Genomic DNA, 57,671 nt, shown 5'->3' with positions numbered 1-57,671 from the left:
ACATAGAACATTGATTTGTTACTAAGAATAGTACACGGTCCGGATAACGATGTGTTAGCCCTGGAACTGGTGAATCTTCGTCTTCGTGAAGTGGGTCTTCTAAATCATATTTTGTTTTATATAACTCTTCCGAAATCGGTACTGATTGCATCCGAATCGGACAGCGTGGATCATCAGGATTCATTAGCCAAGCATAGTACGGTGTAATGTTTAACGGGATCGTTTTCGTTGAAATTTTAACGCCCTCTTCTTCTTCAGGTGTTAAGTTAATTACTTTTCTTAAGTCATCTAACGTTTTGATCGTATTCGTTAATTGCCAAACCCAATCATTCCATTGCTCTTCAGTAACATCTTTCCATAATTCGATATCCTTCCAGTGACGATTTGGTTTGTATACATCATGTAACATTGCTATTCCCCCTTTTTATACGCTCATCCTTTATATAAGCAATAGTTATGCCAACTTTACATTGTTGATAAGTAAATGTGCGGAGAACCCTATTACATAAGCGAAAAAATATTTTTAAGCGTTGTATGAAATCAATACTTAACATCATATTCATTACTTTTTATATATGTAAACGCTCTTTTATTGGTGCAAACACACAAAAACCGCCGATTATTCGGCGGTTTTGTCGTACTTGCTCAGTTTATATTGAAGCGTTTGACGAGGGATACCCAACATTTTTGCGGCTTGTAATATATTCCCTTCCGTTTCAATCAACGCTTGATCTATTAATTCTTTTTCTGTTTGATGAAGTGCTTCTCTAAGTGGCATTATACCCTTCTTCTTCGAAAACTTCTCTTTCCGAAATGTACGTGGTAAACAATTGGCTGTTAATGTATTCCCTTCTGCAATAATAACAGCATGTTCAATCGTATGTTTTAACTCCCGTACATTTCCAGGCCACTGATAAGCTTGCAGTCTATCTTTCGCTTCCTCATCAATTTGAAGTACACCTTTTTTATAACTTTTATTATATTCTTTCAAAAAATAAGATGCTAATAATAGTACATCCTCAGTTCTTTCACGAAGCGGTGGGATATATAATGAAAATACGTTTAAGCGATAATATAAATCAGTGCGAATTTTATTCTCTCGTAAACATATTTCTGGAGGCTGGTTCATCGCGGTAATAACACGAACATCTACTTTTCTCGTCTTATTATCACCAATTCTTCTAATGACTCCATCTTCTAACACTCGTAACATTTTTGCCTGCAAATCAAGAGGCATTGAATTCAGTTCATCTAAAAATAATGTACCACCATCAACAAGTTCAAATAGCCCAGCTCTTTCAATCGCTCCCGTATAGCTTCCTTTTGTCGTTCCAAACAATAAACTTTCTAATAGCGACTCTGGTAAAGCTGCACAGTTTTGTGCAATAAATGGCTTGTTTTTTCTTTTAGAAGCTTCATGAATTGCTTGTACGAACAGTTCTTTTCCTGTTCCTGTTTCACCATATATTAAAACATTCGCGTCTGTTGGTGCTACTTTTTGTGCTAACTCTTTCGTCTGTTTAAACCGCGTATCATTTGTCACTATCGTCTCAAATGCAGCGTGCTTTTTAATCACTTTTTTTCTAGATGATCGCTTTATTTTCGACTGTAAGTCAACAATTGTGTCAGTAAGCTTTTGAATTGTAGAGTAATCCTTTGCAATTTCAACAGCCCCAGCAATATTCCCATCTATAAAAATAGGTAACGTCGTATTTACTGTACAAACATCTTCACCATTTAAATTTTGATAATGTTGTACCTGATGTACGATAGGTTTTTTTGTATCTAGTACTTTCATCAATGTACTCGTTTCCCTTGATAAAGACGGGAACGCTTCTAACAGATGTTTCCCTAACACTTTTTCAATCTTCGATCCATCGTGTTTTGCAGCTACAGAATTATAAAATATTGTAATTCCATTTTCATCTACAGCGTGTATAGCCTCATCAATACTGCCCAAAATCGCTTCAATGACTTCTTGTGTCGAAACTGCTAGCAATGTCATCCCCCCTCTTGCCGAAAATCCAGCAATTACATGCCGAATTTTCGGCACACCTATGTGCGATTGTAAGCATGACGATTCCGTTCTATAATTTTAATCAATTTTATATTTTCATTAGATAACTCGAAACTCTAATTAATACGGCTTTTTCAAACACCCAGCTCCACCTAACTGTTTTGCTTTACAGCCAAATTTTGAGGCGGAAGTTTTACTGCTTTCGAATAGCTAGATAGATCTTTCACCCATATATTCATATCTTCCAACTTATCGAAAATGTAGCAATTATTCGCCAGTCTTCCTGTATACGTATAGCCTAATTGATGAAAGGCAGCATTCATTCCGAAAGAAAGCGATCGAGCAATTGTATAGGAGCAGAAAATAGATCTTTCTTGAAGTTCTTCCTCTAATTTAATTAGTAAACTTTTCATAAATCCATGTTTACGGTATTCAGGTAAAGTAGCACAATTCGTTAATTCTGCATTCCCTTCCTTTATGTTCATTTCTGCAGATGCTGTACTAATAATTTTCCCCTCAAATTCATACACGTAGTAAATTGTATCGTCTTCTTTCATCGTCTGTAATACATAACTCGCTTCATTTAAAGGTGTCGGATACACTTCAAATACTTTTCCGAATACAGTTGCTAATTCTTCTGCATCTTCTTCAGTCGCTTTTCTCAGCAAAAATTTCTCTGGAACTACTTTTTCTTTTATTTCTTTTCCTTTTACACCGCTTAATATAGTATCTTCCTCAATCCAATGCATACTATTTCGTCTTTCATCATTATTATATTTCACAAAAAAGTATGCATCGTGTCCTTGAAAATAATGAGGTATCGTTGCTTCCAACAAAAAACCGAAAGAGAGCCATGTTGAAACATGCTCTCCCTTTCCTTTAATAATACATTTAGTGAAAGAATGTTTCTCTGCTAGTTCGTCAATTGTCTGTATAATACTTTCAACATTTCCTGTATAGTGATCTACCCGAATACGCTTATTAAAATAATCTAAAACACCTTCTACTGTATAACAATTCGTCTGTTCTCTAAAAGATTCATAGTATTTCATTTTTTCACCTCACACCAATCTAGTAATGTACATGCAATAATTTTTGCGGCAGCTATCATTTTATCAACTTCTATATATTCGTTTGGATAGTGTGCGACTTTCGTCTCTCCTGGACCAAATACTATTGTTGGTACGTTTGCAATTTGTGTAAATAAACCTCCATCAGTCCCCCACGGAGATGCTTCAATAATTGGTTCGTTCCCTTCGATTTCAACAAAGTTGTGATGAAGTGTCGTAATGAGTTCATGATTCTCTTCTAGTTCACCAGGAACCCATCTCGCTCCAAACCATTCTACTTCTACTGGATTTTCAACAAACCAATTGTCCACATCATTTAATTCAGCAATCCAATTCTCAAACTCTTCTTTTGCCGCCTCTATAGTCTCATTCGGCGCAACACCGCATCTTCCTTCTAAAATTAATTCATCGGGAACAGAACTTGGCCAACTCCCTCCTTCAATTTTCCCAATGTTAATTGGAATTGGAATCGGAATTTCTTTAAATAACGGATCTGTAATTCGACTATTTCTTTTCTTCTCTAGCTTTCTTACATGTTCTATAACAAACATACTTTTTTCAATTGCACTAACCCCTTCATAGCGCGTTCCACCGTGTGCAGCTTTCCCTTTTACACGTAGACGAAACCACATGGAACCTTGTTGTTTCGGGAAAAACTTCATATTAGTAGGCTCCGGAATAATGACACCATCTGCCTTATATCCTCGTAATATAGTTGCTAATGTCCCTGCTCCGCCACTTTCCTCTTCTATTACACTTTGAAAATAGATGTCTCCTTTTAATTCAATGTTAGATTCAATAATCGCTTCCATCGCAAGCATAAGTGCGACATTTCCGCCCTTCATATCCGTCGTTCCACGGCCATATATACGATTTCCGATTTTCTCACCGCTATAAGGATGATGTTCCCACTGATTCACATCCCCTTCTGGAACTACATCAATATGCCCATTCAATATCATAGATTTCCCGTCGCCACTTCCTTTTAAAGTTGCTACAATATTTGGGCTATCTGAAAAACTTGTACGGGGTGATACAAAATAAGGATGATCTTTCATTTTAGAAAAAGAAGGCTCCCATATATCGAGCTCTAAACCTAATTCACGTAATTTTTCAATCACAATTGCCTGCGCACCGCTTTCATCACCAGATACGCTCTTTTCTTGAATTAATCGTTTTAAAAATTTCACACTTTCCTCTTCATGGCTCTCAATATAATCACAAACTTGCTTTTTTAATTGCTCCATATATTACATCTCCCTTCATTCAATTACTAGTAAGTTAGAACTAATTTGAAAATCAGCTTCTGTATGTCGTTTTATATCTTCTACTGTGTATGGGCTCATTAATTCTTGTAATATAAGTCCACTCGGAGTTACCTCCATGACTGCCATATCAGTAATAATTAAATCTACACACTTCTTTGAAGTTAATGGCAATGTACACTCTGAAACAATTTTTGCATTTCCGTACTTATCAACATGATTCATCACAACAACGACCCGCTTCGCTTTTTGTGCTAAATCCATTGCTCCACCAATACCTGGAACACGTTTTCCAGGTACAATCCAGTTTGCTAAATCACCATTTTCACTTACTTGTAATGAACCAAGAATCGTTATGTCTAGCAAACCTTTTCGAATCATCCCAAACGCTGTGCAGCTATCGAAATAACTCGCTCCTGTTATAAGAGAAGTTGGTAAACCTGCTGCATTACACAAATTTTCATCTTCATTCCCTTTACTTGGCGTTGGTCCCATGCCGACGATTCCATTTTCCGCATGAAACATAACATTTATATCGTCAGGCAAATGATTTGGTACAAGCGATGGTATGCCAATACCTAAATTTACAATCATACCATTTTGTATTTCGTTCGCCGCACGCCTAGCAATCTTATCCCTCACTTCTACGCCCATACCCATTTCCAGTTCACTCCTTCCGACGGTACAATATAATTTACGAAAACACCTGGAACGACAATTTCCTCTGGATCTAAACTTCCAAGCGGGACTATTTCTTCTGCTTCTACAATTGTTATATCCCCAGCCATAGCTACATGGGGATTCATATTTCGTGCACTTTTGTCAAATACAAGATTACCAAACGGATCTGCCTTTTTCGCATATACAATTGAAACTTCAGCAGTTAATGCTGTTTCAACTAAGTAGGTCTTACCATTCATTTCAACTGTTCGTTTTCCCTCTTCCACAATCGTATCAACACCAACATCAACTAAAACACCACCAAGACCAACGCCACCAGCGCGAATACGCTCTGCTAATGTTCCCTGCGGAGAAAACTCAATTTGTAACCTTCCCTCGTTTAGTTGCCTTCCTGCATTTGGATTGGAGCCAATGTGAGAAGTAATTATTGATTTAACTCTTTCATTTGTAACAAGACGACCGATACCTACATCAGGAAATCCAGTGTCATTTCCAATTAAATTTAAATTTGTAACGCCTTTTTCTAAAATTGCCTGTATTAAAGATGGAGGGGATCCAATCCCTCCAAATCCCCCAAACATCAATGTCATATCATCATGGAACAAAGAAATTACTTCCTCAATTTCTTTTAATTTACCGAATGTATTTGTAATAGTTGTCATGCGATACTATGCCCTCCTTTTTGCATCATCTCTTCCACACTTTTAGAGAAAATTGAAAGTAATTCATCTAACTCGGAATATGTAGTTGTCATTGGCGGTGCTACAAGCAGTGCACTATCTTCTTTTCCTGCTTGCCCTGAAACTGCTTGGTATAAAAGCAGACCATTTTTAGCTGCAACTGAAATAAGCTCTGACGCTTTTGTAAACGGTTGCAATTCTACTCCGATTAGCAACCCTTTTCCGCGCACATCAGCAATGATTGTCGATTGTTGCTGAACTTTCTGTAAGCCTTTTATTAAATACTCTCCCTTTTCTGCTGTTTTTTCAGGAAGATTATGTTTCTCCATATATTCAATAACAGCTAAAGCCGTTGCTGCAGACAATGGATTTGCACTTAACGTATGACCGCTCATTACTGAACGTGATCCACGTAATATTGGTTCCATAACACGATCACTTACAACTGTCGCTGCCATCGGTGTATATCCCGCTCCTAACCCTTTACCAAGTGTCATAATATCCGGCTCTACGCCCCAATGCTCCATCGCAAACCATGCTCCAGTACGACCAAGCCCAGTCATTACTTCATCCGCAATAAATAAAATATCGTAATGGTCGCAAATCTCTTTAATGACTTTATAATAGTCTTTCGGCGGAACAACCGCGCCTCCAGCTGCTCCGATAATCGGCTCAGCAATAAAAGCAGCAATATGCTCTGCACCAATTCTTTCAATTGATCTTTCTAGTTCAGTCGCACATGCCAGCTGACAAGTTGGATATACCTTTTGAACAGGACATCTGAAACAATATGGAGCTGGTATAGTCGGATAATCTTCCAAAATAGATACGAAACGTTGTCTACGTAGTGGATGCCCAGACATCGATAAAGCACCCATCGTAATACCGTGATAACTCATCCATCTTGATAAAATTTTATGTTTCCCTTGAATACCTCGCTCTTGAAAATGCTGAATTGCAATTTTCATAGCTGTTTCATTCGCTTCCGTACCACTATTTACAAAAAAACTCCAGTTCAAATCTCCTACACTTAAATCACTTAACTTCTTCGCTAATTTTTCAGCTGGTTCACTCGTAAACTGTGATCTATAAACGAAAGCAATCTCCTCAGCTTGCTTTTTAATAACGTCTGCAATCTCCTTTACGCCATGCCCAATACCTGCCGTAATTGCTCCTGACGAACCATCAAAATATTTATTGCCATTTTGATCATACAAATAAACACCTTTTCCATGTGAAATCATTGGATACGGCTGACCAACAAGTGGTTTAATTAAGTAATCGCGCATAGCGCTCCCCCATTTCTCCAATTTGTATATATATATGAAGAAAATTGACGTTTCTTTCATAAAAAAGAATCCTCTGCAAAAGCAGTGAATTTATCAAAAAACTATTATAAAATATACAAATGAGTGCTTAAAAATTTTTATAAAACAGAAAATTCAGAACTAAAAAACGAAGACCAACCCTTTTCTATACGCCCAAATAACCCTCCTTTTTATATGAAATGACTACATCACCAAATGTTTTTATAGCATAATGCCAGCTGTCCTTAAATGCCGACATTCTGTACACTTCGACGGAACTCCCGTTAAACTCCTTCCTATTATCCTACTTTAAATTGCATATTTTAAAACAAATTTCGACACCCACCTTACTAATCAATTCAGATTCCTATTCATTATGTAAACTTTTCAGTTTTAAACTATAAAAAAAGAACCGATTAACCACACTAATCAGTTCGTCATGACGCTCTCTTATGGGTTAATACTGTCAATTGCTAAAATAAATAGAAAAATGAAGTTTACAAATTCATCCTACAGCCTATAACACAAAACCTTTTCATAACTTCATTCACAATTACTATCGGGATATCCCTATCCCGAAGTGGCACTCCTTTCCTCAGATTCAAAGTATCTTTCCTTTATAATTTATGTAGGACAATTATCACTTTGTATGTGTATTTGCCTATAATTAAAAAAATCCCTAGTTTTCTAGCGATTTTTGGACATGTATTCAATATGTTAATTGAAATGCACTTTCAATTTGGCATTTATTTTACTTTCGTACAGTCATATGTACTGCTTTACTCTGCGAAATTCTCGTAAGCACCAGTACCTCTTTATGAAAACATATTTGTTGTCAATTTTTAATTTTCCCTTTATAAAATCATTTTTTTTTGCATAACCGCTTTCTTGCTTCGCATATAGTTTTAATGATGACAAAGGAGGAATGTTCATGTCTCAATCTGAAATCGAAAAATATGGACAAGAAGTTACACAATACGAACAACTCGCACGTTACTATCAGTTTCGTAATCCTAAAAAATATATAGAATTATATATGAAATATTACGATGCACTATCAAAACTTGTACAGGCGTATGAAACAAGAGACTCACAAGAAGCTGCTTTACCGTCACATATAAGAATTTTTCATGCCGATCCAAATATACCAGCGGTTGACATTTTAGTAAACGGACAAAAGGTTATTAAAAATATTTCATTTAAGCAATTCAGCCCTTATTTATCATTAGTGCAAGGTAAATACCGTATAGATATTGTTCCTGTCGGAAATGAAACTCCAATCTTTTCAGCGTTGGTACCAATAATGGGAAATCATACTTATACTCTTGCTGCAATAAATAGTGATAATCACCTACAATTACAGCCTATACTTGATAATACACATTTACCAGCTGGTCAAGCCAAAATACGGTTTGCACATTTCTCTCCAGATACCCCTGTTGTAAACGTAGATTTAAAAGATGGGGATCATTTATTTGAAAATGTACTCTTTAAACAAATAACAGATTTTTTGCAAGTTAGCCCTGGTACAGCAGATATTGAAATTTCACTCGCAGATAATAAAAACGTTTTATTGACTATACCAAAATTCAATGTTGAACCAAATGTTATTTATACAATTTCAATAGTAGGTTATTCAACTAAAGATCCTAAATTAGAAGCCGTTATACTCACAAATTAAAACAGTCTACACCATTCATTTGGTGTAGACTGTTTATTTTTGAAATGCAATTTGAAATTCTGTCCAATCGTTATCTGATCGACACATAATGGATCCATTATGTTTTTCCACAATTTGTTTACATACAAATAATCCAATACCAGTTCCTAACTTTTTAGTAGTTACAAATGGTTCAAAAATCGTTTCTACATTTTCAGCTGGAATCATTGGTCCATTATTTTTTATCACAATTCGAATAGCTTGATCTTCTTCAAATACATCAATGATAATTTTTCGTTCTTCTTTCATTGATTCAAGAGCATCAATTGAATTCATTAATATATTTAAAAATACTTGTCTCACTTCACTCCGATAACCAACAAGCGGAATTGGATACGGTAAATTCTTTTCAATCAAAACATTCGCATTGACCAAACTCGGATATAAGAATTGTATAATGTCTTGAAACAAGTCATTAAGCCAAAACCGTTCCGATTCATTCCACATTTCTTTTTTCGATACGAGTAAAAATTGCGAAATACGAAAATTTAATTGATCTAATTCATGCGAAATAATATCTAAATACGATAAACTCGGATGATCCGCCTTTAATAATTTAACAAACCCCATAATGGAAGTAAGCGGATTACGAAATTCATGTACAAAACTAGCTGACATTTGCCCTAAAATCGTCAGCCTTTCTTTATGTGTTTCGTTAATATATTGCTGTTTTTCCTCTAAATTCTTCGATATAATTTCCGAGTATTTTAAAACGGTATAATAAATTAATTTGTCAAAACAAGTATGTATTTTTGCCATAATTGGTTTCAATTCACGAGCGCTAACATCTAATTCACACATCGCTTCGAAAAGTTCATTTCTTCCCACGTTTGCGTTATAAACAAAATCTCCAATATTCGCATCTGCTCCAGCACGTTCAATAGCAATTTTCTCACATAACGGTTGAAGATAATTTATATCTTTATCTTCCATAGTAAGTTCGATAATTAACTCTAGTAAATCCTCTCCATTTTGAACTACTTCTAGTTTAAATGGATCTTTTTCGGAAATTATCATTTTGTTTTTCCAGTTCTCTACGAATTGGTGCCTATTGTTTTTCAAGTGTGAACAAAATATTTCTTTAATATCCTTATCGATTGGAAAAACCTCCATTCCCTCCATTTCCATACGACGAATACCCTTTATATTTTGAATATTAACACAAAAAATACGATTCGTTAATAGATTTTTGTCACATTTTGTTAATTTCTGTTGATAAAATTATTTTTTCTTTCTTATTTAACTAATTGTATACAAATCCCCTTTTTCCTTCACATATTTTCATTATTTCCGTAGTCAAAACGACTTTTTTTTGCATCATTTTTAATTCTTGCGTACAATAGAAAATGAAAGGTGTGAAAAATATGGTAAATAAAAATGTGGAAGATTATCTCCAAGAAGGCATTTACGGCCAAAAGCAAAACAAACCAGAAGAACGTAATATGTATTTAACTACATTACGTGAGCGTGTGGAAATCGCTTTAACAATCGGTCAAGTAATGCAAAGTAATGTATACTCTGAAGTGGCGGGTAGCATGCGCTCTTCTCAATCATTACAACTCCTCCTAAATGGTGGCATTGCTTACCCACATTTATCAAAATACATTAAATTAGCAAACGAAAAAAATGTTCCTTTTACAATTGTTCAAAATAAAGATACAAAAACACCAATCGGTTTAGTATTAACTCATGCTACTGCTATAGATAAAGAACAAATTTATGTAGAAGATACTATTTTCAAACAAGAAATGAAGTAAAAGTTACACTTAATTAAATAGTTACTAGAAGCGTAAAAAACGAGTATGGAATCGTAAACATTTCCTACTCGTTTTTTAGTGCAAGTTTTAAGTTTTTCCACTTTATTTTTTAATACATACTAATTTCATTTCTGTCATTTCTTCTATTGCATATTTAATTCCTTCGCGTCCCGTGCCACTTTCTTTCACACCACCATAAGGCATATGATCTACTCTGAACGTTGGAATATCATTAATCATGACACCACCAACCTCTAGCTCATCAATTGCACGCATTGCTTTAAATAAATTATTTGTAAATACTCCTGCCTGTAAGCCGTAACGCGAATTATTTACTTGCTCAATCGCTTCATCAAATTCTTTAAATGTATTTACTGTCATGAGTGGACCGAATACTTCTTGGCACTGCACAGATACATGATCTGGAACATTTGTTAATACAGTCGGTTCAAAAATTCTTGCATCCTGCTTCTTACCACCACATAAAACAGTTGCTCCTTCCTTAATTGCTTCTTGAACCCACATATCAATTCGCTCTACATCTTTTTTTGAAATTAAAGCTGATACATCCGTTTCCTCAAGCAATGGATCACCAACAACAACTGATTCCATCGCTTTCTTTAGCTTTGAGAGAAATTCATGTATTTTCGTTTCATGTACAAAAATACGTTGTACTGAAATACAAACTTGCCCATTATTAACAAATGCTCCCCATTTTACACGTTCAATTATTTCATCTGTTAACTCTACATCTTCATCAATAATAACAGCAGCATTTGAGCCTAGTTCTAACGTAACTCGTTTTAGCCCAGCCTTTTGTTTTATTCCGATTCCAACTTTTGGACTTCCGGTAAAAGTAATAGAAGCAACGTAATCATTTTTGACGATTGCCTCACCAACCGTGGGGCCAGGGCCAGAAATGATATTTAAAGCTCCATTTGGCAATCCTGCCTCTTCAAATAACTCAACTAATGCATAAGATGATAATGGCGTTTGATCAGCTGGCTTTAATACAACTGTATTTCCGGCAGCGATTGCTGGTCCAACTTTATGCGCTACTAAATTTAATGGGAAATTAAATGGTGTAATAGCCCCTATAACCCCAATCGGCTTTCGGATTGTATATGCAATACGCCCATCTGCACCAGGTGCGGCGTCTAATGGCAATGTCTCACCATATATACGCTTCGCTTCTTCAGCTGCAAATTTGTACGTTTGAACAGTACGATCTACTTCTCCCCTTGCAGCACGTATTGGTTTTGCAGCTTCTTTTGCAATAATCTCTGCAAATTCTTCTCTTCTTTCATCCATTTTTTGTGCAACTTTCTCTAAAATAGTCGCACGATCATATGCAGATAATGTATTCATTTTTGTCATTGCATTTTTTGCAGCAGTAACAGCCTCTTTTACATCTTCTTCCGTTCCTTGTGCAATTTCCGCTAATGTTTCTTCAGAATATGGTGCGTATAATGGTTTATACGTGTTTACAGATTTCCAATTTCCGTTTATATATAAATGCTTTTTCATACTTCTTCTCCTTCCAAATATATGTATACAACAATACTTCACCTAGTGAAAGGTTCAACTTATGTCATTGTATCATAGCCCCTATCCCTCAAAAAACATTATGCTCAAAAAAACTCTGCTATATAGCAGAGTTTACGAGCTAATTTGCTCTTGTAACGAAATTTGTTTTTCATCTTCTAAAATAACAATCGATTCTACTATCTTTGTAACTTCTAATCTTTTTATATAATGTCCATCTAATTCTTTCACACAAAACTTATAATTTTCAATTTCAATGGAATCCTCTTCAGCAATCTCTATATTCTTCGTTAAAATCCAACCACCGATTGTATCAACACCATCATCATCAATCCCTAAACCAAATAACGTATTCACTTCACTAACAAGTACTTTTCCCTCTAGTATCGTCTTCGTTTCACTAACCTTTTGAATTTCTGGCTGCTCATCCGTATCAAACTCATCCTGAATATCTCCAACAATTTCTTCCAAAATATCTTCAACAGTAACAAGTCCAGATGTCCCACCATATTCATCTATCAATATAGCAATATGTGTTCTTTCTTTTTGCATTTTTAAAAACAAATCATGAATGGGAATAGAATCGATAACTAAAATAATTGGTCTCACATATTGCTCTACTGTCTTCTTATTAACAGCTTTATGTTGTACAAATTCAGTAAAAATATCTTTAAAATTCACAAAACCTATTACGTGGTCTTTGTCGCCATCAACAACTGGATACCTTGTATATTTTTCACGAGACATTTTTTGCAAAGCTTCTTCAGCAGGCATCTCTTTACTTATAATATTCATTTCAGTTCGAGGTACCATTATTTCTTTTGCAATCCGATCATCAAATTCAAAAATTTTATTCACATATTTATATTCAGATTGATTAATCTCACCATTTTTATAACTTTCTGAAACTAACAACCGTAATTCTTCTTCTGAATGAACCTCATCATGCCCCTTCGGCGGTTTCAGCCCTAGCAGCTTCGTAATGATTCGAGCTGAACCATTTAATAGCCAAATGAACGGGAATGCAATACGATAAAAGAAAATTAACGGCTTAGAAACAAGCAAACTCACTTGTTCAGATTTTTGAATTGCAAATGTTTTTGGGGCCAATTCCCCTATTACAACATGTAAAAAAGTAATTAACAAAAATACTAAAGTTACAGCAAAAATGTCTGCTAGTTGAGTAGAGATATTCCAATTTGCAAAAAGCGTATCAAACATTTGCTTTAACGCAGGTTTACCAAACCACCCAATTCCTAAAGCTGTAACAGTAATTCCTAACTGACAAGCAGATAAATATTCGTCTAAGTTTGTAATGACTGTTTTGACCGATGTTGCACGATTATTTCCTTCTGCAATTAAATAGTCAATTCGTGAACTTCTCACTTTAACAATTGCAAATTCTGCTGCAACGAAAAATGCCGTTAAGGCAATTAAAACAATCACTATACTTATACTATATATGTCCAAATACTTTTCCTTACTTACTTTGTAAGCAAGGAAGCCACCTCCTACTTAATTTTATTCAAGTGAAGTAAGCATTCTAATACTCTAACAAAATTCTACATTAGCAACCACCTTTTTATATATTATATGCATACATAAAAAAGATATTTATCATTATGATAATCTAATTCATTTACACTCGTCAAATTATTCTAAATGTTAAGATAAGACATTTTTATTTAAAAGAACTATTCTCCTCAACTCAATTTCGTGAAAAAACACTTTCTTTGCCGATTCCACACTTCTTTTGTCGCACTAGAAGGGAACTTACTTCATAGCTCGAAATCATTCAACAGGATATATATAGGAGGGATTATTTTGGAATATAAAACACCATTTATCGCAAAGAAATTAGGTGTTAGCCCAAAGGCTGTTGTCCGGATCGCGCAACAATTAAATCTTACGATAGAGAAAAACAAATATGGCCACTTTATTTTCACACAAGAGGATGTCGATCAAATGTTAGAACACCATCGATTTCAAATAGAGCAATCTCAAAATTCTCAATCTGCTCAAAAGGCTTCCTCAAATGAAGTTAAGGAATTAAAAACTCAAGTTAATACAATTGTTCAAAACATATCATCGAATGATTTTGAACAATTAGCTAATCAATTAAACACTATTACGAGAAGACTTGATCGAATGGAAGAACAAATGCAAGATAAGGCAAATGATGTCGTCACGTACCAACTTTTACAACACCGTCGTGAAATGGAGGAAATGTTAGAGCGAATTCAAAAGTTAGAAGCTGCCCTAACGAAAGAAGAACCCATTTATATTACTCCGGATTCAAAACCAACATATGAACGAGAAAAGAAACCGAAGCGCCGCAAAATGATTTTTAGTATATTTGGATTATAATTTTTAGACCCTTATTAAAATAATAAGGGTCTTTTTTAATGAAGAGTTATATCCTATACAAATATTATTCTCTTTATTATACATATTCACTTCGCTTTATTTCGTTAACATAATATTTTTACTGTATTCTGTAATTAATGCCTGTGCATGAGCATTCCCTTGAATCACATCACGAAATTCTTTTAAAGAATACAAATGCGTAACCCCTTTTCGAGCATGAATTCTTACTGGTACACCTTGTAAAGTATCATGAAACTGAAAAGGATTATCTATTGGTTCAATTGGAAAACCAAGTGTAAGTAAATACATATACATTCTTTTTGTTACTGCTGCAATGTACCATTCAGCTTTTGTTTCTAACGCATGTATAAATAAAATAGCTGTTAGCCTTTTGAAATGTCCTCTTCCACGAGACGTTTTCGAAATACTTAACTTGCCTATTTCATATACATTCTTCAAATCTTTTACTAAATCATTTTTAGAAAACGGATAGAAAAACTCAGAATTCGATTGTTCAGGTACCGTATACTTAATACATTCTACTGTACCAATAGGATGTTCATCTTCTATTAATAAAAATCGTGATGGATTTAAATTACGTTCTACGAACATTAAGTTTCTTTCTTCACAAAAATCTCCCCATAGTTGCTCGAACCCAAAATGTTCTTCCTTTGTTTGAACACGCTGGAACATATTTAACCGCCTTTCCCATCGCCGCTCTGTTTTTTTTGATAACGCTTTCACTATCTATCATATAAGAACAAATCTTCGTATGCAACTAAAAATATTTATGACTTATTATATTCTGCAAAATGAATTAGATTCCAATTTAATCGACTTTTATCCCGCGCTCACATTCCTTTTAATAACACATTTGTAGCACTTTTCAAATCTAAATTACACTACGTTTCTTTCCATACAGCATATAATTCTTCTTAATCTAAAGAAATCCTTTATGAAAAAGGATTTCTTTTACTTCTTAATGCTTTTTAGCCATTTTTCAAAAATTTGTACCATCCCATGTTTTCCAGCTAATTTCTCTTCCCCTTGTTTCGTCTTATATGGATATAACTGCAAGAAAACACCGCATCCAGACTCAATTTTTTTACTATGCATATGGCTTCCTGGATATACACAAATGACTTCATAAATTGACCTTCGATAATAGACTCGCTTTCCATCCTGTTCTTCTACATACTTTATAGACCAGTACTTATACATTTGCTCAGTTGCTTTCGTATTTCCGACGTGCTGAAAAATATTGTACATTGGACTATACTTCACTTCAATAATAATAGAAGATTTATATACGTATTTCCCATCTTCTTTTACATAACAGTCTAAGCGAATATCTGGCTTCTTCGTATCCTCACCATTGTAAAAATTACTACCTTTACTTAATGCAATAAGAGGATGTGTTTCAATTAAGTCATTAAATGCGACATGCACCTTTATATCATCTCGTTCTAAAACTACTGTCGTTCCATCTTGTAATCCATCTACATAAAAATGTTCTTGTATTTGTTCACGGATGGAGTTTCTAGCCTCAAAACCAATTTGCTCTAAAAGTGAAATAACGATAAAAAAAGCGTAATATTCATACACTAAAAACGTTGGCTTATAAACAAATAATAATGATGGAGATTGATCCGTATATTGCGGGAGTACTTCTAAATGATGTAGTAATTGTTGATGTGGTATCGATAAATCATGTAAGTTCATGTTACTTGTTTCAGTAACTTCCCTCCAAAATGAAGAGTGCATTAACATTTGAAAGTATTGTACATTTTCATGCACAATATGCGCCAATATTTTATATTCTTGTATTTTCATTGAGCTCTTTCGTAAATCGGCTTCTTTTAGTAAATGTATATTTTTATATTTTTGCTTCTCTCTATCGGTTACTGATCCATTACGCTCAATTGTTTGTATAATCGTTTTTACAGCTTGAAACTCTTCTGATTTTTTCTTTTTTTCTCTTTCTAATATTTCAATTGTTTGACGTAAAAAACTTTTAGCTTCAATTAAATAATGATAAAATTGCATCGCTTTATATTTAAGAAATGCATTTTCCTTACTATTTTTTTGTTCCATAAACTTACGATTATAATGTTTGGCATAAGGTTTTCGTTCTGCCACTATAGTTCCTTTTCTTGTTGGCTTTCGCTCTTTTCCTTCCCATTTATATTCATTTATAAATTTTGAGCTTGATTCTATTTTCTTAAAGATTTGCTTTATCATTTTCATTTTTTGCGGTAACTTTCTAAGTAACACTAAATAAGAAGAATCCTCAATATCGCTAAGTGCAGAGAAGGTTTTTTTATAGTAACCTCTATCCAAAATCAACTCATTTAAAATTGACTTCACATAGTCTTGAATCATTTCAAATTGATCATCAAAAAAGTTTTTCGGTACGATTTGAAATGCGCCATAATACGTTGTATCTTCTATACGCACTTCAAAATGGTATAGACCACAGCGCCATGGATAAAAGAATTCTGTTTTCCCGTGTTCATATATTAATACTCTTTGTTTTTTTTCATTTATTTCATATTGAGCCTCTTTTATATTTTTCTGTCCCTCATATACTTTATTCCATATAAAAGTAATATTCATTGGGATTTCATAATTGTACTGCAATCTTATTGGTTTTAATTCTTGTACTTTATAAATACATTGAACTAATGCTGTAGTAGATGTACAAAGACGATTTAATAAAATATAATCTCCTTTCCCCTCATTTCCAATGATTAACTTTAATACAAAAGGGAGCGTTTCATTCGTATCAACGATTTTTGTTTCATAACGCCCTTCATTTTGCATATCCATACAACTCCAGTTCTCTACGTTTTTCTCGTATATATGCTAAAGAGTGTTCAAATGTAGATACTCTGTTTGCAAGTGTAGATTGCAAAAGAGGTACTAAGGTCGCCCCCCTTTTTACTTCTTCAGAAAGTAAAGGCCCAACCATCATTTCGGTCCCTCTGATTTTCGTCAATACACGCTGCTTTATTTGTAAATCAAACCCCTCTTCTCTACTAATCATATAGGTATGGTTATTTTGAAACGGTATGTTTTGCAAATAAGTCGCAATTGCATTTGCACATCGGAAAGAAATCCCCTTAGACGCGTCATGTGATGACAATACGACATGCAACTTATCTAATAGCTCTAATTCTTCTTCAGAAAACACTTCAATCATCGCTTTATTTCTCATCCAATTTATCCGAAATTCTCCCGCCGTTACTTTCAAAGGTGGATGTAATACGACTTTCCCCTGTTCCATGCCCATCTCACAAAACGGAATTTTCTGTAACGTTATTAGGTTCGTTCGGTCTAATAATCGATCAGAGAGCTCTTTCGTTGTTTCATCAAAATTTACAGTACCTACAAATATAATATTTTCTCCAATTTCAATTGTTGATGGAATTGAATTCTCTATGTCCTGTACACCCTCATACAAGTTTAAAATACGATTTTTTGTTTCAAGTTCAAGAACAGATAGAAACGGAGTAAACCAATGCTCAATATGAGACATGTTCATTTCATCAAAAACGATTATATACAGTTGATTTGGATTTTCTTTCGCCTTCATTAACGTCCTAACTAACTTCGCTTCAGATTCAATAAAAGTACCATTTGGATGAAGGTAACCAAGTAAATCATGTGGTTCTTGATACGATGGCGAAATTGGAATCCAAACCAACTCTTCCCCATACTGTAACCCTAATGCTTCTGCATAAGTTTGCACAAAACGTGATTTCCCAACGCCCGGTATACCACCAAGAATCGTTAACATATTTGTTTTTACACTTATATGGAAATTATAAATATCCGTTTCATCCAAATATAACCCTTTATTATGCACCATACTTTGTACATACTGTAAAAAGGACGATTCACGCTCATCCCATTCCCATTCATCTTTTTGTATTTTTATATCCTCTACTTCAATTAGCTTACCTTCTTCATGCATTCGTTTTTTTAATTGCTCATATACATAATCACTTACAAAATATAATTGATCTTCTACCGCTATTTCTACATACTTCGTCCAGTCACTGCAGTTTATATATTTACATTCACGTTTCTGTTCAAAATAGGCGATTGAGCTAATTGATGACTTTAGGGATATGTTTCCGTACAGTCTTCCATCGTGCCACAATAATTCGGGAGGCTCAAAGTCTTTCGGAAATTTTGGCATAAGAAATGATAAATAACCGTTGCTAAGTTTTCGCTCTAAAGATTCTCTTTTTTTATGATTTGTAACTTTAGGTGCCGGAATCATTTTATAGCTGCTTGCTATTTCTTTCGGTTCTTCTGTACATATTAACTCCACGTATACATTTCCTCTTTCATAATAAAGACGAAACATTACTAATTGCTTTTCTAATTTCCTCTTCTTTAATTCCGAAAAGATTTTTTCATTCTTTTTATTGCTACATAACCCTTCAAATACATATGGTTCATTTGTAAATTGTTCCTGTAAAGTGAATGGTATTGGCGATAAGCAGTGTACAAAGAAATTCTCTCCACTCTTCTCTTTCTCAGCTTTTGTAAATTTCCCTAAAAATCTCATATAGTACATTCGTTTTATAAAACTTGGCTGAAGAGCTTTATGTAATTTCACCTTAGTCACCTTCTTTTTTCATACTATTCTTAGTGTATGAAAGAAACGAAAAACTAGAAATAAAAAACCTGACGTTATCCGCCAGGTTCAAAATAAAAACTTATATTAATGAGAAGGAAATGCTTTTTTCTCTTGTAAAATTGCATTATGAGCAATTTTCATTTTCGCAAGTACGTAACGTAATCGATCTTCAGCGTTTTCATCTTTACTTATTTGTAATTCCGCCAAATTTTCAACAGAACTTGCTAAATTTTCAATGACTCCTCTTAGTTCAGGATGATGATTAAAAAAAGATTCTTGCACTAATACTTTCCTTAACTCACTAGCTAAATCAATTATTCTAGACAACTGTTCTTTTTCTTCCATTCTCATCCCTCCTGAATATCTTATGTAGTAAATATTCTCTAAACAAAGAAAAAAGCCCTTTAAATGAAAAGGACTTTTTACATTTTTATATTTCCAGTTAATAACATATATATTGATGTGATAGCCGCAACAATAATTGCCCACATCACATACTTCTCTGCACCTACAAAGCAACGGTTCCCTTGTTCTTTTCTTGCAAACGTGTAAACAATAATTCCAATTCCATACACAATTGAAACGAGTAGTAAATTCTTTAAACCAGCTGCATAAAGAAGCCATACAGAGTAAATAGAAGCAATTAAAGCTAACGCTCCGTTTTTTAATTTAGCGTCTTTTAGTTCGTTTGTAATGACTAATTTAAATTGGAATAACCCTGATAATAAATATGGTAATAAAATTGATGTTGATGCAATGAAATACATAATTTGATATGTTGATTCCGAAAACAAAACGATGATAAATATAATTTGGGCAACACCATTTGAAATCCATAATGCCATGTGCGGTGTTTGCTTCTTATTTGTTTTCGTAAAGACTTTCGGAAATACGCCATCTTTTCCTGCTACATGAGAAATTTCAGAAACAAGTAAAAACCAGCCAATTAATGTACCGACAAGTGAAGCAACTAATCCGATGTTAATCGCAACTGCACCCCATGGACCAACAACGTGCTCTAATACATGTCCCATGGACGGAGTTTCTAACACAGAAAGTTCGCCTCTTGTCATAGCTCCCATTGACAGGACAGAAATTAAAATATAAATGGACATTACTAAAATAAGTCCCAATACTGTTGCCTTACCAACATCTCGACTATTCTTCGCTCTTCCAGATAATACAACCGCTCCTTCAACTCCAATGAAAACCCAAAGTGTTACAAGCATTGTATTTTTCACTTGACCAAGTATAGCGGAAAGTGAGATCGTTCCTTCTCCCCAAAAATCATGTGTAAATGTGTCCCAGCGAAAGGCTGTTACCATTACAACAATAAATAAAACGATTGGAACTAACTTCCCTATTGTTGCGATCACATTCATAATAGAAGCTTCACGGATTCCAAATAAAATTAAAAAATGAAGTGTCCATAATAAAAGTGATGCCCCAACGATAGACGCAACATTATTTCCTCCTTTGAAAATTGGAAAGAAATAACCTAATGTACTAAACAGTAACATAATTGTTGCGACATTACCTAAGATTCCTGCTAGCCAATATCCCCAAGCACTATTAAATCCAATATATTCACCGAAACCAGCACGTGCATAACTATAAATTCCACCTTCAAGTTCCGGTTTTTGTCTTGCTAACGTTTGATATACGAGCGCAAGTGGAATCATTCCCATCGCTGTAATACACCAGCCAATTATTATTGCACCACTGTTTGCTCCTACTGCTAAATCATGCGGTAAACTAAAAACACCGCCACCAACCATTGTTCCAACTACTAATGCGATTAATGGAAAAAATCCTAACTTCTTTTCTATTTGTACCACCCCATCTGTCATTCTAGGTGTTATGTTCGTTCAACTATTAAAGTCACCTTTTTCTCTAATAGACGTTTCTCTTATATTTTTTCAGGAAAACATTACTTATTCTAAAAGAAAATGAACAAAAATGGAATACTTTTTTGAAAAAATGTATAAGTATGCACAAAAAAACCGCTCATTTTGTAATGAACGGTCATTTCAAACATATAAATTTGTATATTTCTTGTAAATTTAACGAAGTAACTTCTCTTTTTGTAAAAATTGTTTTGCGACTTCTTCACTACTTTTACCATTTACGTTAACTTCATAATTCATTTTTCGCATTTCTTCATCTGTAATCTTTCCAGATAATTTATTTAATACCTTTTCAAGTTCAGGATATTTCTGTAACGTTTCTTTTCTTAATAATGGTGCTCCTTGATAAGGTGGGAATAACCCTTTATCATCTTTCAGCACTTTCAGTCCGTATTGCTCCAATTCACTATCTGTTGAATATGCATCAATTACGTTAACATCTCCAGATTCAATTGCGCTATAACGCAGCTTCGGCTCCATCGTTTTAACATTCGAGAACTTATAGTTATATAATTTTTGCATTCCTTTATAACCATCTTCACGATCAGCAAATTCCAATGTAAATCCTACTTTGGCTTCCTGTGCAACATTCCCTAAATCAGAAATTGTATTTATATTCTTTTGATCTGCTATTTTTTTCGGCATAGCTAGTGCATATGTATTGTTATACTCCATCGGCTTCAACATAATCATATTATATTTCTTTTCCATTCCAATGCGAGCCTGCTCATATACTTCATCACGATTTGTACTCTTTGGTTCTTCTTTCACGAAAGTAGATAAAGCTGTTCCTGAAAATTCTGGATATATATCTACTTCCCCTGATTTCAACGCTTCAAATACAAATGCTGTTTTTCCAAGACCTGGTTTTAATTGTACGTGTAAATCTGTATCTTGTTCAATAAGCTGCTTATACATTTGAATTAAAATTTCAGGTTCTGATCCAAGTTTGCCCGCAATAACAATATCTTTCTTTTCTGTACTCCAAAGAAATGGAGAAGCAATCATTATACAAACAATACATATCGTCAATATAACACGCTTAGAAGAGCGTTTCGGTCGTTCAAGTATGCGAAGTACTATATCAAAGAATAAAGCGAGTAACGCGGCTGGTACGGCCCCTAAAATGATAAGTGCATGATCATTTCGATCTATACCTAATAGTATAAGCTTACCGAGCCCACCAGCACCAATGAGAGCTGCTAATGTAGCCGTTCCAACAATTAATACCATCGCTGTACGAATACCGGCCATAATGATAGGCAATGCAAGAGGAAGTTCTACCTTCCACAATCTTCTCCAACTATTCATCCCCATAGCTTTCGCGGCTTCTATTAGAGATTCATCTAATTCCCTTATTCCTGTATATGTATTTCGTAAAATAGGTAATAGTGCATACACAACTAATGCGATAATCGCTGGAAGTTTTCCGATTCCTACTAATGGAATTAATAGTCCGAGTAATGCAAGTGATGGCACTGTCTGCATTACTGCAGAAGTTCCTATTATAAATTCAGCCATTCGTTCTTTTCTTGTTAATAAGATGCCAAGTGGCACCGCTATAATTACTGCAAAAAATAATGAAATAAGCGATATTTGTAAATGCTCACTTAATGCAGTTAGTAATTCTATTTTTCGTTCTTGGAACGTTTGTATAAAATTAGTCACTGTTTAGCCTCTTTCCTTCATTTGTTCAACAATGTAATTGACAATATGACGACTTGTTAACGCTCCAATATATTGACCGTTTTTTTCAACTGGAACGACCTCCTCATCACGCACACGAACTAACGCTTCTTGTAAAGAAGAATGTAATGATAGCGCCTGCCCTTCTAATTGCACACTTTGATCAAGCGGCAATACATCTGCTATACTTTTCCCCTGATACCAAGTTCGTCCGCGATTTCCAATAAACTCCTCTACAAATTCATTTTTCGGATTATGTATAATTCCTTCTGGTGTATCTAGTTGAACAACTTTTCCTTCTTTCATAATACAAATGCGATCTCCAAGTGATAATGCTTCTTGCATATCATGTGTTACAAATACGATTGTTTTTTGAATCTTTTTTTGCAACTGTACAATATCCTTCTGAAGCTGTTCCCTACTTAATGGATCTAACGCACTAAATGGTTCATCCATAAGAACGATTTTCGGGTTTGCAGCTAATGCTCGCACGACACCGACACGTTGTTTTTGTCCTCCTGACAATTCATCAGGCATACGATTTCGATAAATATCCGGATCTAATCCAACCATATGTAACAATTCATCGACGCGTGCTTTAATTTCTTTTTTGCTCCATTGCCTCATTTCAGGAACAATTGCAATATTTTCAGCAATTGTCATATGAGGAAACAAAGCAATCTGTTGCAACACGTATCCTATATCCCAACGTAATTCGTTTATATTATATTGTTGAATATCTTTTCCATCGATTAAAAGCGATCCTTCAGTCGTTTCGATTAAACGATTAATCATCTTCATTGTCGTTGTTTTACCGCATCCACTCGGACCGATGAGAACAAAAAATTCTCCCTTTTTAATTTCTAAATGCAATAAATCCACTGCTTTCGTGCCATCTTCATACGATTTTGACACATGATTAAATTGAATCACAAATACAACTCCTTTAATGTTGTTTCCTTTATTTTGATGGAATATGGCATTCATTTCAAATGATACGCTTTTAAATTAAAAAAGAGCTCACATTTGAGCTCTAACGGTCGAACAATATTGTTTTCATAATAGCAGCATATTCGCGAACATACATTTTTCTCTTAGAACGAATTGGTGTTTCAGCAGCTAGTGCCTCCATCTTCATGCCTAAACGCTTTGCAATTATTTTCGTTCGATATAAATGATACGTATTACTTACAACTACTGCATGTTTCACATTATATAAATCCATACTAAACTTTAAGTTTTCATACGTATTTGTAGATTGATCTTCTATTAAAATACGACTCTCATCTATACCGTGTACCATTAAATAGTTTCTCATGCTGTGAGCTTCCGGTATATCTTCATCTTCTCCTTGACCACCTGAAACAATTACTTTCGCTTCAGGATGGGAAAATAAATACTCCACCGCTACATCCAAACGATTTTGAAGAGATAAAGACGGTCTATCTCCAAATAACTTTGCACCCAGTATAAGAACGTACGGAGAGTGATAGCTCAACTTTTCACGAGCAACTTTGTTCATTCTAAACGTCATATAAATGATGTATAGTGGCGGTAATAATAAAATGATAAGAAAGATCCATTTGTTCATAAATAAGTTTGCACTCCCTTTCTTTTTATTATACAGAAAAAGAAAGGGCGGCAGAAGTGTTTTTTAAACGATTGATTTATTAGAAACATTCGCCGCTACTTTACGTTGTGATAGTACATAATAAATAGCGATTCCTAATGAGAAGATCAATATGCAGCTTAATACGTAAAACGGAAGCATTACTCCGGCTTTAGATACAGCCGCTGTAAACAGCATTAATAATACAATTCGTATTCCAGTACCAATTAGGCGAAATAAGCTGTCTACACGTCCCATTACTTCGTTTGGAATTTCCTCCATCATCAATACATTTCTCGCCACTCTTGTACCCGCATTTCCAACTGCATGAAAAATTGCAAGTCCATATAAGAAAATTACGGAAGGTTCAATAATCATTGCGGTAATTGAAATTACATAAATGAACATCGTCATAACGATTGAAACTTCTGTTTTTACATATTTCATTATGAGTGGAATACAGATTCCTGCAACAACCGCTCCGACACCGTACATCGTGCCCTCTATTGCGTATACAGAGGCATTGGCTTTAAGTATATCCGAAATATAAACTGGTATTAAATAATTTGCCATCATAACGCCTATAAACGGCATATAAGTGGCCAGTAAGAACCAAAAGAGCTTAGGACGTTTTTTCATAAAGTGAATTCCTTCAAACAATTGCTTCTTAAATGTTATTTTTCTTTTCACTTCTTTTTTCTTTACGTACGGTATACATAAGAAAAGAAAAAATGCTCCAGCAAAAGTTAACATGTCTACTAACAAAATCCACTTCAAAGATACAATTTCAATTAAGAAGCTCGCAGCCGCTCCAGAAATAACTTGTGTTAACTGTCCTTGTATTTCCATCGTTCCACTTAAACTTTTATAATGTTCTGCTTGAAATATCTCTTGGTTGAACGCAAATATTGTAGGATAAAACAATAAATAGTAGAATGATCCGGCTATATAAATAAGAATATAGTGAATAGAATGATAAGGTTGCCCAGCAAATCCCCATATAACCATTATTCCGATTACGGCTATTCCGATTCCTTCGTTACATAGCAATAAAGATTTTCTTGAAAAACGATCAATACTTTGCCCAATGAATGGTGTTAATAAAAACATAATGAGGGTTGCAATGATAGAAACATAACCAAATGTTGTCTCTCCTCCACTCTCTTTAATTAACAGCCAAGGAATCGTTATCATAACAATTCCGGAACCAATAGCAGATAGACTATTGGCTCCTAGAATGTAATACAAGCGAGAATCATGATAAAGTGAGGACATATCACTCCACTCCTAGTTGTTTTTTCACCTCTTTATATACGCTCATATATGCTTTTAATTCTTTAACTACATCATGAATTAATGGTTTTGCATCTTCCCCAAGTTCACCATCTTGCACATGTAATCCATCAAGCACAACTTGTTTTGGAATTGCATTTGCATAAACACCTCTAGCGACCGTTCGCATGCTGTTTAATGCATTTATTCCACCTTTACCGCCACCAGCAACCGCTAACAACGCAACTGGTTTATGAATAAATTCACTACTACTTAAGTAATCTAAAGAGTTTTTCAGCGCACCGCTCATCGCATTATGATATTCTGGTGTACATAATACAACCCCATCCGCAGCTTTCACTAACGTTTTTAATTTTTTTACTGCCTCTAAATCACGTTGTGACTCTTCTCCATTGTATAAAGGTAACTCCTCAATTGCTAAATCATATAATTCCCCTTCAAATTGATCCGCAATATATTTTGCCACCACACGAGTTCGACCAAATTTTCTTGGTGTACCGTTAATAACGACTAGTTTCATGATTATTTCTCCCCTTTGTTTTCAAGTTCTACTTATATATTATCAGAAATTTCTATACAAAACACAATATAAAGAGTTAACTTGTTTCATAAAATAGTATGATAAACAAAAAAGAACTCATACTTTCGTATGAGTTTTGTACAATTACTTTGTTTCATCTCTCATGCTCAATGTACCTAAACTTTCATTTGCTTCAAAATGATTATATGCTTTTTCCGCTAATCTTTTCCGTTCTTCTGGTAATTCTATATATTTCATTACGTTTTCAATTATTTTTTCGTACGGGGTAAACACAATTCCTGGCCACTCTACCTCATCTTCTGGATTACTATTTTCGGAAATAATAAATTTCTTATTTGCGACTGCATAAGACACGCGAGGTGTTTCAAGAATTCCTGATAAATAAAAATGAATATTTAATATAATTTTAGCTCTAGCAATCAATTCATTTCTAACAATTCCCCACGCATTATTTTTAAAAACTATATTTAAATTCGGGGCAATCGCTTTTAGATGATCAAAAATAGCTTGTCGCCTCGGATTAAGAGCACCAATAAACAGAATATCAATATCTTCAATAATCTCATCTTCAAACGCATCTTTTTTTATTTCCAAAGTTGGAGCGTAGTTCATTTCTACATGTTTTATTTCTTTTCCTACCCCTTTTTGTTTAAGCCATTCTATATTTTGTTTACTATAATCCCAAATCACTCTATCTTTTAATAATATTAAATAAAGGGGGTGCGCATATGGACTTCCTTCGTATAGCTGTTCTAAATTATAAACAATTGCATCTTTCGGAAGAAGGTTCGGGTTATATGCGTATGTATGTGCTCCAAAAACAACTGTATTCTTTACATTTTCCAGTATTGTTTCTGATATAATTACTGTATTTCCCTCCTGCTCCAACCTCCACTTTAAAGCTCGCGCAACATCTATGAAACTACCGTATGTCTTTGGGCATATAAAAAGACAATAATCATATTCTTTATTCAAATAAACTTCCATTAATCTTAAATTATTTTTATATAGATCTACATCCGGATGTTTAAGTACCAACTCATTTGCATGTTTTCTTGCTACTTTATATAATCCAGCATAATAAGCAGCGATGCATCTTCTTAATTCGATTCTTTCCCGGTCCTCATCTAATACATCCATGTTTAAAAGAAGATTTGCGATACAATACGCTTTTAAATGATCACGATCATAATAATAGTCTAGTAGTGGCATCAATTCTTCATACGTATTTCCATGCACCGATTCTCCTAGTTCAATCGCCCATCGTATTAATTCCATGATTACTCCACTACTCCTTTAATCGAAAATGTATTTAATAAAATTTCGCATTATTCTCTACTATATTTGCTATATGAAATGGAATCTTTTCTTTTATCGATTCCAAATACTTTTGCGACACCGCCCCTAAATGCTTTTTATGAGGTATATAGAAAGCACTAATAGAAATTTCATAGTCAAATAAGTAATCATACACATGATAATCTACAAATAGTAGATCATCCTTTGGAAAAGGAATTTCCTTCCCTTGCAGAGCATACATCAAAGCAATATTGTTTTGAGATCGTAATCGATACAACCTTGCAAGTTGGTATAATGGTTCAGCCCGGGTTGGTCTATATTCCCAAGCTTTTTGAAAATAAAAAACAGCTAACGCTAAATATTGCTCTTCTTGCCCTTTAACAGTTTCTTTTTCATCAGCATCTGTCACTTCATTTTGTTTATTTGCTGAACGATTTGCTAACTGCTCATAACAAAATCCTATTCGCAATAACGAATAGAATACCTCTTCAACCCATCCTCCTGCTTCCACACGTTTTTTATACCATTTAATTGAATTCTCAAATTGACTTAAATGAAAATAAGTCTGAGCTAAATAAAATAAATATCTTATATGCAAATCTGGCGTTGTTTCTGGGTTGTTTATTCCCTGTAACAACAACCTCTCATCTCTTTCAAATTTATCAGCTTTGCTCCCGCCATCTCCGGGATCATTCACGACAAGAGTCTCTAACCGAGCTACCCTCGTATTGTAATTCGCTCCAACTTTTGAACGATCTATATCCCAATACTCATGAGTAACACCGACAGATTTCCATGGTAAAGAAGCTTTTAAAAGACGTGTAAGCCAATATTTAATATGAACATCATATTGTAATGTAAGATAATGATCTTCCGTTAAGCTCGTTTTATCGAAATTCGGATCAACCTCTAAAATCATATCCGCATCTAATATTAATAAATAATCTGCTTCTGGGTATGTTTTTTGCGCTAACGAAACAGCTAAGCTTCTGTTATAACCAAAGTTTTTAAACGGCTCATGATGAACCGTCCCAGGTATCTCATTTTCCTTACACCAATTTTCAATAATTTCAGGCGTATTATCCGTCGATCCAGTATCACAAATAGAAACAAAGTCTACAATTGATTTTGTTGCATTTAAACATCTTTCCATAATTCTAGACTCATTTTTAACGATCATACAAAGACATAACTTTTTTTCTTCCTTTACAGACTTCACTTGCTCATTTCCCATTTAACCACCTCATATTTTATTAACACGCTCTTCTCATATGTAACAACATTTCTTAGCTATACTGATGACATAAGCACCCTTTTACTATTTATGAAAACTTCATTTTATTTATTCTTACTTTTATGTTGGGACATATTTCATGCTTCGCTTTATATTTGATACAATCAATACAAAAAACATAATACGGGAATCCGTACATTTCAAAGTCTAAGAGGAGGTTATATTTTGTTGGATTACATTTGGCTAGATGACAAATCACCAATTTTAGAACAACTACCAAGAAACTTTAAATCTGCAGCTATATTGCTACATCCTTTTATCCAAATGCCTTTAGGATGGGAAAAGTCTGTGAGAAAAAGACCATATGAGCACATCTATCCTAGCGCTGAAGAAATCATTTATAATGGGAAATCCGTTTCTTGGAAGGAAATGATGTCTTGTAGTGGATTACATTCATACGCAGACCTAGCAATGGCCATGTTGACTTCCATTAGTGCCCTTTCAGAAGAATATAAAAGAGAGGATTTAGCTGAAAAGCTACATTCAAACTTAAAAAAAGATCTTTATTATCCAACAGAAGATTATACGTCTATATTTTTATTACACAAATTACTTAAACTCCTCGGTTCTAAAGGTGCAAAAAATCTATATTTCTCTGAACCAATTCTTGATACAAACGGATTATTACAGGTAAATAATACTACTCCATTAGATATTTGGGACATTAGCAATAATGAGTTAATTATTACTGGCGAAGATAATGAGTATGCGTTTATGAGTATATACGATTCCTTTACAACCTTATTATTAGCTAAAGAAGAAAATATAGAATATATTGTTCATTCAATGAACGTTGAAGCTATCATTTGTGACAAAAAAACGATGATTGATTGGTATTTTTAAATTAGTAATTTCTTAAACTATAAAAAAGAAACTTGCGCTTATACACAAGTTTCTTTTTAAAAACATCCTTATTTTTTCACAACTTCATGTCCACCGAACTGATTACGTAATGCTGAAACTACTTTTCCATGGAATGTATCATCTTCCTGAGAACGATAGCGCATAAATAATGACATAGCGATAACTGGTGCTGCAGCTTGAAGTTCAAGTGCAGTTTCAACAGTCCATTTTCCTTCTCCTGAAGAGTTCATTACACCTTTAATGCCATCTAGTTTCGGATCTTCTGCAAATGCTTTTTCAGTTAAGTCCATTAACCAACCACGGATAACTGATCCGTTAGCCCATACTTTTGCAACATCTTCATAATTGAAATCAAAGTCACTCTTATCTAGTACTTCAAATCCTTCAGCGATTGCTTGCATCATGCCGTACTCAATACCGTTATGAACCATTTTCAAGAAATGACCACTACCAACACGGCCAGCATAAGAATAGCCATTTTCTACTGCTAAATCTTTAAATAAAGGTTCTAATTGGTCGTAAATTTCTTTTTCTCCACCAACCATTAAGCAAGCACCGTATCTAGCTCCTTCTACACCGCCTGATGTACCGATATCTACATAATGTAATCCGAAGCTTTTTGCTTCTTCAGCACGGCGTAACGTATCTTTATAGAATGAATTTCCGCCTTCAATAACGATATCACCTTCATCTAATAATGGATATACATCTTTTAGTACTGACTCTACAACTTCTCCTGCAGGCACCATTACCCAAATTGTACGAGGAGCTTCTAGTTCAGCAATCATTTCTTTTAATGTATGACGTGCAGTAATTCCTAGTTTTCCTGCCTTTTCAACAAGCTCTTTATTTACATCGTATACAACTACTTCATGCTTGTCTTCATATAAGTGTTCAGCTAATGGAAATCCCATTTTTCCTAATCCAATTAAACCTAGTTTCATATTAATCAATCTCCTATTCTATACAAATATATTTAATATCGAAATTAGCCCAAGTGCTACTACAGATAATATAGTCTCCATTGCAGTCCATGTTAATAATGTTTCTTTCACAGTCATTCCGAAATACTCTTTAATCATCCAAAATCCTGAATCATTCACGTGTGATAAAATTAATGACCCTGCACCAGTTGCAAGTGCTAATAATTCAACATTTACACCTGGTGTGCTTGCTGCAATCGGCGCAACAATACCAGCTGCTGTCATCATAGAAACAGTTGCCGATCCAGTTGCAATTCGGATTAGTGCCGCAATTCCCCACCCTAATAATATCGGTGAAATATGTGATTCTTTCGCCATATCTGCAATTGTCGTTCCAATTCCAGAATCTAATAATACTTTATTAAATGCGCCGCCTGCACCAATCACTAACAATATGTTTGCAATAGGTCCAAGGCAATCATTTGTAAATTGTAACACTTTATCTTTTGAGAAACCTTTTGCATATCCAAGACTAAAGAAAGAGTAAATGGTTGCAATTAATAAAGCCACAATCGGATCTCCAATAAAGTGTAATACTTGTGCTAGTTGACTCGTTTTATTTAATGCAACTTCTGCTATTGATGCACCAAGCATAAGAAATACTGGAAGTAAAATTGTAAACAATGTATTCCAAAAGCTAGGAAGCTCTTTTTTATTATCTTTTTCAACAAATTGCTCCGCTATATCTAATGGTACTTCCTTATGTATACGAGCACCAATCCATTTCCCGTAAAGTGGACCTGAAATAATTGCAGTTGGAAGTCCGACAATTAACGCATATAAAATTGTCTTCCCTACATCTGCTTTAAAAATACCAACTGCCGCCATTGCCGCTGGATGCGGTGGAACAAGTCCGTGTACGACTGACAGTCCTGCTACTAGCGGAATACCAATTGTAATAAGTGATACCCCAGTTTCTAACGCAATTGTAAATACTAACGGAATTAATAGTACAAATCCAACTTGGAAAAATACCGGAATCCCTACTAAAAATGCAACGAACATCATCGCCCAGTGAACTCGTTTCTTCCCAAAACGATTAATTAATGTGTTAGCGATACGTTCAGCACCACCAGATTCGGCCATCATTTTTCCAAGCATCGTTCCTAGTGCTAAAACTATTGCTAAAAACCCTAATGTATTACCAAGCCCTAGTTTAATAGAATCAATAATCCCTGGATCTTTTGGTGAAGTTCCAATTAAAGGCATTCCCATTGCTAATCCTACACCAATTGCTGTTAAAATTAATGCGACAAATGGATGCCATTTTACTACCGTAATAAGTAAAAGTAGTATGACAACTGCCGCTAGTACGATCCCAACTACCATTTCTCCCAATCCCCCTATTGTTTACGTTGGAAAGCAGCTATACAATCAAATTCTTCTTTCAAGCGATTGTAAAGTCGTTCATACATATAAAACATTTCTAAATATATAGCCGTATTTTCTTTATTCGGTACATGGTGATGGACAATATCAATCCAATCCTTTACCTCTTCAAGAGAATCAATTTTTCCTACAGCATATAAAGCAACTGCCGCTGCCCCAAGCGCAGATGCTTCATGACTTTCAGGTACAAGCAATTCTTTTCCCATCATATCGGACAACATTTGTCTCCAAAATGCAGATTTTGCAAACCCTCCTGAAACTCGTATTTCAGTAAGTGGCCCTGTACAATCCCTGATTGCGAGTGCTACTGAATATACACTCATACAAACACCTTCCATCACTGCACGTATAAAATGTTCTCGCTTATGTTGAAGATTGATTCCAAAGAATGTACCACGAGCATTTGCATTCCAGTAAGGTGCGCGTTCTCCAGATAAGAAAGGTAAGAACAATAGCCCATCCGCTCCAGCTGGTACGCTTTCTGCATATTTAATTAATAAATCATAAGGATCAATGCCGAGCTTTCTTGCTACTTCTTGCTCTGGACTACCAAATTCATCACGTAACCATCTCAGTAATATTCCGCCGTTATTCGTTGGACCACCGATTACCCAGTGCTCATCTGTTAATGCGTAACAAAACGTTCTCCCTTTCTCATCTGTATTTATATTTGATGAGATTGTTCGAACCGCACCACTCGTTCCAATCGTAATTGCAGCCGCACCCGGTGATATCGCACCAACTCCTACATTTGCAAGAACCCCATCACTTGCTCCGATGACAATTGGTGTTTCTGCACTTATCCCCATCTTCTGTGCTAACTCTGGCTTCATACCTGATAAAATATATGTAGTTGGTACAGGGGTTGATAATTTTTCTGATGACATATGTAACATAGTTAAAACATCTTCATCCCAGTTTAATGTTTCTAAATTAAATAACCCTGTAGCAGAAGCAATCGAATAATCAACTACGTAGCGTGAAAATAATTGGTAAATCACATACTCTTTAATGGAAATGAATTTATAGGCACTTGTATATAACTCTGGTTCCTCTTCTTTCATCCATAACAATTTAGAAAGTGGTGACATCGGATGAATCGGTGTACCTGTACGTCTATAAATTTCATGCCCATTCATTTGTTGTAATAATTTTTCTGATTGCTTCGTACTTCGATTATCTGCCCAAATGATAGAACGCGTTAATGGCGTACCATTTTCATCTACTGCAATTAATGCGTGCATAGCTGTACTAATACCGATTGAAGAAATATCTTCTGGTAATACATTACCTTTTTCGATGGCAACGCTTACACTTTTGTATACAGCGGCACATATTACATCAGGATCTTGCTCAGCCCATCCTACATTCGGTTGAATAATTGGGTAATCGATTGCATGTGATGCAATGACTTTTCCTTTTTCTGTGAACACAACCGTTTTTGTACTTGTGGTACCGATATCAATCCCGATTACTCTCCCCCTTGTTTCCATGCGAATCTTCCCTTCATTACTAGCAAAATACGATTTAGTAAACCGTTTACATGAATTAGTATATAAAATATTTTTTCATTTATCAAGTTATAAAAAGAAAATTTTTTTCATACCAAAAATAAATCCCCTCATTCCATTTCACTTATATACTAAATTTAGCTTTTCCATGCGGTAAAATTACGTTATATTCGTTACGCAATACACTCTTTCCTCTCATTAACAACACATACATAATCCTCCATACGTTCTACTTATTTGCTTGAAGAAAAAGTTGAAAAGCAATATTCATTTTTAGCGGTCACGTAACATCACCATCAAGCCAAGAAAAGTAACTAACCGCAGAATGAGAATTCTGTGCATTCTACTCATATTTATTGTTTTAGGTTCACTAGTCTTTTATCTTGATAAACATAGAGCGTGGCCCCCTACTATCACTTTTTTATCTTGTAAATATATCTTGCATACTATAAAACCGAAAAGTATTTTTATTTTTCAGAAAAATAAAAACAATAACACGAAATTTATTGTATAATGTTGTAAAAAGATGTCGGAGGGATTTAATGTTAAATAAAATATCTCAATTCACAATTAAGCTTTCATCAATTCTTTTATCACTCTTACTATTATTAAATTTACCTTATTTATTTATCACTCAACAAGGATTTACCTTTCAACCAATTTATTTTTTTAATCAGACCGTTACTATGTTAAAACAAGTTTTTTCCCCTGAATCATTAGTGATTATAGGATCAGACCCGAAGTTTGGCCATTTCAAAAAAACACCATTATTTCCAACTGTTTTAGAACCTTACCTATATTCATTTACTATATTATTTTTAGCCTTTTTTCTTGCTCTCTTTTTATCATCTAGCATGGCATTTTTTTATTTTTTAGCAAAAGATTATATAAAAAAATGGATAAACCGAATTGTGTTCATATTAGAAGCTGTCCCTGATATGATGATGATGATCTGTTTGCAAATATTTTTCATATGGGTACTTCAGAAATTTGGGGAATCTCCTGTCACTATTATTTCCTTTAATGAAAATCGAGCTTATTTACTCCCTATTTTATCATTAGCTGTCTTACCTACATTACAAATGTTTCGGATGATGGTGTTATACATAAAAGAAGAGCAAGGAAAACATTACGTAGAGGTTGCATATGGAAAAGGCCTTTCATCAAGTTATATACTATGCATTCATTTATTCAAAAATATATCTATCCACTTCTTCCACCATTTAAAAACGATTTTTGTTTTCTTACTTTCTAATTTATTCATTTTAGAATTTGTTTTTAATATGGAAGGCATTATTCAATTTTTATTTAATAAGGCGTTTGTTTCACCTCCAGCTGCATTTATCATACTTGTTATGATTATTTTACCATTTTATGCTATTTTCCAAATAGTCTCATTCATGATGAATAGATGGAAAAAGCAATTGAAAGGAGTATCATTATGAAATCTATTTGGAAATCAAAACGCTTTTTAATCGGCTTTACTTATCTATTCATACTTATTTCAGCTAGTTTTATTTATAGTTGGTTCTTTAAAGATAACATCCCAAAACCTCCTCAGTTACTTTACAATGACAATAACGAATTACTTGGAAAGGCCCCCTTTCCGCCATCGTTAATTCCACCTTTTGGATCTGATCGTTTTGGAGAGTCTGTTTTCTTACAAATTGTAGAAGGAGCAAAATTCACTATTTTATTAGCCATGGCAATTAGCTTCTTTCGAATTTTATGCGGAACATGTATAGGAATCCTCTTAAGTTTATTTGCTCCAAAACTCAAGAGATTTTTCCAGTCATGCTCAGAAGTTTTTTATTACATTCCAACTCTATTTATCGCATTCATACTCATCACGCCCGTTAATATTATAATCACATCAAATGCTGATGGGGTAGATCCAAATATTTCATTTACGTTTTATCAAGTACTCGTACTTATTTTCGTCGCTCTGCCTACACTTTCTTTATACATATCCTCAGAGGTTGATGAATTTATGAAACAAGATTACATCTTAAGTTCACAATTACTGGGGGCTAGTCGTTTTCATATTATAAAAAAACACTTACGAGTCTTATTACTTGACCGCTTATTTGTATTATTTATGGAACATATCGTCCAAACACTCATACTCGTTATCCATTTAGCGTTGCTTAACATTGTAATTGGCGGCATACAAATGCGTGAACTCTATGACGGAGTGCTCAAACCTGTTTCTCTATCTAATGATTGGGCAGGTCTTATTGGATTAAATCGTAATGAAATGAATCTTTCATGGTGGATTATTTTTTATACTCTCGCTTCATTCTTTATTACGATTCTATTTATTAAGCTTATGACCATCGGGATTCAAGATGCACTGAAAGCAAGAGATTCGCAAATTGTAGCAATTCAAAACGTTCCAGATCATAAAAAATTTGTTAAACATAAAGATTCCTTTTCGTTTGCAAATAAAGTAAACCTTTAATCATTTCTCATTAATGAAGTATTAATTGGCATCGATATTAGTAGAAAATAAAGAAGATGATCCCTATTAAATACAGGGATCATCTTCTTATGCTGTCTAACTTTTTTACATGTCCTTTGCTAGACTCATGTTTTTTATATTTAAAGTGAATTATTTGCAATCACAATTATGTTTTTTAAAATCAATTACCATACGCCCTTGAATTCTACCTTGTTCCATTTCTTCGAATACATTTTGTACTTTATCTAGCGAACAAGTTTGAACAACCGGCACTACTTTTCCTTCTGCCCCAAACATAAACGCCTCTTCCAAATCTTTACGAGTACCAACTAGAGAACCAACTACTTCAATTCCATCCAGTACAAGTCGTGGGATGTTTAAGTCCATTGTTTCTACTGGTAGCCCTACTGCAACTACTTTACCGCAAGCACGTACTGCATCAACTGCTGAGTTAAAGGCTACTTTAGAGACTGCTGTTACTACCGCAGCATAAGCGCCACCAAACTTCTCTTGCACAATTTTATCAGCAGGACCTTGAGAAATTGGATTGATAGTCATATCAGCACCAACTTCTTTCGCTAAGGCTAATTTATCGTCATTAATGTCTACTGCGATTACCTTTGCACCAAATACATTTTTAGCATATTGGATAGCTAAGTTACCTAATCCACCGCAGCCATAGATTACAATAGGTTGACTAGGTTTAATATCTGATACTTTAATAGCTTTATATGTAGTTACACCAGCACAAGTAATTGATGATGCTTGAGCAGGATCTAATCCTTCTGGTACTTTTACCGCATAATCAGCTGTAACGATACATTGTTCAGCCATACCACCATCCACTGAATAACCAGCGTTTTTAACTTCACGGCAAAATGTTTCTCTACCAGTTACGCAATATTCACAACGTCCACAAGATTGGAACATCCATGCAATACTTACACGGTCACCTATCTTTAGTGAAGTAACATCATCAGCTATTTTCGTAACAATACCTACACCCTCATGACCAAGAATACGGCCATCAGTGTTACCAAAATCATGATTCGCAACGTGTAAATCAGTGTGGCAAACTCCACAATACTCTACATCTACTAACGCTTCACCTGAGTGTAACGGACGTAATTCTTTTTCAATCACTTCGATGTTTGCTTTGCTGTTTTTATTAACCACTACTGCTTTCATATGTGATCTCCCCTTTAGTGTTTTAGCATTTTAATGAGTTTATCTCACAACTACTTTCTTCACTACTTTGGCTAGTTATTGTACCAAATTTAAGTGTTCAATCATCATTACATCTTCATCATAACATGACACTTCATAAACAATTTGTGAAATTATGAACAATATTTGAATTATTACATAAATCGGTCTTTATTTTAAATTTTTAAAAATGAGAGTTTATCACTGACTATAAGTAAGTCATACATTTCTAAAAGAAAATAAAGTAACAAACTTCTCATCGATAAAAAAGCTCTTCACTCAATATTTTCTATATTTAAACACTTAGTTTCACAGTAATAGCCTTTGCCACCAACATAAACTTTTTCTATTTTATTCTTGGTATTGGTTGCTAATTTAACTAATATTTCGGAAGGCGAGTGTAAAGAATAACCTTGTTCAAATACATAGACTTCTTTTTGCAAATAGTGCTGTTCATAAAGATAGCAAGCTAATGCACCGTTTGAAGTTCCAGTCGCTGCTTCTTCATTAATGTCGTATAGTGGAGCAAAATTTCTGCATATAATTCGATTGTCATTAAAAGTATATAAATGCATCCCGACAACATTATAATACTTGCTGATTTCTTTAATTTTTTCAAAATTAGGTTGCAGTGCATGTAATTGTATTTCGCTTTTTATAGGAATTAAAATATCTTTTAAGCCAGTGGAGACAATTTGAATTGGGTATTTATTGTCTATATCTTTACTATCAAAACAGTCGATGAACTCGTTTGGAGATACAACATCATAGAATCTCGGTTTATTTTGTTCCATGAATATGATGTCATCTTTTATAGTGATAGTAAGAACACCGCTGTTCGTTTCAATCGTATAGCGATTCCTGAAAAGTTTATTTAAATGCATCAGTATCGCGAAAGAGCCAATTGTGGCATGACCACATAAATCAACTTCTTCTTTTGGAGTAAAATACTCAAATTTATAATCAGCAATTTCAGATTCTGATATAAATGCGGTTTCCGCATAACCCAGTTGTTTGGCTATTTCGATTTTTTGAGTAGTGGTCAATGTATTTGTATTCTCAATAAATACCACTCCTGCTTTATTTCCGCCTTTATGCTCCTTGCTAAATGCACTTGCAACATAAACAGATATTTTCATAAGACATCTTCCTCACTTATAGTAAATTATAGTATAGAAAGCACTACATATAAATTCCATTGGATAAATTATCCCTAAAATAAGAAACAAACTATTTTTAGCATTTGAACTCTCCAAAAATAGTTTGTCTACAGTCTGAAAGCTCTTCATTTGAAGAGCTTTTTTTATATTCGCTTCATCGAAATCGTTTCACGTATACTTTGTAAATTTTTTAGAGTTTCCTCTTGTCGCTGCAACGACAACCCTACATACAAAGTATCTAATAAGCTTAACTGTGCTAATCGTGATGAACTTGCTTCTGTGCGGAATTCAGTCTCACGTGTTGATGTATATAACGTTATATCAGCAAGTTGACTTAATGCTGATTTCTTATAGCTCGTAATCGCAATAATTTTGGCTCCTCTTGCTTTCGCTACTTCTAACGCTTCAAGTAATCCTTTATTGCTACCAGAATGAGAAATACCAATAACAACTGAATTTTCCGAGAGTAAACCTGCTCCCATAATTTGAAAATGCGAATCAGTATGAGCGATACAAGAAATACCCGTTCTCATAAACTTATGATACGCATCCATTGCAATAATACCAGAGCCACCATTTCCATAAAACTCAATTCGACTTGCTTCTTGTAAGGCTCGTACAGCCTGCTCAAGTGCCGTTTCATTAAGCAAATGTAAAGTATCTTGCAGTCCTGTAATATGCGAATGAAAAACTTTTTTAGCAACAGTTACCATACTATCTTCTGCTGATACCTCTTCATGAATATTTTGCATCGGTGTATGTACAATTTCACGAGCTAATGTAATCTTTAAATCTTGAAAACCTTGCAAACCAAGGTGTTTACATAAGCGGAATATCGTAGCTTCGGAACTATTCGTAACTTCAGCTAATTCTGTAATAGATTTATGTACAACATCTTGTGGATGTTTCAAAATATGTTCGGCAATACTTCGCAATTTCGGTGATAAACCATTTAACGAAGCCTGAATCTTTCCAATCCCACTTCTTGTACCAGGCATAGCATATCCTCCCCTTCCATCGTAGCTTTATCCTGTAAAAACCGATTAGTTAAACTAATCATCAGTGGGGATGGTCCCCCACTGATTAGAGTTTCACTTTATTGTACCTAATTATCGAAAGAAGAAAAACCTATATTAGGGATTACTATAAATTTTAATTTCTCCTATGTATTCTGTCATACGATATAACAGAATTATTCATGCTTATGAATAATTCTCCCCATGTTTCACTGCGTATAATGCGGCTTGCGTACGATCATCCACTTCCAATTTAGCTAAAACGTTTGAAACGTGTGTTTTCACAGTTTGTTCTGTAATATGAAGTTCTGCTGCAATCTCCTTGTTGCTTCTTCCTTTCGCAATTTCGCGAAGTACCTCTTGCTCTCTTTTCGTTAACATTGAAAAAGGATTTTCTACTTCCTTCTTTACTGCAGAACGCCCCATTAATGCAGGTGTTACTTTCGGGTGAAAATTCGCATTTCCTTGATGTACTGCAATAATAGAAGCGACAAGTTGCTCAGGTTGTACTTCTTTTAATTGATAACCATCTGCTCCAGCTTCAAGTGCTGGTATAACATAATCTTGCTCTGAAAAACTACTTAATATAAGTACCTTTATTGTCTCATCATATTGCTTTAGACGTTTTGTTGCCTCAATTCCATCCATTTTCGGCATCGATACATCCATTAGTACGACATCTGGTCTTTCTTTTTGCATGAAATGTAATGCCTCTTCGCCATTTTCCGCTTCCCCAATAATTTCAAATTCTTCTCTCGTTTTCAAAAAGAATACAAGTCCTCTTCGAACGATATGATGGTCCTCAACTAGTAGCAGTTTAATCTTCAACCTTATTCTCCCCTTCAAATCGGCAATTGAATTTCTATTTTTGTACCCTTTTTCAGCTCTGTTATAATTTGAAACGATCCCTTCATTAACTGAATACGTTCCTTCATACTTTTCAGGCCAAGTGCTGATTCCCTTACTTGTTCTTGTATAAATCCTATTCCATTGTCTTCTATGTAAAAATGTAACTGGTTATTTTCTATTTTCAAAAGAATATGTACCTTTTCACACGAAGCATGCTTTTTACAATTATGTAGCGCCTCTTGGCTAATACGCCATAAAACTTCTTCTATTTCATCCCCAATTGAAACCATCCCATCAATTCGAACTTCCACTTGAACTCCTAATAACTTCCCGTAATTTTGAATTGCTTCTGCTAATCCTTTCTCCAATCCTTCAGGTCTTAATTGCCAAATTAATAGCGTCATCTCTTGTAATGCTTCTTGTGATAATTCCCCAATATAACTTAACATCTCTTGCAATTCTCTATCTTGCGTCATATTCAGAGTACCTTTCGCTGTTAGCATAATAGAAAATAACAATTGTTTTACTGAATCATGTAAATCACGTGCAAGTCGATTTCTTTCCGCTACCACTACATATTTACGTTCTTTCTCAACTAATTGAATACGTTGTATTGTCGTTCCAATTTGAAATGCAATTGATTCTAATAACGCTAACTCTTCCTCAGAAAAATGAGTCTTATGAGGTGCAGCCACATTTAGTAGACCAAATTTTTCTGATCCAGACCTAAGCGGAATTGTCGCATGATGTGTAACATCTTCTGTCTCTCCCCAATTACATTCAATTGCATCTTCTATTCGCTTACATTCAATAATATTAGTCGCTTTTTCCAATCTCCCATTCACAAAACGTTCTACACACCAACAGTTTCCTTCACACATCGGCTTCTTCTTTTGCCACGTAAGAGCCTCTGGTAAATTTTCGTCTACAAGCATGCTGTGCTTTCCACTTTCATCAATAAAGAATATCCACCCTGTTTGTAAATTCATTACTTGTAACAATGTATGCAACACTTTTTCTAACATATCCTGTAAGTTTGTTGCTTCATTTAATAATTCAGCAATTTCTTTTAATGCTTCTAAACGACGCATCTCTTTTTCTTCAAAGTTCATTCTCATCACCAACTACAATTATAACATTAAGAAATTTCTAAATTCTATAAATAAAAAAAGAACCGAATTCCTTCAGCCCTTTCTTTATATCAATCATTTTATTATTGTTATTCTATCCAATGTTGGAAGCAGAATTTTTGTTAACAAACGATTCTACTTTAGCTGTCCGATAAAGATTGTCCACCATGGATATGCTGTAAACCTTCAGTAGTAACAACCATATTCGCTGCTGGCATTTGCACTTGATTCTTATGGAACATAGACATTAATTCAAATCTTACTTGTCTAGAAGTTTCAAAATAATCTTCTGGCTTTATTAAACCTGTAATACAAAATTCATAGCCAACATATTTCAAGTTAGGATTTAAGTCTGTAACACCGACGTATTTAAATGGTTCAACAGCCTCATCCTCTACTCTATAAAGAGTTTGATTCAATTCTTCATTGCATATAACACATACTTCTTCTAACAATTCCTTCACTCTTGTTGGATCTTCCTGATAACTTACCGTGATGCGTTCAATTACACGCATCCATCCTTTATTAAAATTTTGTATCGTTCTAATCTCTCCGTGCGGGATGGTAAGTAGTTTTCCTGACCATTCACGAATTTGCATAAAACGAATACTAATCTCTTCAATAGTTCCTGAATTTGTTCCGTTAAAAGTTACAAAATCACCAACCCGAAACTCTTTGTCCGCTAATCTTGCAAAGCCTAATATAACATCTTTTAGCATCTGTTGTGCAGCAAAACCGATAACAACTCCAGCTATCCCTGCACCTGCAATAATACTTTTTATATCTACAAATTGGCTAATTAAATATATGATAAGACTGATGATAATGATATATCTAAAAATAGATCGAATTACACTTTGAATCGTCTGCTCTACCTCTTCATCAAAAAAGCTTGATTTCCTAAAAAACCAATCAATAATACGGTTTATTACAAAAGAAATAATGATTAAAACTAAAGCAAATAGTAAAAATCTTAAAAGTAAAAACTCTCTTACATAATTAAAAAATTCTTCAGTATACGTTAATAAGCTCATTTAACCACTTCCTTACTAATTAAAAAATTCATAATCGCCTAAGTTTGTTCCAGAAAAATCTATTATCCTAATCTAAAATGCCACTATCCTTACTATGTATTTTGACTCTATTACTAATTCACCTTAAACAGTATGTCTAGGTGTTCTTTTTCCTTTCCCTTTAAATATACCCTTTTTAATAACCTAAGGGGGAGCGAATCGTGAAATTTTTTTATACGTTAAAACTTTATTCATCTCATTACGATTTCAACTCATTTATTCATTAACTACGTAAAAAAAGAGCTGAATTTATCAGCTCTTCTATTCAATATTAATTGTTGTCTTACTACTTTTTTCTTCTTTCAATTTTGGCAATTCAATTGTCAGTACGCCATCTTTATAATTTGCTTTAACATTTTCTTCCTCAACTTGTTTAAAATTAAAGCGTCGAGTTACAGAACCTATAGAACGTTCTTTACGAATATATGTGCCATTCTCATTTTTTTCGTCTACTTCATTATGATTCGTTGCTTGGATCGTTAATATATCTTGTTCAAAATCAACTTGAATGTTTTCTTTTTGAAAACCTGGTAAATCTGCTTTCACAGTATATTTACCAGATTGCTCATGAACATCTACTTTAAAAGTATCCATGTTCAGTGGCTTAAAGAAAGCATCTGTCATCCCTTCTAATAAAGAAGGCCCAAAATCAAAAATGCCATTTTGACGTTTTGTTATCTCTGGAAATAAATTACGCATATTTTTTCCTCCTTATTATTTATGAATGAAAGATTATCTCTTTCTGCCTTTATTATAACATTTGGTCAAAAAAGGTCAAAGTTTTTGTTTGACCTTTTTTGATGTATATTTTACCAAATAAAACAAATAAGTTATATGTCATCTCTCCCCTTATAAAGAGGAATATATTTACATAATAACGAATAGTTTATTTGCTCTTTTTTTTTCTTACGGAGGTTACATACAATGGGATATATTGAAGAACTTAGAAAAGTTGTCGGATCAAGACCACTCAATCTAGCAGGAGTTGCTGTAGCTGTTTTCAATGAACATGGACAAATAAAAGAGACCTTTTTTAAAGGCCTCTTTTTTCACTTCACTTCTGCATGTAAGCATGACTTAAAATGTCCAAGTGCATATTCATGCCCTTGTGCATTAAAAGATGCAACCGCCTTTTCATAAACAACAATTTTAAACCCTTTATTATAAGCATCTACTGCTGTATGAAGAACACAAATATCAGTACAAACACCTACAAGATGAACTTCTTCTATTCCTCTTTCTCTTAGCTTCATCTCTAAATCCGTTCCAGCAAACGCACTGTATCGCGTTTTGTCCATATAATATACATTCTCTGCATTTTTATATGTTTCGTACACATCTTGTAATTCACCAAACAAATCTCTTCCACTTGTACCAGCTATATTATGAGGTGGGAATAACTTTGATTCTGGATGATATACATCATTTTCTTCATGTTTATCAATAGCAAAGACAACGTAATCTCCATTTTCAATATATTGCTTCGTTATATGTACAATTTCCTTCTCAATTTCCTGTCCTGGTTTCCCGCAAGTTAAAGCACCCTTTTCCGCTACAAAATCATATGTATAATCAATATTAATAAGAGCTCGTTTCATAACCACTATCTCTCCTTCTTCTGTTTCACAGTAAACAATAGAAAATTTGTTATTACGACATCGTATGTACTATTCGACATTTCAAATGAAATACCTACATTTTTCTTCTGAAACTTACCTTAGTCCGAGTTTATCATATAATAGATAAACAATGGTAAAACAAATAGCTCCTATTAACAAGTCATGAATTTGATAATTGAGCGTTATTTGCATAAACTCTTGTATCGTAAACCAAATTACTGCCATCATTAGGCTAATCAAAATGATACGAATACACCGATTCACGTATTCAACCTCTTTCTCTGTCATAGTAATAACAAGTGATTACTTCCTATTTAATCGTATTAGAAAATGAAATAAGTTATTCACTCTTGCCCACTTTAGTCCAAACAAAAAAGCACACTACTTTTTGAGTAATGTACTTTTTATTCTTATTAAGACGCAGGTTTTGTCTCAAATGTTGCTTGATTAAAACTAATAACCTTTCCTTTCGGGTCATTGTTTTCATACTGAACTGCAGTAATTGTATGACTACCTGTTTCCAGCGTTTTTTCTTTTAACTGCACTGTTGTCTGCGTTGTACTAGTTACTTGATGTTTATCTGTATACATTTGATCTACAAATACGAATGTTTCTTTATCACTTTGAAAATTAGAAAGTTCTAATTCAACTTGCTGAATTAACGTATCCTTTTTGATGAATACAGTCGGTATATTGCCGTTTTCAGAAGTACCATCTGGAGTAATAACTTTTACTTTCCCTTCTCCAATTGACATTGCTCCTTCAGGAAATACAACCATATTCTCATCACTTGCGTTTACAACTTGTTCTTCCTGTTTTGATTGCGCGTCCTCTTTTTCCTGTGGAGCACCGCAACCAACTAATAACAATACAGACAATCCAGTGATTATGAATTTTTTCAAAATTCATCCCCCCTGTAACTTCATTATAATTTATTATACAAAAATAACTTTTAAATTTTGAGACTACTTTCAACACTTTCATGAACAAATAGAATCTTGCTCACGATTAATGTATCATACTTTCCTTAATAGAACATTAATTTTTTTTATGAAATAAATAGTAATTTCCTCTTATCTATCATTTTAGCCCAACATATGAATTACATACCCTCAAAAATAAAAAGACATTGTTAATTCAATGTCTTTTCTATACAGCAATTAAAAAACAAACGTTGTAATCTCATCTACTTCTTTTCTTGGAAGTTTCTTCGGTTTATCTTTCGGAAATCCGAGTGAAATAACCATATTTATTTGTTTTTCAGGCTCAACTTGTAAATATTGGCGCAGTTCATCTTGAGCTAGCAATACTGGCCCTGTCATTGGACAAGTACCAAGTCCCTTTGCATGTGCAGCTAACATTAAGTTTTGTGCCGCTAAACAGCTACTCTTAATGCCTTCTTCCTCCCAAACTGAATTTGGAACAAAAGCAATTGGATCAAATATCTTTTCACGGAACTTTGATTCATATGGTGTTGCCAAACATACGATTAATACTGGTGCCTCCGAGAAAGCTGTTGCATATGGTCCGAAAGAACGTGTAAGTAATTTCCCTGCTTTCTCTTCTCCATTTTCTGCTGCTTTTGCCGCAAGTTTATGTAATGCATCCCACGTCATTTGTTCAATTTCTTTAATCTTCTCTCGATTCATGATAACTAAGAATTCCCACGTTTGTGAATTCGTATCACTTGGTGCGTAACGAGCACAATCAATTATTTCTTTTATATCATTAGTAGATACTTCTTGATCTGTAAACTTTCTAACACTTCGTCTTCCGTGAATTACTTCTTTAAAATCTTCATAATTCATATATTAAATCCCCTTTTTACAGCGTTTTCAAAACTTGTCCTATGCTTGAATTATATCATGAAAAAAAGCCGGAAGAATACCAGCTTTTTTCTTCATGATTAATTTGTCATTTTAAACAAACGAATACTCTCTTCGTATGCAGCTTGTAGTTTTTTCGTAATTGGTCCTCTTTCACCAGCCCCGAACTGTTCATCACCAATTTGAACGACTGGGAATATTTCAAGTGGCGTCGCTGTAAAGAAGCACTCCTCAGCGTCATATACTTCTTGTAATGAAAACTCTCGTTCCTCTACATCGATATGTAACTCTTTCGCTAATGTAATTACATAGTGACGTGTAATACCATGTAAAATGAAATGATCCGCTGGATGTGTAATCAACTTATTATTCTTCACGATAAAGAAATTGGAATGACACCCTTCAGTCACAATACCATCTCGTACTAATATTGCTTCTTGATACCCTTGTTCATTTATTTTGTTTTTGATCATGATATTAGGAAGCAAATTTAAAGATTTTATATGGCAAAACTTCCACCTGATGTCCTCTTCTACTGTCACCTTAATCCCTGCCTCCATTGAAGCAACTGGTCTTGGGAACGAAACAAGATTTGCAAAATATGTCGGTTGTAAATCTGATTCATATACATGATTGCGCGGTTGTGCACCTCTTGATATTTGTAAATATACATTCCCATCTTCTTGAAATTGATTTTTTTCAATCATTTGATATAACTCTTCTACTAATTCTTCCTTCGTAAATGGTGGAATTAGTTTTATTTCTGCCATAGAGTTAAAGAATCGTTCCAAATGTAAATCTAATAAATGAGGCTTGCCATCGTATAGTCTAAATACTTCATAAATCCCATCACCAAATTGGAAGCCTCTCTCTTCTAATGCTACCATCGGCTGTTCTTCTTTCGTATTAATCATTCTCCCATTAAACAAGATCCAATCTTTATGAGTAGCTTTCATTCTTCCCCACTCCTTTATCACATGATTGATTTTATTGTACAACTTATGACACCCTGAAAGAAGAAATTTTCTGTATTTTCACAAACTAAAAATACATCACTTCGTAAAAGTGATGTATTTTATCATTTATTTAAGGAAATATTTTTCAATATCATCTAACATAAGGTTCGCAGCTTTAATACCGCCTGCTGTATTCCAGATTACCTCATCCACTTGGAATACTTTATTATTTTTAGAAGCCTGTAGTTGCTTAAAGAGTGGATCTTCTGTCCATTCCTTCGCTAACGAATTTCCTTCATTATTCTTATCTGCATCTTTATCAGACGTGAAATAGAATAAGTAGTCTCCGTCCATATTTGGAATCTGCTCTTTTGTAATTCCTTTTATCGCAAAATCATCTTTATCTTGTAATGGTGGTCGTTTAAATCCAATATCATTTAAAACAACGCCCGAGAATGAGTTTTTTTGATAAATACGAACATCACCTGGCACGAAACGAATAATAGAAACTTTAGAATTCAATTTATCGCCTAACTTCTCTTTCATTCCTTCAATGCGTTTTTTATAATCATCAAGAGCTTTTTGCCCTTCTTTTTCTTTATTTACAGCTTTTGTATAAAGTGTAAAGTTTTCTTTCCAATCACCGCGTAATGTTTCTGCATAAACAGTTGGTGCGATTTCTTTTAGCTGATCATATATTTTTTCATGACGCATTTTATTTCCGATAATTAAATCTGGCTTAAGCTTCATTACAGCCTCTAAATTAATATCACGTTCAGTTCCTACAACTTCCGTGTTTTTTAACTCTTTCGCTAAATGAGGATACCATTCATCACCAGCACGTGGTTTCGTAGTCCCCACTGGCGTTACGCCCACAGCTAGGAGAGCCTCTGCGCCTTCATTTGTTAAAACAACAACTTTTTTAGGTGTACCATTTACTGTCGTTTCACCCATTGCATGCTTTACCGTATATGAATCTTTTGCTTTCGCTGATATATTATTTTCTTTTTTCTCTTCTTTACTACATCCTGCAATTACAACCATGAGTATCATAATGCAGAACATAATTAGTTTTTTAGTATGTATCATATGTCCTCCCTAGATGAAATCGATTATCATTAACATTTAAAGATTAATGTATCTTACATACATTGTCAATGTATATCAGAAAACTTTTTTAATATATACTATTTAGATTCTATCCGCTTTTCTAATGTTTCTTTTTAAAACATAGTGCATAAGTATGAAAAAAATGTTGTTATTAAAATGCGTATCCTTGTTATACATAACAAGGATACGCATCCATATTGTACTATCATTTCAATTCCTAATATTGAGTATACTTAATATACGCTGGGTCATTATATACCCACTGATTTCCACCAAGGTTTAACCAACCATTTTCATTTATATATACTAAATAAGATTCTGGAGAATTTAATTGGCGGATAACTGCAGATGTAGTTGATGGACCACTTCTTAAATTTACATTCAGCCCTTGTATATATGCAACCCCAATCGGGCTTCCATCACTATTGCTTGTCTTTACAAAATTAATGTAAGAAGAATCATTATACACCCATTGTCCATTCCCCAAATCTAGCCATCCGTTACTTTCTTGATATACAACGTAAGATTCTGGAGAATTTAATTGACGAATAACTGAGGAAGAAGTTGATGGACCATTTCTTAAATTTACATTTTTCCCAAGAACATAAGCGATTCCCTTCGTTTGAGGTACCGGTTGTGGGTTAGGAGGTTGTGGATTTGGAGCTACTCCAAAAATAGCTGCTATTCCATTTGCATACGCTTGACTTAGATCTTCAATAAATTGTGGATTTTTTAATAAATTTGCATCAAAAGCTGTATCAATAAAAGCAGTCTCAGTTAAAATTGCATCCATTGCGGTTTCTCTTAATACCGCATAATTTTCTTTTTTTGCTCCTCGATCACGAAGACCATATTTTGTTAATACAGGATTGACAGCTGTATGCATTTTTTGTTGCTTTGCATATGCAGTGCTGCTATTGGATAACGCATTATAAATATAACTTTCAAAACCTGTACCCCCGCCGCTATTAATATGAAATGAAATAAAATAATCCGCACTGAAAGCATTAGCAATATTAGCACGTTCAGATAAAGAAATAAACACATCACTATCACGTGTCATTTTAATTGTAATTGGGTAATTTACCGTTAAAATGTCTCGAACGCGTCTAGCAATTTGAAGTGTTAAGTTTTTTTCTACTAAACCATTACCAACAGCACCAGAATCATATCCACCGTGCCCTGCGTCTATAACAAGTTTCATTTTATTGCCCCGCCCCTTTCTTGTAATATGTTTGCATTTCTACTCGTCCTATTTTATGTGAAATGTACAAATTCTGTTACAATTGCAAATAAAAAAACCGCCTTATGTAAGGCGGTTTCTATCATCTTGCTTTAACCAATTTAAAATAAATATATACGATTGATAGTGAACATAACGTATGCAAAATAAAATAAATAAAAGTGCTATTCCAACACCACTATAAAGTAAACCGAACTTTAAAAAAACATTTACAAGTGGTGGAAAGTTTATTAGATTTTGTAATGTACTAAGCATGCAAAACATAATGAAAAAGACAGGGACGTATTGTAATTCATACGGCTTTTTTTTCTTAATCATTCTTTTCCGAATGATTATATGACATAATTCTGCTACTATAAAGCACCCTCCAATTAATACAAGACCAGAAGTCATCGTCATACATCCACCTGCCTTATATTTATTGTATCGCATAAATAATCATCGTTATATTTTCTTTACATACTCTTCATCTTCTGAAGTAAAACCAAAACTCTCTATGAAAGACTTCGCCTTTTCTGTTAATTTCTCTTGTAGCACTTTTATTTCTTTCACATTTCTTTGTTTCATCATTTCTTCAAATGTAAAATACGTATTTGTACCATAACCGTAACCTTGGTAATCAAAATGAATAATTAGCTGTGATAAAACAGCCCGTTCCTCTTGTACACTATAATCTATTACACCAATATATGTATCATCAACTTTCACACAGTACTGTACCTTTTTCTCACCTAAACTATGCGATTTAAACATTTCTTTAACAACGCTTTCATTTTCTACAGTAACTTTCTCAAACGTAATCATATGTTGTCCATCCTTTTACTATTATTGTATCAATAATACTTCCTATTTATGAAAAAAACCTTAAGACCGTATGCGATCTTAAGGTTTTTCTAATTAAACTAAGCTATACGCACGTTTTGTTTCTTCATGGAACTTATTCGTATCGTATTTATGCTCAACATAAATTTGGTGCCATACCATAAACGCAAGTACAGTCCAAATTTTACGGCTATAATCGCCTTTATCTGCACAATGTGCTTCCAGTAAGTTTAATACATACTGTTTGTCGATTAAATGCTCTGTCTTACTTTCGTTTATAATATTTATAGCCCAATCATGCATTTCGTCTTTTAACCAGTGACGAATTGGTACTGGGAATCCAAGTTTTTTACGATCTAATACGTGATCTGGAACGATTCCGCGTGCTGCTTCACGTAAAATAGCTTTCGTAGTTCCGTTAGCAATCTTAAATTCAGTTGGAATTTTAGATGCAACATCGAATACTTCTTTATCTAAGAACGGTACACGAAGTTCTAATGAGTTTGCCATTGTCATTTTATCAGCTTTTAATAAAATGTCACCGCGTAACCATGTGAACATGTCAATGTACTGCATTTTACTTACATCATCATAATCTTTAATCTCGTTATACAATGGTTTCGTGATATCCATATAGTTAACACTTTCATTGTAATACTTCATTAATTCAGCTTTTTCTTCTTCACGGAAGATTTTAGCATTTCCATAGTAACGCTCTTCAATTGGTGTACATCCACGCTCTAGGAAGCTCTTACCTTTAAATCCTTCTTTAAGAGCACCACTTAATGCTTTTAGAACGCTCTTACCTGGACTAGGGATGTAAGAGAACATTTTTAGTGAGTTTGGCTCACGGTAAATGTTATAACCACCAAATAGCTCGTCTGCGCCTTCACCAGAAAGAACAACTGTTACATGTTTACGTGCTTCTTTCGCAACGAAGTACAATGGTACAGCTGCTGGATCAGCTAAAGGATCATCCATATGCCAAATGATTTTTGGGAACTCATCCATAAATTCTTTCGCTGAAATGAATACGTTATGGTTTTTAACGCCTAATTTCTCAGCAGTTTCTTTCGCAACATCAACTTCACTGAAACCACGTTGCTCAAAACCAACAGAGAATGTTAAAAGATTTGGATTCATTTCTCTTGCGATAGAAGCGATGATAGATGAATCGATACCACCAGATAAGAATGAACCTACTGGTACATCACTACGCATATGCACTTTTACTGAATCATATAACACATCACGAATTGCTTGGATATGCTCCTCTTTCGTTGCACTTGAAGCGTTGAAATAAGGTTTCCAGTAGCGATGGATTTCCATCTCTTTACCGATTTCTTTTACGAAATAATGACCAGGCTCGATTTTATTAACATCAATTGTTAAAGTTTCTGGCTCTGGACCATATTGGTACGTAAAGTAATGTTGTAGTGACGTTGGATTAACGCCTTTATCTTCCATCACATGCATAATACTTTTCTTCTCAGATGCGAAGAATGTAGTATCACCTTGTTGTGCGATGTATAAAGGTTTAATACCGAAGTGATCACGTGCACCGAAAAGTTTCTTTTCTTCACGATCCCAAATCATAAATGCAAACATACCACGAAGGTAATCTACACATTTTTCTTTCATATGTGCATACAATGCAATGATAACTTCTGTATCAGATTGCGTTGCAAACGTTGCACCTTTTTCAAGTAACATTTCACGTAATTCTACATAGTTGTAAATTTCACCATTAAAAATAATTACATATCGATCATTTTCATAAGTTAGCGGCTGATGTCCTGCCTCTAAGTCAATGATGCTTAAACGGCGGAAGCCAAATTGTACATGTTCATCACGAAAATATCCTTCGTCATCTGGACCACGGTGGAAAATCATCGTGTTCATATTTTCAAATTGATGTTTTTCTGTTTCTGAAAACTCTCTAGGGTTTTCACATAAACATCCTACAAAACCACACATACTTCTTACCCTCTTTCAGTTTTCATTCTGTCTCTATACTACTATATCAACCCTATTTATACTAGCATAATCAACTGAATATGGCGACCAAAAACTATAAAAAAATCACTCCATTTCACATTTTTAACAATTTTTTATGAAAACATGAAAACTAGGCACTCACCTTTCTCCGCTTTTGTCATATGATATTGCAAATTGATTTCTAGGAGGGAATACCATGAGTGAAGAAAAAAAAGATTCTTCTCGCCCACCGGTTCGTAATTACTTAAAGCAAATTGATGATTTCTTCGAGCAAACACCTCTTCGCAATGTAATCGCTGATTTAAATCATTTTTTCCAAAAAGGAAACCGTTTATTAACATTCCCTGTAGATTTATATGAAGTTGGTGAAGAACTCGTTGTTACAGCTGAACTACCAGGTATACAAAAAGAACAAATCCAAATTGAAATACAAAGTGAATACTTAAAAGTCTCTGTAAAAGAAGAGATACTTGAAGAGGAAGAAGAACAAACATCCCATAACTATTATCGCCGAGAACGTTCCATTTCAGAAGCATCAAGATTGATTAAATTGCCGTATTCAATTAATAAAAAAGCGGCAAAAGCTTCTTATCAAAACGGCGTATTAGAAATTCGGGCGCCGAAACTTCCCCAGCAACATGACATTTTATCGATAGACTAATGCAAAAAAATAAGGGTGCTATGCACCCTTATTTTCAACCCACTAATCGCTTCATATCACGTATAATGTCTTCGTATGGCGTATTACTAATGCCACTATACTTTTTCATTACTTTTCCGTTTTGATCAATTAAATAAAATGATGTACCATGCATGACCTGACCGTTCTCCGGCTTATCTACAAGTGATTGGAAATTATCTTTTGAAAACTTTGTAATATCTTCTAACGAATACCCCGTTAATAAATTCCAGTTACTAGTATCCTCTGTAAACTTTTGAATAAAAGCTTTCAGATTTTCTGGCTTATCAAGGTCTGGATCTACACTAAATGAAACAAACTGAACGTCTAATTTCTCTTCTTTTGCCATCTTTTGAAGCTTGGCCATATTTGCAGTCATTGGTGGACAAACTGTCTGACAATTTGTGAACATAAAATCTGCAACCCAAACTTTCCCTTTTAAATCTTTTGTACCAAATTTCTTTCCATCTTGATTTGTAAATTGGAAGGTTTCTAAATCCCAATTTAATGGTTTACGAAGCTTTGAACCTGATTCACTACATCCAGCAAGTACAAAGAGACAAAATACAACCATAAGACCAATTATTTTTTGATAACGCTTCATTTATAAACCTCTTTTCTCTATCCTAAATTTAAATAGGTTATGTTTATAATAACAAAAGTTAACACTACGAGAAAATTGTTTACTACATTTGTTCACGAAATCGTACGAATTTACGTATGTTACTTTTTTATTTCAAGCGAATTACTAGACAAAATATATTTTTTTACTATTATTTCTCTAAATAAAAGTGATAAAACTAATTTTATTGTTACTTTTGTAAATACCTCTCCCTATTTTTTAACAATTCCTTAAACATTAATCCATGTTTTACACTGTATTCCTTAACAACATTTCGGTACAATACAAATACAACGATTTTAAATGAGGTGATGTTCATGGCAAAGCGCTATGAAAATATGGATAATGTTAGTACAAAAAAATCAATTCGCTCTTTTTTACGCTGGCGTAAAGAACGAAAGCAAAACAAAAAAGATTTTTCTTTCTTAGTAGAACAATCACCCGTTAAACAAAGTGCATTTTTGCAAAGTAATGTTGAAAAAACGACTATCACATGGATTGGGCATTCCACTTTTCTTATCCAAACGAATGGACTTAATATATTAACAGATCCAGTATGGGCTAATAAATTAAAGCTAGTTCCAAGACTTACAGAACCTGGACTCTCTATAGAAGCACTACCTAAAATTGATATTGTCCTTATTTCACATGGTCATTATGATCATTTAGATTTTTCAACTCTTCGTCAGTTGAATGATGATGTTCTATATCTTGTACCTATTGGATTAAAAAAATTATTTACTCGTAAGAAATTTAAACATGTAGAAGAGTATAAATGGTGGGAAAGTACGATAATTAACGAAGTTTCTTTTCACTTCGTACCCGCTCAGCACTGGACGAGAAGATTCTTATTTGATATGAATACGTCTCACTGGGGTGGATGGATTATTGATAATGAAACGACTATGGAAACCATATATTTTTGTGGTGACAGTGGCTATTTCCAAGGTTTCAAAGAAATTGGTGAACGCTTTTTAATTGATATTGCTCTTATGCCCATTGGCGCTTATGAACCAGAATGGTTTATGAAAGTATCTCATGTTTCACCTGAAGAGGCCGTGCAAGCTTATTTAGATTTAAACGCTACGCATTTTATACCAATGCATTACGGAGCTTTTGCACTCGCCGATGAAACACCTCGTGAAGCAATAACTAGACTTCGAAATAATTGGAATTTGCGCATGTTACCGTGGGAACAACTGCATGTACTCTTTTTAGGTCAAACTTTTATTTATAGTAACGCAACAAATAATAAGCAAATAAACGAAAAAATTGAAACTTTACATGTGTAACGTAATGACTGATTTTCTATATCCAACATATAATATAGAAAATCCTATAGTGAAACTTTAATTAGTGGGTTTTCTTCATCCCCACTGATTATTTGCCTCACCAATCAAGCTTTTACCGGCAGCCCGCTACCTAACCTCTTTGCTCCAGCTAAATTTGAGGTAGAAAGTTTTACTGTCCACAAATAGCGGGATAAAGGGTGTTTTCTATGAATGAATATTTACAGACTCGCTATATCATTAGCGGTAGTGCCTGTGTAGCTCTTCTTATTTCTTACTTTCTATTTACATAAAAAAGCTACTTGAAATATATTTTCAAGTAGCTTTTTTATTACTCTGCTAAATACATAAATCCGATTGCGCCCGGACCTGTATGAGTACTAATAATAGGCGTTGTATAGAAAATTTCTGATTGAGCAAATCCACTTACTTTTTCAACCGCCGCTTTCATACTTTCAGCTAAAGGAATTGCTTTCGCATGCGGAATTGCAACAGCTTTTACGACTTTTCCAGCCGTATCTTGCTCAAATAACTTAGCTAATGTTTTTACAATTTGGCCTTGGCTACGAACTTTCGTTACAGGATTATAAACACCGTCTTCAAGACTAGCAATTGGCTTTATATTAAGTAGAGAACCGATAAACGCTTTTCCTTTACCGATACGTCCACCCTTCACTAAGTTTTCTAATGTATCCACTACTACATATAAACGAGTATTCTTTCTTACTTCATCTACACGTTTTAAAATTTCTTCTAGTGAGCGTCCGTCATTTGCCATTTTTGCAGCTTCAATTACTTGATATGCTAAAGCATGTGTAATAAATTGAGAATCAACAACTGTTACTTTTGTATCAGTCATTGATGCAGCGCTATTTGCAGTTGCTACAGTACCGCTCATTCCACTTGTCATATGGATAGAAAGGACTTCGCTTCCATCTTCCCCTAGCTTGTCATACATTTCTACAAATGTACCCATAGCTGGTTGTGATGTTTTTGGTAATTCCTCTGATTTAATCATTTCTTCAATAAATTCGTCAGGTTGTAAATCAACGCGATCTAAATATGTTTGTCCATTTACAGAGATTGATAATGGTAAAACATGAATGTCATACTTTTCGATTACGTCTTGTGATAAATCTGCCGTTGAATCTGTTACAATTTTAATTTTTTGCATACTATACTTCTTCCCTTTCCAATACGCTCTCCTTGTTATTATACTAGTATTCCCATTGCTTTCAACAATTTGGAACGAAATTTCATCAAATTAATTATATTTTCATATCTAAAATGAAAAAGACAGAGTTTACTAACCCTGTCCGTACTTCGTATCATGCATTTTTTTCAAGGGTATTTGTTTTATATACATTTAAATAATCATTCCACTTCAAACAATTTTGTAAATATTCACGGAAAGAATACGAAAATCTTGGGTGTTTTTGTTTTTGAATTTTTGCAATAAATAATTGAAGACGAGACTGAATTAGAAACGATAATGGATGCTGTGCCTGTAGGACAGGGATTTCGAATATTTTAATGCAATCCCCTGTTGAATGAGTGAAATAAAAACTTTTCGTAATCACAATATCAATCCTCTTTTTCATTGGATTTTTGAACTTCCTCTACTTTGCGCTGTAACACGTTGTTTAAAGTGGAGTAAAATCAGACTTATATGATTTCTGTAGTCCTTATGGCTAGAAGATTTATACTCTATTCATCTCCACCTAATTCACCTTCCCGCCCTAAATATCTCTGAGACGGGAATCTCATTATCCATCAATTGTTTAATACATTTAGTATAAGCTTATAAAAGCGCAAAGTTTGTCTAAATTTTGGAGATTCTATAATTTTTTTCTTCTATATATTGTATACGTTTATAGCTATAGTATAACAAATAAATAAAAAAGTGCCTTTATAACGAGGCACTTTTCGACTGCATTTCTTCTCTTTTCTTTTTCCTCTTACTAACAACCTTTGATAACGCAATACTTACTTCATAAATACAAATAAGCGGCACTGCAACTAAACTATGAGATAAAAAGTCTGGCGGTGATATACAAGATGCAATGATAATTAATGCTACGTAAGCATACCTTCTTATTTTTATTAAAAATTCCGCCGTAAGTATTCCAATACTAGTTAAAAACATTACAACGACTGGCAATTCAAAAATCACAGCAAATGGAACTGTTAAATTAAGTACAAAATGAAAATACTTTTCTGTCGTAAACATCGTATTAAACATTTCATTACCTATCGTAGTTAAAAAGTGAAATAGAAACGGCATTACAATAAAGTATCCAAAACATAAACCTGCAATAAATAATATAGACAATACCGGTATATACATTATTGTCATCTTTTGTTCATTTGGATGTAAACCCGGTTTTACAAATAACCAAATTTGTATAGCAGCAAAAGGAATTGTACAAACGATAGCAAATACTGTAGCAATCGAGAAAAAAATCCACAATACATCACTTGGACCGAGAACAGTTAATTTCATTGGTAAATCTTTTACAAGCCAAAAATAAATATCCTTTGTAAAAGTAAATCCAATAATTAAAAATAGTACAAAGGATAACACCGTATATATTACTCTTTTTCGAAGCTCAACAATATGTTCTACTACGCTCATTTCCCGATTTTCCATCTCGTTCACCACACTTTATTTATCCATTACAAGGAAAATACACTACATTTTTTCTTTCTTTTCCTTTTCTTGAAATGCGTCATCTGTCAATTCTTTCGTTGATTTTTTAAACTCTTTTAACGTTTCCCCTAAAGCCTTCCCGATTTCCGGCAATTTTTTAGGTCCAAATAAAATGAGTACTGCTACTAAAATTAAAATTAACCCTGGAAAGCCAATATTTGAAAACATTTCCCCATCCCCTTTATTAGTAGTTTCCTTGTCCTACTATTACATAATTTTATTTTGTCAAAAAAGTTTGAAAACGTCAACAAATCCATTGTCTTTTGTCAAAAAAATTCAAAAATATAATCAATTATACAAATTTCATTTTCTATTGCTCTTGTGTATGATATGGTAAGGGAAATGACATATTATTTTATGATAGTAGAAAGGATTTGCATTATGACTGAAAAAATGACACGAATGACCCAATTTGTAAAAGAAGAAATTGCAAATGCAATTACACATGGTATCGGTGCCATTTTAA

56 protein-coding genes and 1 pseudogene (2 of these 57 cut by a window edge) are annotated in these 57,671 nt (G+C 34.0%); 10 read left to right on the top strand and 47 right to left on the bottom strand.

Going from position 1 to position 57,671, the window contains the following annotated elements; translation table 11 throughout:
- From ablA to ACTFRM_RS25840, 7 genes are all read right to left on the bottom strand, one after another.
- Positions 1-409: the beginning of a lysine 2,3-aminomutase gene (gene ablA, locus ACTFRM_RS25870; RefSeq protein WP_000902142.1), read on the bottom strand. Its footprint begins 1,013 nt before the window's first position; the window shows 409 of its 1,422 coding nt (coding positions 1-409); it begins with the start codon at positions 407-409; the stop codon falls past the left edge of the window.
- A 210-nt stretch (positions 410-619) separates the two neighbouring features.
- Entirely contained in the window at positions 620-2,005 is a 1,386-nt protein-coding gene (gene rocR, locus ACTFRM_RS25865) for an arginine utilization transcriptional regulator RocR (protein WP_011110073.1), read from the bottom strand.
- Between the two features lie 164 nt (positions 2,006-2,169).
- Positions 2,170-3,069 carry a putative beta-lysine N-acetyltransferase gene (gene ablB / locus ACTFRM_RS25860; protein WP_000878594.1) on the bottom strand — a complete coding sequence of 300 codons (900 nt, stop codon included), beginning with the start codon at positions 3,067-3,069 and terminating at the stop codon, positions 2,170-2,172.
- Positions 3,066-4,334: a peptidase gene (locus ACTFRM_RS25855; protein WP_000436702.1), complete on the bottom strand. Its 1,269-nt coding sequence runs from the start codon at positions 4,332-4,334 to the stop codon at positions 3,066-3,068. The genes ablB and ACTFRM_RS25855 overlap by 4 nt, the downstream gene beginning before the upstream one ends.
- Positions 4,335-4,349: 15 nt before the next feature.
- Positions 4,350-5,012, bottom strand: a complete 663-nt coding sequence (locus tag ACTFRM_RS25850) for a CoA transferase subunit B (protein WP_000525296.1) — start codon at positions 5,010-5,012, stop codon at positions 4,350-4,352.
- Positions 4,997-5,695: an acetate CoA-transferase subunit alpha gene (gene atoD / locus ACTFRM_RS25845; RefSeq protein ID WP_000208102.1), complete on the bottom strand. Its 699-nt coding sequence runs from the start codon at positions 5,693-5,695 to the stop codon at positions 4,997-4,999. Before atoD ends, ACTFRM_RS25850 begins: the two co-directional genes overlap by 16 nt.
- Positions 5,692-7,002, bottom strand: coding sequence for an aspartate aminotransferase family protein (locus ACTFRM_RS25840; protein ID WP_001205882.1), 1,311 nt, complete (start codon positions 7,000-7,002; stop codon positions 5,692-5,694). The genes atoD and ACTFRM_RS25840 overlap by 4 nt, the downstream gene beginning before the upstream one ends.
- A gap of 949 nt (positions 7,003-7,951) precedes the next feature.
- On the opposite strand from ACTFRM_RS25840, the gene ACTFRM_RS25835 reads away from it, so the two are divergent.
- On the top strand, positions 7,952-8,701 hold the full coding sequence (locus tag ACTFRM_RS25835) for a DUF4397 domain-containing protein (protein WP_000083284.1): 750 nt from the start codon (positions 7,952-7,954) through the stop codon (positions 8,699-8,701).
- A 33-nt stretch (positions 8,702-8,734) separates the two neighbouring features.
- On the opposite strand, the gene ACTFRM_RS25830 is transcribed toward ACTFRM_RS25835, so the two are convergent.
- On the bottom strand, positions 8,735-9,868 hold the full coding sequence (locus ACTFRM_RS25830) for a BA2291 family sporulation histidine kinase (RefSeq protein WP_000425086.1): 1,134 nt from the start codon (positions 9,866-9,868) through the stop codon (positions 8,735-8,737).
- Positions 9,869-10,104: 236 nt separating this feature from the next.
- Here ACTFRM_RS25830 and ACTFRM_RS25825 point away from each other — a divergent pair, with 236 nt between their 5' ends.
- Positions 10,105-10,497: a YueI family protein gene (locus tag ACTFRM_RS25825; RefSeq protein WP_000247558.1), complete on the top strand. Its 393-nt coding sequence runs from the start codon at positions 10,105-10,107 to the stop codon at positions 10,495-10,497.
- Positions 10,498-10,599: 102 nt separating this feature from the next.
- Here the strand turns inward: ACTFRM_RS25825 and ACTFRM_RS25820 are convergent, their stop codons facing one another.
- Both ACTFRM_RS25820 and ACTFRM_RS25815 read right to left on the bottom strand, forming a co-directional pair.
- Complete coding sequence (locus ACTFRM_RS25820; RefSeq protein ID WP_000716483.1) at positions 10,600-12,024, bottom strand: aldehyde dehydrogenase family protein; 1,425 nt, start codon at positions 12,022-12,024, stop codon at positions 10,600-10,602.
- A 132-nt stretch (positions 12,025-12,156) separates the two neighbouring features.
- Entirely contained in the window at positions 12,157-13,512 is a 1,356-nt protein-coding gene (locus ACTFRM_RS25815; protein WP_000356254.1) for a hemolysin family protein, read from the bottom strand.
- A gap of 354 nt (positions 13,513-13,866) precedes the next feature.
- Between ACTFRM_RS25815 and racA the strand changes: the two genes are divergently transcribed.
- Positions 13,867-14,409, top strand: coding sequence for a chromosome-anchoring protein RacA (racA, locus tag ACTFRM_RS25810; RefSeq protein WP_000456018.1), 543 nt, complete (start codon positions 13,867-13,869; stop codon positions 14,407-14,409).
- A gap of 96 nt (positions 14,410-14,505) precedes the next feature.
- On the opposite strand, the gene ACTFRM_RS25805 is transcribed toward racA, so the two are convergent.
- The 12 genes from ACTFRM_RS25805 to ACTFRM_RS25750 all read right to left on the bottom strand — a co-directional run bounded on the left by ACTFRM_RS25805 (position 14,506) and on the right by ACTFRM_RS25750 (position 28,629).
- Positions 14,506-15,102, bottom strand: coding sequence for a hypothetical protein (locus ACTFRM_RS25805; RefSeq protein WP_000487796.1), 597 nt, complete (start codon positions 15,100-15,102; stop codon positions 14,506-14,508).
- A 279-nt stretch (positions 15,103-15,381) separates the two neighbouring features.
- A complete protein-coding gene (locus tag ACTFRM_RS25800) occupies positions 15,382-17,232 on the bottom strand; it encodes a hypothetical protein (protein ID WP_001178731.1) in 1,851 nt (616 codons plus the stop codon).
- Positions 17,222-19,039 (bottom strand): AAA family ATPase, encoded by a 1,818-nt coding sequence (locus ACTFRM_RS25795; RefSeq protein WP_440043763.1) that lies wholly within the window; start codon positions 19,037-19,039, stop codon positions 17,222-17,224. Before ACTFRM_RS25795 ends, ACTFRM_RS25800 begins: the two co-directional genes overlap by 11 nt.
- 105 nt (positions 19,040-19,144) lie before the next feature.
- Positions 19,145-19,405 carry a hypothetical protein gene (locus ACTFRM_RS25790; protein WP_000391445.1) on the bottom strand — a complete coding sequence of 87 codons (261 nt, stop codon included), beginning with the start codon at positions 19,403-19,405 and terminating at the stop codon, positions 19,145-19,147.
- Between the two features lie 77 nt (positions 19,406-19,482).
- Positions 19,483-20,910 carry a basic amino acid/polyamine antiporter gene (locus tag ACTFRM_RS25785; protein WP_000129447.1) on the bottom strand — a complete coding sequence of 476 codons (1,428 nt, stop codon included), beginning with the start codon at positions 20,908-20,910 and terminating at the stop codon, positions 19,483-19,485.
- Positions 20,911-21,123: 213 nt separating this feature from the next.
- A complete protein-coding gene (locus tag ACTFRM_RS25780) occupies positions 21,124-22,635 on the bottom strand; it encodes an ABC transporter permease/substrate-binding protein (RefSeq protein WP_000181014.1) in 1,512 nt (503 codons plus the stop codon).
- 3 nt (positions 22,636-22,638) lie between these two features.
- Positions 22,639-23,586: an ABC transporter ATP-binding protein gene (locus ACTFRM_RS25775; RefSeq protein ID WP_025687405.1), complete on the bottom strand. Its 948-nt coding sequence runs from the start codon at positions 23,584-23,586 to the stop codon at positions 22,639-22,641.
- Between the two features lie 100 nt (positions 23,587-23,686).
- Positions 23,687-24,244: a YdcF family protein gene (locus ACTFRM_RS25770; protein ID WP_001045715.1), complete on the bottom strand. Its 558-nt coding sequence runs from the start codon at positions 24,242-24,244 to the stop codon at positions 23,687-23,689.
- 63 nt (positions 24,245-24,307) lie between these two features.
- Complete coding sequence (locus tag ACTFRM_RS25765) at positions 24,308-25,537, bottom strand: MFS transporter (RefSeq protein ID WP_440043762.1); 1,230 nt, start codon at positions 25,535-25,537, stop codon at positions 24,308-24,310.
- 1 nt (position 25,538) lies between these two features.
- Entirely contained in the window at positions 25,539-26,075 is a 537-nt protein-coding gene (locus ACTFRM_RS25760; protein WP_000780355.1) for an NADPH-dependent FMN reductase, read from the bottom strand.
- A 144-nt stretch (positions 26,076-26,219) separates the two neighbouring features.
- Positions 26,220-27,374, bottom strand: coding sequence for a hypothetical protein (locus ACTFRM_RS25755; RefSeq protein ID WP_000420431.1), 1,155 nt, complete (start codon positions 27,372-27,374; stop codon positions 26,220-26,222).
- A 34-nt stretch (positions 27,375-27,408) separates the two neighbouring features.
- Positions 27,409-28,629 carry a glycosyltransferase gene (locus tag ACTFRM_RS25750; protein WP_322372810.1) on the bottom strand — a complete coding sequence of 407 codons (1,221 nt, stop codon included), beginning with the start codon at positions 28,627-28,629 and terminating at the stop codon, positions 27,409-27,411.
- 225 nt (positions 28,630-28,854) lie between these two features.
- On the opposite strand from ACTFRM_RS25750, the gene ACTFRM_RS25745 reads away from it, so the two are divergent.
- Positions 28,855-29,532: a DUF2711 domain-containing protein gene (locus ACTFRM_RS25745; protein WP_000888154.1), complete on the top strand. Its 678-nt coding sequence runs from the start codon at positions 28,855-28,857 to the stop codon at positions 29,530-29,532.
- 68 nt (positions 29,533-29,600) lie between these two features.
- Here ACTFRM_RS25745 and gnd read toward each other — a convergent pair whose 3' ends face one another.
- The 3 genes from gnd to gntK are packed head-to-tail and all read right to left on the bottom strand — an operon-like array spanning position 29,601 to position 33,418.
- On the bottom strand, positions 29,601-30,497 hold the full coding sequence (gnd, locus tag ACTFRM_RS25740; protein ID WP_000765995.1) for a phosphogluconate dehydrogenase (NAD(+)-dependent, decarboxylating): 897 nt from the start codon (positions 30,495-30,497) through the stop codon (positions 29,601-29,603).
- 18 nt (positions 30,498-30,515) lie between these two features.
- A complete protein-coding gene (locus ACTFRM_RS25735; RefSeq protein ID WP_000260208.1) occupies positions 30,516-31,865 on the bottom strand; it encodes a GntP family permease in 1,350 nt (449 codons plus the stop codon).
- A gap of 14 nt (positions 31,866-31,879) precedes the next feature.
- On the bottom strand, positions 31,880-33,418 hold the full coding sequence (gene gntK, locus ACTFRM_RS25730; protein WP_000450007.1) for a gluconokinase: 1,539 nt from the start codon (positions 33,416-33,418) through the stop codon (positions 31,880-31,882).
- Positions 33,419-33,978: 560 nt separating this feature from the next.
- Between gntK and ACTFRM_RS25725 the strand changes: the two genes are divergently transcribed.
- The gene (locus ACTFRM_RS25725) at positions 33,979-34,881 is read left to right on the top strand and encodes an ABC transporter permease subunit (RefSeq protein WP_000932683.1); all 903 of its coding nucleotides are present in this window, start codon (positions 33,979-33,981) and stop codon (positions 34,879-34,881) included.
- Complete coding sequence (locus tag ACTFRM_RS25720) at positions 34,878-35,897, top strand: ABC transporter permease (RefSeq protein ID WP_000836565.1); 1,020 nt, start codon at positions 34,878-34,880, stop codon at positions 35,895-35,897. Before ACTFRM_RS25725 ends, ACTFRM_RS25720 begins: the two co-directional genes overlap by 4 nt.
- A 150-nt stretch (positions 35,898-36,047) precedes the next feature.
- Here ACTFRM_RS25720 and adhP read toward each other — a convergent pair whose 3' ends face one another.
- From adhP to ACTFRM_RS25685, 7 genes are all read right to left on the bottom strand, one after another.
- Complete coding sequence (gene adhP / locus ACTFRM_RS25715; protein ID WP_000649120.1) at positions 36,048-37,085, bottom strand: alcohol dehydrogenase AdhP; 1,038 nt, start codon at positions 37,083-37,085, stop codon at positions 36,048-36,050.
- A 293-nt stretch (positions 37,086-37,378) separates the two neighbouring features.
- Positions 37,379-38,242: a PhzF family phenazine biosynthesis protein gene (locus ACTFRM_RS25710; RefSeq protein WP_000704346.1), complete on the bottom strand. Its 864-nt coding sequence runs from the start codon at positions 38,240-38,242 to the stop codon at positions 37,379-37,381.
- 164 nt (positions 38,243-38,406) lie between these two features.
- Positions 38,407-39,261, bottom strand: coding sequence for a MurR/RpiR family transcriptional regulator (locus tag ACTFRM_RS25705; protein WP_001119642.1), 855 nt, complete (start codon positions 39,259-39,261; stop codon positions 38,407-38,409).
- 204 nt (positions 39,262-39,465) lie between these two features.
- A complete protein-coding gene (gene casR / locus ACTFRM_RS25700; RefSeq protein ID WP_000694623.1) occupies positions 39,466-40,107 on the bottom strand; it encodes a two-component system response regulator CasR in 642 nt (213 codons plus the stop codon).
- A 14-nt stretch (positions 40,108-40,121) separates the two neighbouring features.
- On the bottom strand, positions 40,122-41,219 hold the full coding sequence (gene casK, locus ACTFRM_RS25695) for a two-component system sensor histidine kinase CasK (protein ID WP_170879395.1): 1,098 nt from the start codon (positions 41,217-41,219) through the stop codon (positions 40,122-40,124).
- Between the two features lie 179 nt (positions 41,220-41,398).
- On the bottom strand, positions 41,399-42,292 hold the full coding sequence (locus tag ACTFRM_RS25690; RefSeq protein ID WP_000055427.1) for a mechanosensitive ion channel family protein: 894 nt from the start codon (positions 42,290-42,292) through the stop codon (positions 41,399-41,401).
- A 300-nt stretch (positions 42,293-42,592) separates the two neighbouring features.
- Entirely contained in the window at positions 42,593-43,030 is a 438-nt protein-coding gene (locus ACTFRM_RS25685; protein WP_001245055.1) for an Hsp20/alpha crystallin family protein, read from the bottom strand.
- A gap of 225 nt (positions 43,031-43,255) precedes the next feature.
- Here ACTFRM_RS25685 and ACTFRM_RS25680 point away from each other — a divergent pair.
- Positions 43,256-43,351, top strand: a pseudogene (locus ACTFRM_RS25680) (DNA mismatch repair protein MutT); the annotation flags it as partial.
- 29 nt (positions 43,352-43,380) lie between these two features.
- Here the strand turns inward: ACTFRM_RS25680 and ACTFRM_RS25675 are convergent.
- The 10 genes from ACTFRM_RS25675 to asnB form a co-directional block, all read right to left on the bottom strand.
- A complete protein-coding gene (locus ACTFRM_RS25675; protein ID WP_000816763.1) occupies positions 43,381-43,929 on the bottom strand; it encodes a cysteine hydrolase family protein in 549 nt (182 codons plus the stop codon).
- A 114-nt stretch (positions 43,930-44,043) separates the two neighbouring features.
- Positions 44,044-44,238 (bottom strand): hypothetical protein, encoded by a 195-nt coding sequence (locus ACTFRM_RS25670; protein WP_017674122.1) that lies wholly within the window; start codon positions 44,236-44,238, stop codon positions 44,044-44,046.
- Positions 44,239-44,363: 125 nt separating this feature from the next.
- Entirely contained in the window at positions 44,364-44,852 is a 489-nt protein-coding gene (locus ACTFRM_RS25665; protein ID WP_000713496.1) for a hypothetical protein, read from the bottom strand.
- Between the two features lie 258 nt (positions 44,853-45,110).
- Positions 45,111-45,758 carry a nitroreductase family protein gene (locus ACTFRM_RS25660; protein WP_001105288.1) on the bottom strand — a complete coding sequence of 216 codons (648 nt, stop codon included), beginning with the start codon at positions 45,756-45,758 and terminating at the stop codon, positions 45,111-45,113.
- A 98-nt stretch (positions 45,759-45,856) separates the two neighbouring features.
- Positions 45,857-46,732, bottom strand: a complete 876-nt coding sequence (gene dat, locus ACTFRM_RS25655; protein ID WP_074553986.1) for a D-amino-acid transaminase — start codon at positions 46,730-46,732, stop codon at positions 45,857-45,859.
- A 126-nt stretch (positions 46,733-46,858) separates the two neighbouring features.
- Complete coding sequence (locus ACTFRM_RS25650) at positions 46,859-47,821, bottom strand: ABC transporter substrate-binding protein (RefSeq protein ID WP_000581989.1); 963 nt, start codon at positions 47,819-47,821, stop codon at positions 46,859-46,861.
- A gap of 238 nt (positions 47,822-48,059) precedes the next feature.
- On the bottom strand, positions 48,060-49,046 hold the full coding sequence (locus tag ACTFRM_RS25645) for an N-acetylmuramoyl-L-alanine amidase (RefSeq protein ID WP_226368539.1): 987 nt from the start codon (positions 49,044-49,046) through the stop codon (positions 48,060-48,062).
- Between the two features lie 102 nt (positions 49,047-49,148).
- Positions 49,149-49,478 (bottom strand): hypothetical protein, encoded by a 330-nt coding sequence (locus ACTFRM_RS25640; protein ID WP_000200455.1) that lies wholly within the window; start codon positions 49,476-49,478, stop codon positions 49,149-49,151.
- 51 nt (positions 49,479-49,529) lie between these two features.
- The gene (locus tag ACTFRM_RS25635; protein ID WP_000627523.1) at positions 49,530-49,889 is read right to left on the bottom strand and encodes a GNAT family N-acetyltransferase; all 360 of its coding nucleotides are present in this window, start codon (positions 49,887-49,889) and stop codon (positions 49,530-49,532) included.
- A 93-nt stretch (positions 49,890-49,982) separates the two neighbouring features.
- Positions 49,983-51,884 carry an asparagine synthase (glutamine-hydrolyzing) gene (gene asnB, locus ACTFRM_RS25630; protein ID WP_000333816.1) on the bottom strand — a complete coding sequence of 634 codons (1,902 nt, stop codon included), beginning with the start codon at positions 51,882-51,884 and terminating at the stop codon, positions 49,983-49,985.
- A gap of 217 nt (positions 51,885-52,101) precedes the next feature.
- Here asnB and ACTFRM_RS25625 point away from each other — a divergent pair, with 217 nt between their 5' ends.
- The gene (locus ACTFRM_RS25625; RefSeq protein ID WP_001288085.1) at positions 52,102-52,566 is read left to right on the top strand and encodes an Hsp20/alpha crystallin family protein; all 465 of its coding nucleotides are present in this window, start codon (positions 52,102-52,104) and stop codon (positions 52,564-52,566) included.
- Between the two features lie 34 nt (positions 52,567-52,600).
- Here the strand turns inward: ACTFRM_RS25625 and ACTFRM_RS25620 are convergent, their stop codons facing one another.
- Positions 52,601-53,188: an SCO family protein gene (locus tag ACTFRM_RS25620; protein ID WP_000833331.1), complete on the bottom strand. Its 588-nt coding sequence runs from the start codon at positions 53,186-53,188 to the stop codon at positions 52,601-52,603.
- A gap of 335 nt (positions 53,189-53,523) precedes the next feature.
- Here ACTFRM_RS25620 and ACTFRM_RS25615 point away from each other — a divergent pair, with 335 nt between their 5' ends.
- On the top strand, positions 53,524-54,498 hold the full coding sequence (locus ACTFRM_RS25615; protein WP_001129630.1) for an MBL fold metallo-hydrolase: 975 nt from the start codon (positions 53,524-53,526) through the stop codon (positions 54,496-54,498).
- A 328-nt stretch (positions 54,499-54,826) separates the two neighbouring features.
- On the opposite strand, the gene ACTFRM_RS25610 is transcribed toward ACTFRM_RS25615, so the two are convergent.
- The 4 genes from ACTFRM_RS25610 to ACTFRM_RS25595 all read right to left on the bottom strand — a co-directional run bounded on the left by ACTFRM_RS25610 (position 54,827) and on the right by ACTFRM_RS25595 (position 57,373).
- Complete coding sequence (locus ACTFRM_RS25610) at positions 54,827-55,669, bottom strand: DegV family protein (protein ID WP_001169470.1); 843 nt, start codon at positions 55,667-55,669, stop codon at positions 54,827-54,829.
- 154 nt (positions 55,670-55,823) lie between these two features.
- Positions 55,824-56,075 carry a DUF2535 family protein gene (locus ACTFRM_RS25605; RefSeq protein WP_000629012.1) on the bottom strand — a complete coding sequence of 84 codons (252 nt, stop codon included), beginning with the start codon at positions 56,073-56,075 and terminating at the stop codon, positions 55,824-55,826.
- Positions 56,076-56,404: 329 nt separating this feature from the next.
- Positions 56,405-57,145: a twin-arginine translocase subunit TatC gene (tatC, locus tag ACTFRM_RS25600; RefSeq protein ID WP_000431523.1), complete on the bottom strand. Its 741-nt coding sequence runs from the start codon at positions 57,143-57,145 to the stop codon at positions 56,405-56,407.
- 42 nt (positions 57,146-57,187) lie between these two features.
- Positions 57,188-57,373: a twin-arginine translocase TatA/TatE family subunit gene (locus ACTFRM_RS25595; RefSeq protein ID WP_000492443.1), complete on the bottom strand. Its 186-nt coding sequence runs from the start codon at positions 57,371-57,373 to the stop codon at positions 57,188-57,190.
- 213 nt (positions 57,374-57,586) lie between these two features.
- On the opposite strand from ACTFRM_RS25595, the gene trhA reads away from it, so the two are divergent.
- Positions 57,587-57,671, top strand: partial view of a PAQR family membrane homeostasis protein TrhA gene (trhA, locus tag ACTFRM_RS25590; RefSeq protein ID WP_000136889.1) — the start only. The gene runs 572 nt beyond the window's last position; 85 of the gene's 657 nt are visible here — the first part of the coding sequence; the start codon lies at positions 57,587-57,589; its stop codon lies beyond the right edge, outside the window.

This window comes from Bacillus cereus group sp. MYBK227-1 (genome assembly GCF_051916325.1).
Lineage (GTDB): Bacteria > Bacillota > Bacilli > Bacillales > Bacillaceae_G > Bacillus_A > Bacillus_A cereus.
The sequence above is the reverse complement of the archived record's forward strand: the minus strand, read 5'-3'. Positions and strand labels throughout refer to the sequence as shown.

Bases quoted from the DNA above. Each gene is read 5' to 3' on its own strand.
- ACTFRM_RS25855 (WP_000436702.1), bottom strand. From the start codon at position 4,334: ATGGAGCAATTAAAAAAGCAAGTTTGTGATTATATTGAGAGCCATGAA.
- rocR (WP_011110073.1), bottom strand. From the start codon at position 2,005: ATGACATTGCTAGCAGTTTCGACACAAGAAGTCATTGAAGCGATTTTG.
- ACTFRM_RS25650 (WP_000581989.1), bottom strand. From the start codon at position 47,821: ATGATACATACTAAAAAACTAATTATGTTCTGCATTATGATACTCATG.
- ACTFRM_RS25725 (WP_000932683.1), top strand. From the start codon at position 33,979: ATGTTAAATAAAATATCTCAATTCACAATTAAGCTTTCATCAATTCTT.
- casK (WP_170879395.1), bottom strand. From the start codon at position 41,219: ATGCGTCGTTTAGAAGCATTAAAAGAAATTGCTGAATTATTAAATGAA.
- ablB (WP_000878594.1), bottom strand. From the start codon at position 3,069: ATGAAATACTATGAATCTTTTAGAGAACAGACGAATTGTTATACAGTA.
- ACTFRM_RS25595 (WP_000492443.1), bottom strand. From the start codon at position 57,373: ATGTTTTCAAATATTGGCTTTCCAGGGTTAATTTTAATTTTAGTAGCA.
- ACTFRM_RS25835 (WP_000083284.1), top strand. From the start codon at position 7,952: ATGTCTCAATCTGAAATCGAAAAATATGGACAAGAAGTTACACAATAC.
- ACTFRM_RS25825 (WP_000247558.1), top strand. From the start codon at position 10,105: ATGGTAAATAAAAATGTGGAAGATTATCTCCAAGAAGGCATTTACGGC.
- asnB (WP_000333816.1), bottom strand. From the start codon at position 51,884: ATGTGTGGTTTTGTAGGATGTTTATGTGAAAACCCTAGAGAGTTTTCA.
- ACTFRM_RS25800 (WP_001178731.1), bottom strand. From the start codon at position 17,232: ATGCAAAATGAAGGGCGTTATGAAACAAAAATCGTTGATACGAATGAA.
- ACTFRM_RS25675 (WP_000816763.1), bottom strand. From the start codon at position 43,929: ATGAAACGAGCTCTTATTAATATTGATTATACATATGATTTTGTAGCG.
- atoD (WP_000208102.1), bottom strand. From the start codon at position 5,695: ATGACAACTATTACAAATACATTCGGTAAATTAAAAGAAATTGAGGAA.
- ACTFRM_RS25820 (WP_000716483.1), bottom strand. From the start codon at position 12,024: ATGAAAAAGCATTTATATATAAACGGAAATTGGAAATCTGTAAACACG.
- ACTFRM_RS25850 (WP_000525296.1), bottom strand. From the start codon at position 5,012: ATGGGTATGGGCGTAGAAGTGAGGGATAAGATTGCTAGGCGTGCGGCG.
- ACTFRM_RS25660 (WP_001105288.1), bottom strand. From the start codon at position 45,758: ATGAATTATGAAGATTTTAAAGAAGTAATTCACGGAAGACGAAGTGTT.
- ACTFRM_RS25770 (WP_001045715.1), bottom strand. From the start codon at position 24,244: ATGAACAAATGGATCTTTCTTATCATTTTATTATTACCGCCACTATAC.
- ACTFRM_RS25705 (WP_001119642.1), bottom strand. From the start codon at position 39,261: ATGCCTGGTACAAGAAGTGGGATTGGAAAGATTCAGGCTTCGTTAAAT.
- ACTFRM_RS25635 (WP_000627523.1), bottom strand. From the start codon at position 49,889: ATGATTACGTTTGAGAAAGTTACTGTAGAAAATGAAAGCGTTGTTAAA.
- ACTFRM_RS25610 (WP_001169470.1), bottom strand. From the start codon at position 55,669: ATGCAAAAAATTAAAATTGTAACAGATTCAACGGCAGATTTATCACAA.
- ACTFRM_RS25640 (WP_000200455.1), bottom strand. From the start codon at position 49,478: ATGACTTCTGGTCTTGTATTAATTGGAGGGTGCTTTATAGTAGCAGAA.
- ACTFRM_RS25720 (WP_000836565.1), top strand. From the start codon at position 34,878: ATGAAATCTATTTGGAAATCAAAACGCTTTTTAATCGGCTTTACTTAT.
- ACTFRM_RS25760 (WP_000780355.1), bottom strand. From the start codon at position 26,075: ATGAAACTAGTCGTTATTAACGGTACACCAAGAAAATTTGGTCGAACT.
- ACTFRM_RS25750 (WP_322372810.1), bottom strand. From the start codon at position 28,629: ATGGGAAATGAGCAAGTGAAGTCTGTAAAGGAAGAAAAAAAGTTATGT.
- ACTFRM_RS25735 (WP_000260208.1), bottom strand. From the start codon at position 31,865: ATGGTAGTTGGGATCGTACTAGCGGCAGTTGTCATACTACTTTTACTT.
- ACTFRM_RS25830 (WP_000425086.1), bottom strand. From the start codon at position 9,868: ATGGAAATGGAGGGAATGGAGGTTTTTCCAATCGATAAGGATATTAAA.
- ACTFRM_RS25685 (WP_001245055.1), bottom strand. From the start codon at position 43,030: ATGCGTAATTTATTTCCAGAGATAACAAAACGTCAAAATGGCATTTTT.
- ACTFRM_RS25765 (WP_440043762.1), bottom strand. From the start codon at position 25,537: ATGTCCTCACTTTATCATGATTCTCGCTTGTATTACATTCTAGGAGCC.
- ACTFRM_RS25690 (WP_000055427.1), bottom strand. From the start codon at position 42,292: ATGAGCTTATTAACGTATACTGAAGAATTTTTTAATTATGTAAGAGAG.
- tatC (WP_000431523.1), bottom strand. From the start codon at position 57,145: ATGGAAAATCGGGAAATGAGCGTAGTAGAACATATTGTTGAGCTTCGA.
- ACTFRM_RS25670 (WP_017674122.1), bottom strand. From the start codon at position 44,238: ATGACAGAGAAAGAGGTTGAATACGTGAATCGGTGTATTCGTATCATT.
- ACTFRM_RS25785 (WP_000129447.1), bottom strand. From the start codon at position 20,910: ATGACAGATGGGGTGGTACAAATAGAAAAGAAGTTAGGATTTTTTCCA.
- ACTFRM_RS25805 (WP_000487796.1), bottom strand. From the start codon at position 15,102: ATGTTCCAGCGTGTTCAAACAAAGGAAGAACATTTTGGGTTCGAGCAA.
- ACTFRM_RS25645 (WP_226368539.1), bottom strand. From the start codon at position 49,046: ATGAAACTTGTTATAGACGCAGGGCACGGTGGATATGATTCTGGTGCT.
- ACTFRM_RS25615 (WP_001129630.1), top strand. From the start codon at position 53,524: ATGGCAAAGCGCTATGAAAATATGGATAATGTTAGTACAAAAAAATCA.
- ACTFRM_RS25790 (WP_000391445.1), bottom strand. From the start codon at position 19,405: ATGGAAGAAAAAGAACAGTTGTCTAGAATAATTGATTTAGCTAGTGAG.
- ACTFRM_RS25840 (WP_001205882.1), bottom strand. From the start codon at position 7,002: ATGCGCGATTACTTAATTAAACCACTTGTTGGTCAGCCGTATCCAATG.
- ACTFRM_RS25755 (WP_000420431.1), bottom strand. From the start codon at position 27,374: ATGGAATTAATACGATGGGCGATTGAACTAGGAGAATCGGTGCATGGA.
- ACTFRM_RS25625 (WP_001288085.1), top strand. From the start codon at position 52,102: ATGAGTGAAGAAAAAAAAGATTCTTCTCGCCCACCGGTTCGTAATTAC.
- dat (WP_074553986.1), bottom strand. From the start codon at position 46,732: ATGAAAGCTACTCATAAAGATTGGATCTTGTTTAATGGGAGAATGATT.
- gnd (WP_000765995.1), bottom strand. From the start codon at position 30,497: ATGAAACTAGGTTTAATTGGATTAGGAAAAATGGGATTTCCATTAGCT.
- gntK (WP_000450007.1), bottom strand. From the start codon at position 33,418: ATGGAAACAAGGGGGAGAGTAATCGGGATTGATATCGGTACCACAAGT.
- adhP (WP_000649120.1), bottom strand. From the start codon at position 37,085: ATGAAAGCAGTAGTGGTTAATAAAAACAGCAAAGCAAACATCGAAGTG.
- ACTFRM_RS25710 (WP_000704346.1), bottom strand. From the start codon at position 38,242: ATGAAAATATCTGTTTATGTTGCAAGTGCATTTAGCAAGGAGCATAAA.
- ACTFRM_RS25620 (WP_000833331.1), bottom strand. From the start codon at position 53,188: ATGAAGCGTTATCAAAAAATAATTGGTCTTATGGTTGTATTTTGTCTC.